At 64.0% G+C, this 52052-nt stretch carries 30 protein-coding genes and 1 tRNA gene (1 of these 31 only partly in view); 14 read left to right on the top strand and 17 right to left on the bottom strand.

Features of this window, described 5'->3' with window-relative positions; genetic code table 11:
• Both BBIA_RS08485 and BBIA_RS08490 read right to left on the bottom strand, forming a co-directional pair.
• On the bottom strand, positions 1-1540 hold the 5' portion of the coding sequence (locus tag BBIA_RS08485) for a DUF6049 family protein (RefSeq protein WP_033495001.1). 554 nt of this gene lie to the left of the window's left edge; only the first 1540 of its 2094 coding nucleotides appear in the window; it begins with the start codon at positions 1538-1540; its stop codon lies off the left edge, out of view.
• Position 1541: 1 nt separating this feature from the next.
• Positions 1542-2273, bottom strand: coding sequence for an NUDIX hydrolase (locus BBIA_RS08490; protein ID WP_033495003.1), 732 nt, complete (start codon positions 2271-2273; stop codon positions 1542-1544).
• 88 nt (positions 2274-2361) lie between these two features.
• Between BBIA_RS08490 and BBIA_RS08495 the strand changes: the two genes are divergently transcribed.
• A complete protein-coding gene (locus BBIA_RS08495) occupies positions 2362-3774 on the top strand; it encodes a CCA tRNA nucleotidyltransferase (RefSeq protein WP_033495005.1) in 1413 nt (470 codons plus the stop codon).
• 94 nt (positions 3775-3868) lie between these two features.
• Here the strand turns inward: BBIA_RS08495 and BBIA_RS08500 are convergent, their stop codons facing one another.
• The 8 genes from BBIA_RS08500 to BBIA_RS08535 form a co-directional block, all read right to left on the bottom strand.
• A complete protein-coding gene (locus BBIA_RS08500; protein ID WP_033495007.1) occupies positions 3869-4579 on the bottom strand; it encodes a LytR C-terminal domain-containing protein in 711 nt (236 codons plus the stop codon).
• Between the two features lie 57 nt (positions 4580-4636).
• The gene (locus tag BBIA_RS08505) at positions 4637-5629 is read right to left on the bottom strand and encodes a 4-(cytidine 5'-diphospho)-2-C-methyl-D-erythritol kinase (RefSeq protein ID WP_081892184.1); all 993 of its coding nucleotides are present in this window, start codon (positions 5627-5629) and stop codon (positions 4637-4639) included.
• Positions 5622-6584, bottom strand: a complete 963-nt coding sequence (gene rsmA / locus BBIA_RS08510; RefSeq protein WP_051923923.1) for a 16S rRNA (adenine(1518)-N(6)/adenine(1519)-N(6))-dimethyltransferase RsmA — start codon at positions 6582-6584, stop codon at positions 5622-5624. Before rsmA ends, BBIA_RS08505 begins: the two co-directional genes overlap by 8 nt.
• A 129-nt stretch (positions 6585-6713) precedes the next feature.
• A complete protein-coding gene (locus tag BBIA_RS08515; RefSeq protein WP_033495008.1) occupies positions 6714-8519 on the bottom strand; it encodes an aggregation-promoting factor C-terminal-like domain-containing protein in 1806 nt (601 codons plus the stop codon).
• A 289-nt stretch (positions 8520-8808) separates the two neighbouring features.
• Positions 8809-8882: transfer RNA gene (locus BBIA_RS08520), tRNA-Thr, on the bottom strand.
• Positions 8883-9049: 167 nt separating this feature from the next.
• Complete coding sequence (locus BBIA_RS08525; protein WP_033495010.1) at positions 9050-10036, bottom strand: DsbA family protein; 987 nt, start codon at positions 10034-10036, stop codon at positions 9050-9052.
• A gap of 204 nt (positions 10037-10240) precedes the next feature.
• On the bottom strand, positions 10241-12682 hold the full coding sequence (locus tag BBIA_RS13865) for a serine/threonine-protein kinase (RefSeq protein ID WP_152600605.1): 2442 nt from the start codon (positions 12680-12682) through the stop codon (positions 10241-10243).
• A 104-nt stretch (positions 12683-12786) separates the two neighbouring features.
• Positions 12787-14217, bottom strand: a complete 1431-nt coding sequence (locus BBIA_RS08535) for an ATP-binding protein (protein WP_238548476.1) — start codon at positions 14215-14217, stop codon at positions 12787-12789.
• A 757-nt stretch (positions 14218-14974) separates the two neighbouring features.
• Here BBIA_RS08535 and BBIA_RS08540 point away from each other — a divergent pair.
• The 6 genes from BBIA_RS08540 (at position 14975) to BBIA_RS13430 (ending at position 30957) form a co-directional block, all read left to right on the top strand.
• Positions 14975-16102 carry an ABC transporter ATP-binding protein gene (locus tag BBIA_RS08540; protein WP_033495042.1) on the top strand — a complete coding sequence of 376 codons (1128 nt, stop codon included), beginning with the start codon at positions 14975-14977 and terminating at the stop codon, positions 16100-16102.
• A gap of 226 nt (positions 16103-16328) precedes the next feature.
• Positions 16329-17759 (top strand): DUF4032 domain-containing protein, encoded by a 1431-nt coding sequence (locus BBIA_RS08545; RefSeq protein ID WP_033495044.1) that lies wholly within the window; start codon positions 16329-16331, stop codon positions 17757-17759.
• 432 nt (positions 17760-18191) lie between these two features.
• Positions 18192-18554, top strand: a complete 363-nt coding sequence (locus tag BBIA_RS08550; protein WP_033495046.1) for an endonuclease domain-containing protein — start codon at positions 18192-18194, stop codon at positions 18552-18554.
• 572 nt (positions 18555-19126) lie between these two features.
• A complete protein-coding gene (locus BBIA_RS08555) occupies positions 19127-19465 on the top strand; it encodes a hypothetical protein (protein WP_152600610.1) in 339 nt (112 codons plus the stop codon).
• 81 nt (positions 19466-19546) lie between these two features.
• Complete coding sequence (locus BBIA_RS08560; protein ID WP_033495050.1) at positions 19547-26344, top strand: Cna B-type domain-containing protein; 6798 nt, start codon at positions 19547-19549, stop codon at positions 26342-26344.
• Between the two features lie 188 nt (positions 26345-26532).
• The gene (locus tag BBIA_RS13430; protein WP_152600611.1) at positions 26533-30957 is read left to right on the top strand and encodes an InlB B-repeat-containing protein; all 4425 of its coding nucleotides are present in this window, start codon (positions 26533-26535) and stop codon (positions 30955-30957) included.
• 247 nt (positions 30958-31204) lie between these two features.
• Here the strand turns inward: BBIA_RS13430 and rlmB are convergent, their stop codons facing one another.
• The gene (gene rlmB, locus BBIA_RS08570; protein WP_033495052.1) at positions 31205-32200 is read right to left on the bottom strand and encodes a 23S rRNA (guanosine(2251)-2'-O)-methyltransferase RlmB; all 996 of its coding nucleotides are present in this window, start codon (positions 32198-32200) and stop codon (positions 31205-31207) included.
• A gap of 247 nt (positions 32201-32447) precedes the next feature.
• Here rlmB and BBIA_RS08575 point away from each other — a divergent pair, with 247 nt between their 5' ends.
• Positions 32448-33827, top strand: a complete 1380-nt coding sequence (locus BBIA_RS08575; protein WP_420796697.1) for an MFS transporter — start codon at positions 32448-32450, stop codon at positions 33825-33827.
• Between the two features lie 95 nt (positions 33828-33922).
• Here BBIA_RS08575 and BBIA_RS08580 read toward each other — a convergent pair whose 3' ends face one another.
• Positions 33923-34258, bottom strand: a complete 336-nt coding sequence (locus BBIA_RS08580) for a type II toxin-antitoxin system PemK/MazF family toxin (protein WP_033495056.1) — start codon at positions 34256-34258, stop codon at positions 33923-33925.
• The gene (locus tag BBIA_RS14450) at positions 34255-34524 is read right to left on the bottom strand and encodes an AbrB/MazE/SpoVT family DNA-binding domain-containing protein (protein ID WP_033495058.1); all 270 of its coding nucleotides are present in this window, start codon (positions 34522-34524) and stop codon (positions 34255-34257) included. The genes BBIA_RS08580 and BBIA_RS14450 overlap by 4 nt, the downstream gene beginning before the upstream one ends.
• A 556-nt stretch (positions 34525-35080) precedes the next feature.
• Between BBIA_RS14450 and BBIA_RS08590 the strand changes: the two genes are divergently transcribed.
• Positions 35081-38074: a cation-translocating P-type ATPase gene (locus BBIA_RS08590; protein ID WP_033495060.1), complete on the top strand. Its 2994-nt coding sequence runs from the start codon at positions 35081-35083 to the stop codon at positions 38072-38074.
• A gap of 122 nt (positions 38075-38196) precedes the next feature.
• On the opposite strand, the gene dcd is transcribed toward BBIA_RS08590, so the two are convergent.
• Entirely contained in the window at positions 38197-38778 is a 582-nt protein-coding gene (dcd, locus tag BBIA_RS08595) for a dCTP deaminase (RefSeq protein WP_033495062.1), read from the bottom strand.
• 368 nt (positions 38779-39146) lie between these two features.
• Here dcd and BBIA_RS08600 point away from each other — a divergent pair, with 368 nt between their 5' ends.
• Entirely contained in the window at positions 39147-39893 is a 747-nt protein-coding gene (locus BBIA_RS08600; protein WP_051923925.1) for an alpha/beta hydrolase, read from the top strand.
• A 22-nt stretch (positions 39894-39915) separates the two neighbouring features.
• On the opposite strand, the gene BBIA_RS08605 is transcribed toward BBIA_RS08600, so the two are convergent.
• Complete coding sequence (locus BBIA_RS08605; protein WP_033495064.1) at positions 39916-41991, bottom strand: cation:proton antiporter; 2076 nt, start codon at positions 41989-41991, stop codon at positions 39916-39918.
• Positions 41992-42285: 294 nt separating this feature from the next.
• Between BBIA_RS08605 and BBIA_RS08610 the strand changes: the two genes are divergently transcribed.
• Both BBIA_RS08610 and BBIA_RS08615 read left to right on the top strand, forming a co-directional pair.
• Positions 42286-42813 carry a nucleoside deaminase gene (locus BBIA_RS08610; RefSeq protein ID WP_033495066.1) on the top strand — a complete coding sequence of 176 codons (528 nt, stop codon included), beginning with the start codon at positions 42286-42288 and terminating at the stop codon, positions 42811-42813.
• A 279-nt stretch (positions 42814-43092) separates the two neighbouring features.
• Positions 43093-45480 carry an alpha-galactosidase gene (locus BBIA_RS08615; RefSeq protein ID WP_033495068.1) on the top strand — a complete coding sequence of 796 codons (2388 nt, stop codon included), beginning with the start codon at positions 43093-43095 and terminating at the stop codon, positions 45478-45480.
• Positions 45481-45636: 156 nt separating this feature from the next.
• Here the strand turns inward: BBIA_RS08615 and BBIA_RS08620 are convergent, their stop codons facing one another.
• On the bottom strand, positions 45637-46878 hold the full coding sequence (locus BBIA_RS08620) for an ROK family transcriptional regulator (RefSeq protein ID WP_051923926.1): 1242 nt from the start codon (positions 46876-46878) through the stop codon (positions 45637-45639).
• Between the two features lie 189 nt (positions 46879-47067).
• Between BBIA_RS08620 and BBIA_RS08625 the strand changes: the two genes are divergently transcribed.
• Together BBIA_RS08625 and ilvA are read left to right on the top strand one after the other, a co-directional pair.
• A complete protein-coding gene (locus BBIA_RS08625; protein WP_033495070.1) occupies positions 47068-48903 on the top strand; it encodes a glycoside hydrolase family 13 protein in 1836 nt (611 codons plus the stop codon).
• Positions 48904-48995: 92 nt separating this feature from the next.
• A complete protein-coding gene (gene ilvA, locus BBIA_RS08630; RefSeq protein ID WP_033495073.1) occupies positions 48996-50261 on the top strand; it encodes a threonine ammonia-lyase in 1266 nt (421 codons plus the stop codon).
• A gap of 251 nt (positions 50262-50512) precedes the next feature.
• Here ilvA and BBIA_RS08635 read toward each other — a convergent pair whose 3' ends face one another.
• Positions 50513-51268, bottom strand: a complete 756-nt coding sequence (locus BBIA_RS08635; protein ID WP_033495079.1) for an SIR2 family NAD-dependent protein deacylase — start codon at positions 51266-51268, stop codon at positions 50513-50515.
• Between the last annotated feature and the right edge of the window lie 784 nt (positions 51269-52052).

Genomic DNA, 52052 nt, shown 5'->3' on the forward strand with positions numbered 1-52052 from the left:
CGGACGAGACGAAGCGGCTGATCTGGTCGCGGTCGGACGCGAGCGTCGACAGTGTGCCGGTTAGCGCGCTCGACTGCGCGTCGGTCAGCGTCGCCGTATCGTCTACCATGCCGAGCGCGTCGTCGCCGGACGCGAACGCGTCGACCTTGCTCAGCGTCGACAGGTTGGTCAGTTTCAGCCACGACGCGCTTTCGGCCGCGCTCATCAGCGCGTCGACCATCGCGCCGCTCGCGTTCGCGTTCATGCACACCAGCAGGCTGCGCGTCGTGTACGGCTGCTCCATCTGGTAGAACGCGCTCTGCGCGACGAAACGTGCGATGCGGCCCGCCATGCTCTGCTCAGCATCGGCCGAATCGCTTGTCGCCTTGCCCTGCGCGAGCCGGCTGAGCACGCGCTGCTGCGTGAGCACGGTCACGTCGCCCGCGTCCGTGGGCACGACGATCTTGCCCGTGTGCACGGTCGAATCGTCGCTGTTGTCGAACTCGTGGTTCGCGATCACAATCGAATAGCCCTGCCGCTTCGCCTCCGTGAGCGACGCCAGCGACCAGTTCGCCTTGCCCTGCCACGCAACCACGCTGGTCGACGCCTGCTGGTCGCCCAGCGCCGAACGGTAATCGGCCAGCGCCGCGTCCGCGTTCCAGGCGGAACTTGTCACGCCGGCGGCCTCGTACGCGCCGGCGTTGTCCGAACCGTACGCGGACATGTCGAACCCGGACGGCTGCATCACGCCGCTCACCTGCGTGGGCAGGTCCATTGCGGCCAGCATCGTCGGATCGGCAATGATCTGCAGCGCCGGGTGCTTCGCCAGCAGCTGCTGGTACACGCGGTCCGCCTTTGCCTCCTCGCCCAGCGTGACGATGGTCGCGGCGCTCGTCGAGCTCGTCAGCGAACCGCTTGCCAGCGACTCGAACGCGGTGTCGCTGACCTGCCATGCGCTTGAACGCAGCGGCATGGCGATGGTCAGGTTGAGCGCGGGCGTGTTGATCGTGTTCAGGCCGTCCGACGATCGGGTGAGGAAGCTGTGCGTCTGCGCCCGCAGTTCGTCGCCGCTGACGTAGCTGACGCGGATCGGCTTGGGACCCCACGTCGCGATGCGCTCGAGCGATTCCTTGCTTGCGGAGACGGTCACGGCCGTGGACGCGCCCGGCGTGAGCGCGGGCACGGCGACGCTACCCAGATCGTCCATCATGGGGATGTTCGCGTCGCCCTGCGACCATTCCTGCATGTCGGTGCGCGAGTTGAAGATGTAGCCGAGATTCGCGGACAGGTCGAGCGTGCCTGCGGGCAGCGCGTCCTGGGAACCGTTGGAAACGGTGGCTTTGAGCTGGTAGCCGGATGTTGCGGTGACGACCGCGGTGACCGCGTCGATGGCGATCGTGATGCCAGTGCCGGCGTTTGCGTCGTCGCCCGTTTCGTCGGCGGACGCCTGCGCCGGCCATGCGACGACCGCCGCGCACATCGCCACGGCGAGCGCCAAGGCTAGCAGTGCGCGCAGTGTCTTGGTGATTCGCGCGGTTGCGCGCGCTGCGGTGGGGTTCACGTCAAGCCTGCCTGTTCAGTTTCTTGGCATACAGCCATGCGATCTTGCGTTCATTAGGATAGCTGAGCACGCCGTCCAAATCTTCGAAGTCCACCCAGATCGCGTCTTCGGCCTCATGGTCCGGGTCGCCGTCCACGCTCAGTTCGCCGCCCACCTGGCGCAGCGCGAAATGGTGCACGAGCTTGTGCACGCGCTGGCTTGTACCGGTGAACCAGTAGTCGATGGTCGCGATCGAATCGACCACTTCGCCCAGAATGCCGGTTTCCTCGTGGACTTCGCGCACGGCGGTCTGCTGCGGCGTCTCGCCTTTTTCGATGTGACCCTTCGGCAGACACCATTCGAGGTGTCCGCTGCGCGAATGGCGCGCGATGATCGCCACGCGGCCGTGTCGGTCGAACACGAGGCCGCCGGCGGAATACTCGCGCACGACGGGCAGTTCCTGCGCGTCGAGCGATGCGAACGTGGTTGGGCCGTCCAGCGCGCGGCGAGGCGGCATGTTCGCGGGTGAGGGGCGGCGGGGGTGTGACGGTTCCGCGATAGCCGGCCGCTGTTCCGCCGGCGTGATTGCGCGGATCGTGGTTGCGGTGAGCGTCGCGATGCCGTCGGATTCCTGTTCCGACAGCTGTGCCGAGGACTCCGACGTGTACATCAGTTCGTCCGGCGCCAGCGGATTTTGGGTACGACGACGCGACGCATGGTCGAGCATGCGTGCGAGGTCCGCTGGCGTAATCATGGTAACCACCTTACTCATACTTTGCGCTGGTGGGGTAACGCTATGCTGATAAGAGCAAAAGTTTCCTTGAGACCTGAAGAGGGTGAGCGTGAATTTCGAAGTCTGGCCGGAGGCCATTGAGCTGGGTCGTTTGTTCGCCGAACAGGGTTACGAGCTGGCGTTGGTGGGAGGTCCGGTGCGCGACCTGCTGCTGCACCGCAAGTCGCATGACCTTGATTTCTGTTCGTCGGCGCGGCCCGAGCAGTTCGAGCCGATCCTGCGCAGGTGGGGTCGCGACGGCTTCTGGGACATGGGACGCAAGTTCGGCACGCTCGGCGCGATGCGCCGGCGCGAGGACGGCACCGAAGTCAAGGTCGAGATCACCACATACCGGTCGGACGTCTACGATCCGGACTCGCGCAAGCCGGAAGTCAGCTACGGCGACACGTTGGAGGGCGATCTGTCCCGCCGCGACTTCACCGTCAACGCGATGGCGCTGCGCGTCCCGCAGCTCGAATTCGTCGACCCGTTCGGCGGCGCGAACGATCTCGCCAAGGGAGTCCTGCGCACGCCGGTCGACCCGCGTCAGTCGTTCGATGACGACCCGCTGCGCATGATGCGCGCCGTGCGGTTCGTCGCGCAGCTCGGCTTCTCGATCGAACCGGAAACGGCCGAGGCGATCACCGACATGGTCGACCGCATCGAGATCGTCTCCGCCGAACGCGTGCGCGACGAACTCGTCAAAATGCTGCTGTCCGACCGTCCGCGCGCCGGCATCGAAGCGCTCGTCGACTCCGGCCTCGCGGACATCGTGTTCCCGGAAATCCCCGCGCTGCAGCTGGAAATCGACGAACACCACCGTCACAAGGACGTCTTCGAGCACACGATGATCGTGCTCGACCGCGCGGTCGCGCTCGAAACCGACGACGACGGCCCTGTGCCGCGGCCGGACCTGACGCTGCGTCTCGCCGCGCTCATGCACGACATCGGCAAGCCGAAAACACGCAAGTTCGAGCCGGGCGGCAAGGTCAGCTTCCACCACCACGACGCGGTCGGCGCGAAGATGACGCGCAAGCGGCTCAAGGCACTGCACTTCGACCACCACGTCATCGAGGACGTGAGCGAGCTCGTGAACCTGCACCTGCGCTTCCACGGCTACGTGGACGAGCCGTGGACCGACTCCGCGGTGCGCCGCTATGTCAAGGACGCCGGTCCGCTGTACGAGCGGCTCAACCGCCTGACGCGCGCCGACGCGACCACGCAGAACAAGCGCAAGGCGATGGTGTTCTCGTCCGCGATGGACGAGATGGAGGAGCGCGTGCGCGAGCTCAAGAAGAAGGAGGACTTCGACGCGATCCGCCCGGACGTGGACGGCAACGAGATCATGTCGCTGCTCGGCCTTGAACCCGGCCCGATGGTCGGTCGCGCGTACAAGCACATGCTCGAATACCGCCTCGATAACGGTCCCGTCGACCACGACGTTGCCGTCGCCGAGCTCAAGCGCTGGTACGCCGAACTGTAGCCTGCGGAATTTCGCGGCGCGAACGAACGATGCCCGCTCCCTGTTCGGGGGAGCGGGCATCGTTCGTTGTTGCTGTTCCTGCCGGTAGCGCAGCCTACTGCTGGGTCGTCGTGGCGGAGGTTTGGGCCGGTTCCACGGCGGTGTGGATAAGCGCCTTGGGCAGGTTGGTCATCTTGTCGGCGGCGACGCAGCCGGAGATGCTCTCGATCGTGTCGCCGGTGGCTGGCAGCGCATCCTTGGCGGTCAGGTCGTTGAACGTGGCTCCGAGCACGACCGTGACGAGCATGTCGCTGCGGTCGTCCATGATCATCACCGCGTCGGTGAAGTTCGCGTTCACCGTGTACGCCTGCGCGATCGCGTTCTTGCCGAAGTAGATCACGGTGCGCTGGATGCTGCTGTCGACGATCGTGTCGCCGTTCTTGTCGAGGACTTCCTTGCCGTCCTTCTGCTTGGTGAGCGTGCCCGCGTCCTGCATGACGAACCCGCGGTTCGACAGCGCGTCGGTGACCGCGCCGGCAAAGCCCAGATGGTCGGTGCCGTTCTCCACCTGCACGGTGATGGTGTTGTAGGCCGGATACTTCGCCGGCTTGCCGTCGGATCCGTTCGGCACGCACGGCGCGGTCACGCCGTAATTGGGCTGCACGGCCGCCGTCTCGGGAATGCCGAGCCCGAACAGGTGGAAGTAGAACAGCAGCGACACCACCAGCGCCGCGGCCAGCAGCACGAAGGTGACGGAAAACACCTTGACCTGACGCCGGCGCATGTAGGCCTTGCGGGCCTGCCGCTCGTCGTATAGCTCACTCATGACCCGCTCCTCCGGTGTTTGATTGGTTCAGGCGTTTCGATTGTTTCAACCTTAGCTTCATCGCCTGACTCGCGGTACGGCGGGAGCCTGGGCCATGATAATGCGGTCCACGGCCCGCGACGCCGTCCACGCGCGGCGCACGTCCGCGGCCGCACGCTCGTCGGCGACGAACGCGACAACCGACGGTCCCGAACCGGACACGAACGCCTGACGCGCGCCCGCCGCGACGGCCTCGCGAATCGCGTCGCCGCTGCGCGGATGCAGCGCGATCGCCGCATGTTGCAGATGATTGTCGTCGCCGTCGCCGGCTCCCAGCCGGTCGAACGCGGCGTACACGGCCGGCGTGCTCAGCGCGTCCGCATACGCGCCGATCATCGCAAGCCCGGCGAAACCGCGTTCGCGCAACTGACGTGCGGCGGGGGAGTCGGAAGGAATATCGTCGATTCGTTCGCCGAATCCGGTGCCGCGCGCATATCCGCCGGTCAGGCAGAACGGCATGTCCGCGCCGAGCGTGGCTGCGATCTCGCGCAGCCGGCCGATTGGCCAGTGCAATGACCACAGTTCGTTCAGCGCGAGCAGTGCGCCCGCCGCGTCGGCCGAACCGCCGCCCAGTCCGGCGGCCACGGGAATGCGCTTCTCGATGCCCAGCGACACGTCCGGCTCGCGGCCGCACGCCTCGGCGAGCGAGAACAGGGCCAATACGGCATGGTTGCGGCGCATGTCGCTGCCGGTGCTCGCCAGGTCGCCCAGATGCTCGCCGGTAAGGTCGAGCGAAAAGCCGCTGCCCGGCTCCTTGCGCGTGACGGTGACCGTGTCGTAGACGCCCATGCCGCAGTAGATCGTGTCGAGCTCGTGGCGGCCGCCCCATTCGGCGCGCGGCGCGCCCACGTGCAGGGTCAGGTTGGTTTTGGCTGGCACGTCGACGCTTACGGTAAGCGGCGGGACGCCAGACGGAACGTCTGTCGGGACGTTCGACGGAACGTGCGATGCTGCGGCGGACGTGCGGTGGCGGTCGGCGCGCGGGCGGACCGGGGTGAGCGTGTCAGTCATGGTCGGCTCCGCTGGTCGCCGGTTCGGCCGTCGGTTCGGCCACGGACCCGGCCGTGCATGCCGCCGCCAGCCGCGCGAAATCGGCGATCGTCAGCGTCTCACCGCGACGGGTCGGATCGATGCCAGCGCGCCCGAACGCCTCCGCCGGCACGGTTTTCTTCAACGCGGCGTGCAGCGTCTTGCGCCGCTGGCCGAACGCCTCGTCGATCAGGCGGAACGTGGCCTCGCGGTCGGCACCGCCGGCCAGCTCGGCCTGCTCGTCCGGTGTGTGACGGTCGAAGCGCACGAGCGCGGAATCGACATTCGGGGCGGGCCAGAACACGTTGCGGCCGATGTTGCCCACGCGGCGGGCCTTGCCGTACCAGGCGAGCTTCACGCTCGGCGTGCCGTAGATCTTGTTGCCGGGTTCGGCCGCGAGCCGGTCGGCGACCTCCTTCTGCACCATCACGAGGAACGAATCGAGGTTCGCAAAGCGTTCCAGCAGCGTCAGGATGATCGGCGTGGCCACGTTGTACGGCAGGTTGGCGACCAGCGTGAACGCGGCGTCATCGTTGAAGTCGGGCACGTTGTTGGGCGTGACGGTGAGTGCATCGCGGTTGACGACGCGGAACCGGTCGACCGCGTCCGGCATGAATTCGGCGATCGTGCGCGGCAGGCGTTCGGCGACCGGCGGGTCGATCTCGATCGCGGTCATCGCCGCGCCCGTTTCGAGAATCGCCAGCGTGAGCGAGCCGAGGCCGGGACCGACCTCCATGACGTGCGTGTCGGCCGTCACGTCGGCCTCGCGCACGATGCGGCGCACCGTGCCCGGGTCGATCACGAAATTCTGTCCGAATTTCTTGGTCGGGCTGATGCCCGCGTCGGCCGCGATCCGGCGGATGTCCGCCGCGCCCAGCAGACGGCCTTGCCGGTCCTGCTGGTCCTGCGTCGCCGTCGGCTCCTGTTCTTCGCTCATGTTCACCTCTCGTTGCTGCGGTTGCCCGGTTGCCCCGGATGCTCCGGTTTCGTGGCCGGTTCGGGGATGACGGGTTCGTGCCGTCGTGTCCTGCCTGCCATTGTCCCTCATGCGAGGGGCGCGACGCGATCAGTACCAGCCTTCCTTTTCCGAATGCTCCCAAGCCTTAGACGGCGAGCCGTAGCGCTGCGCGATGTACGCCAGTCCCCAGTCGATCTGGACGGCCGCGTCGTTCTTCCAGTCGGCGCCGAAGTCCGCCATCTTGCTGCCGGGCAGCGCCTGCGGGATGCCGTAGGCGCCCGACGACTTGTTCTCCGCCGACCAGGACCAGCCGGATTCGCGGTTCCACAGCTTGACCAGCGCGGTCCAGTCGTCGCCGGTCCAGCCGCGTTGGGCCGCGGCGCCGGATGCGTACGCCTGCGCCTGCGCGGCAGTGGGGCGCCACAGGCGCGCGTTGGAGGCGTCGCTGCTGCTGTTGCCGGTGTTGCCGTTGCCGTTGGACGAGGATCCGCTGTTGGAATTGTTGCTGTTGTTGCCGGCATTGCCGCTGGAGTTGGTGTTGGAGTTCGAGTTGTTGGAGCTGCCGGAATTGCTGCTGTTGCCGTTATTGCCGGCGTTGCCCGAGCCGTTCGCGTTGCTGTCCCCGGAGTTGCTGGAGTTGCCGTTGCTGCCGGTGTTGCCCGAGTTGCCGGATGAGCCGCTGCCGGACGACGATCCGCCGTTCGTACCGCCGGAGTTGTTCGGCTTGCCGTTGCCCGACGTGCCGCCGTTCGGCTTGCTGTTGCCGGCGTTGCCCGACGTGCCGTTGGATGACGACGATCCGTTGCTGGAAGCGTTCCCGTTGTTCTTGTCCGTGGAACCGTTCGTCGTCGTGCCGTTGCCGGATGCGCCGTTCGAGCCGTTCGCGGACGATCCGCCATTGGCTGAGTCGTTCTTGCCGCCGGCGTTGCCGTTCGTATCGGCGTTGGTATCGGCGTTCGCATCATCGGACGACTGGCTGCCGGACGTACCGGACGACTGGCCGTTCGTCTTGCCGGACGACGCGCTGCTATCCGCATCGTCGCTCTTGCTGGTTTCCGGCTGTTTCGTGCCGACCGCGATAATCGTGTCGATCGCGATCTTCGTCGTCGTTTCCGACTTGAGCTTCTCCGACTCCTTCTTGCCGTCCACGTACGTGACGCTGTACGTCTGCTGCTTCTCGCCGTCCTCGCCCTGCTGGCGCACCACGGTCGTGCCGGCCGCGAGCGACGGGTCCTCGATCGTCTGCGTGCCGTGCGGGACCGCGACGGTGCGCGTCTCCTCGCCGTGCGTGACGCGCTGCACGCGCAGGATCGTCTTGCCGCCGTCCTTTTCGACGCTCACGCGATCCTCCTTGCCGAGCGTGATGCCCTTCGAGTCGAGGATCGACGCGGCCGGCAGCTTGCCGTTCGGTGCGACGGAGCTCTTGCCGTCGGCGATGACGGTAACCGGACCGTCCGCGTTGATGACGAGACCGCCGGTCAGCTTGCTGTAGATGTTGTCGATGTTGACGGTGACCTTGGCGGCGGCGTGCTCGTTCGCCTCGAAGAAGCCGAGCAGCTGGGCCGCGCTGGTGGCCGTAGTCCAGAAGGGGACCTCCTGGCCGTCGATGCTGATGGTGGTCTGGTAGGCGCTCTGCACGGTCACCACCGAGTGATTCGTGAGTTTTTCGCCGCCCGCGCTCGATTCGACGATGTCGTGCGTCTTCACGTCGATGCCCTGCGATTCGAGCAGTCGGGACGCGCTCATTGCATACGTGGTCACCGTCGTGGTTTCGCCGTTGACCGTAATCGCCACGGTTTTGCGTGCGGTGAACATGAACATGCCCAGCGATACTGCCAGAACGACGATCGCACTGGCCGCGACGCGCAGTCGACGCAACTTTACAAATCGTTGCGGGGTCCATCGTCTTGCCATCGTTACCATCTTTCCGTATGCGGGCACTACGTCACGCATTGTAACCGTTCGGTCTGAAAGCGTTGGAATCGCGCTGCGCGCGATGTCGATGAACAAAGAAAAAAGGGGGCGGGAGAGAAGGGGAAATTCCCGCCCCCTTGATAGGGGCAGAGCTGGTTGGGGGAATGCCCTGCCCTCGTCTCCAGAAGCCACAAGTTGGGGGAAGACTTCTGGGACTCGCTTACTCGGGTTAAGTTTTCCAACGCAACATTGCGTACGTATCTACTATACGACGTTTTGCCGCGCGACGAGCCTCTTGTCGGGATCGAACCGACGACCTGCCGCTTACAAGGCGGCCGCTCTGGCCATCTGAGCTAAAGAGGCGCTCCCGTTGCCTTACGGCAACTTCGGACGAATGACTAGCATACCAGCAAGTCCCGAATGTTCAATTCGGCTGGTGTCATATGTCGGCGTATGCGTGGGGCCCGCCGTCCCAAGCGGAACGGCGGGCCCCACGATTCACGTCAAACGATCGATGATTCAGCCGAACGTCACTCGCCGGTCGTCAGCGAAATCGGCTGCTTGTCCGAGCCGATCGACGGCAGCGTGTTCGCGTCGCCGACCTTGCTCGAATCCAGGCCGATCGACTGCAGGAATCCGTCCGTCACGGACAGACCGGCCGTCGACACGTCGGACAGGTTCCAGCGCGTGCCGTTAATCATCACCGTCGGCGTCGTGAACGAGCCGGCGTACGAACCCGTCGTGTTCAGCAGCTCCTTGCGCTTCGGCGTGTACGTGTTCATCGCGTCCAGCCAATCCTGATAGTCGCGGCCGTACGCCTTGTCGGCCACAGCCTGCGAGACGCCGGCGGCCACGGCCTGCTCCTTGAGCTTGTCGTCGCTCACCGACTTGTACGAGCTGCCCTCCTCCGGCTGGAAGCCGTCGGCGTACACGTTCTTGACGTATTCGAGCAGGTGGTTCGGATCATCGTCATGGTCGGCGATGTACAGCGCGGAGTTCGCCACACGGCTCGAATAATCGTCGGTCGAATAGCTGTCCATGAACGAGAGGAAATGCAGGTCGAGGTTGAGCTGGCCGGCGTCCATAAGCTTGATGAGCGTCGGGTCGAGCTGGCGGTTGAGCGAACCGCAGCCCGGGCAGATGAAGTCCATGTACACCTGCACGGTCGGCACGCCTTCCACCGACTTGCCGTAGCCGTCCTTGGAAATGAGAATGCCGCCCTTCTTGTCGGCGCGCTCCGGCTTGACGGACACCGCCTGCACTGCGTTGTACGCCTCCGTGACCGACATGTTGGCCTTGGCCTGCTCCTCGGCGGACTTGCGCGTCGAATTGAACACGGCGATGCCCGCGACGATAACCAGCACGGCCACGATCGCCACGGCGATCACGCCGATGATGGTCTGCTGCTTGCGTTCCTTGGCCGCCTTCTCTTCGGCCGCGCGCGCGAGCGCCTCCTCGGCGGCGCGACGGTCGGCCCGCGATTTGCGCCTGACAGTCTTCTTCGGATCCTGAGCCATGATAAAAGTCCTTTCAACCCAACAATCTCGCTCATAATAACCGATTGCCGTGCGGCTCCGCCGAGAGCGTTCATGTCCTTACCATGTCCGGACGGCAAGTTCGCCCAGCGTTCACCAGATACCGTATGCCGTATTCAAGTTCCCTTGTCAGGGAGCTGGCAGACGAAGGCTGACTGAGGGGTAGTCATACCCGTTGCGTCACAATCACCAGATGCCGCTGATGAGTGGCCACCAGTTGATGATCGGGTTCACGCCGAGCTCGATCGCGGCCACTGCCGTCATCGCCGCCCAAAGCGCAAACAGCACGCGGGAACGCGTGACGCGGCGGTCGCGATCATCCCCATCGCCGTACGGCTCCTCCGGCTTCAGCCCGCGCAACGTGCCCGCGCCGAGCCGCACCGTCGCCGCGTTCGCGGAAAACACGGACAGCATCCAGCCGATCGCCGCTCCCGCCGCCAACGTCATGCCGCTGGCCGACAACGGCGACGCGTCCAGAATCGGCACGGTCAACCAGTCCACGCCGAACAGGTCCATCGACGTCTTCGGCAAGCCCAGCGACCACGTCGCCAGCAGCGTCATCACGGTCATCGGCGCGGCGAACAGCAGCGTGCGCAACGCGGCGAACGGCAGCGCCTTCACCAAATGCCACGGCAGGCTCGCCGCGCGCCTCCACGCGTCGCTCGGCCGGCGCTCGCCGCCGCGGCGAGACTCGCGCAACAGCTGCGCCTCGGTCGAAAATCCGGCCGCGATCATCAGCCAGAGCAGCACGGCCGCAAGCATCGCCGCGACGAGCGGCAGGGATGCAGCCAGCACGGCGACCGGAATCGTGAGCGTCCACAGCGGCATCAGGCCGCGCGACCGGTACATGCCGCGGCGGATCGCCACCTGTTCGGGGGAGGGGGCGGCGAACGTCGGTTGCTGCCATTGCTGCTGTTCGTCCTGCGGCGGCAGGGACGGCGGTTGCGTCTGGCCGATCGGCTGCGGTTCGGCGGTGTCGGTGATGTCGTCCGTGCTGTCGGATGTGCGACCGGCCGGTTCGGCAGTCGGCATCGGCCGCATGACCTGCGTGACCTCCGGTTCGCGCTCCGTGCGCGTCGTGCGCGCGTCGGCGTCGGGATTCGCGACGGGCGACGAGATGACCTGCGTGGCGTCGGTCGCAAGCGTTTCGGTCGGCAGATCGCCGATGGTCTGCGTGCGCGCGGGATCGTCGCCGGCAGCGTTCGTTCGCTGCGGCAGACCGTCCGGCATGACCGTGGTGCGCGGCACGGATGGCGCGGGACGGTTCGGAATGACGATCGTCGCCACGTTCGGGATGGCCGACGATGACGGCGGGCGCGACGGTTCGGCGACTGCGCTCGGGTTCGCTGGCGTTTCGGCAGTGCCAGCGAGCCTGCGCAGGGCCGGTCGGCCGCCCGCTGCGTCCGGCTGGAACCGGTCGACGGGATGCTCCGACGTTGCGCGCTCGCCGTCGGATCGTTGCGGCGGCTGCGGGGGCTGTGAGGGTTGCGCCGATTGCAGCGGCACGGTCGCCGACGGTTCGATCGGCGGCAGGATCGCCGTGCTTTCGTTGCTCGCCGCGGCCAGTCCGGTGCCGGGGGCGTTCGGCTGCGGCTGCATGACGATCGGCGCGTTCGGTTGCGTGGCCGCACGGTTGCGTTCGGCCGCGATGATCGTCGGCTCGTCGCGCCACAACAGGCGCGGATTGCCCGCGCCCGTCGCGTCAAAAGGGCGCACCACCTCCGTCTCACCGCTTTCCAGCGCCGCCTCCTGCCAGACGGTCGGATTCAACGTATCGACTGCAATCGCATGCAGCAGCTCGTCCGGTGTACAACGTTTGCTGCGATCGGGGTTCAATGCCGAACGGAACGCGGCCATCGTGCCGGCGGGCAGGCCCGTCAGATTCGCGTTGCCGCGGGCCGCGCGCTCCAGCACCGCCATCATCGGCTTCGTGCCGAACACGGGCGAGCCGGTCGCGGCGAACGCGAGCACGGAGGCGACCGACCACCAGTCCGTCTCGTCGTCCGACTCCTCGCCGTCGATGATCTCCGGCGCAATGAAACCGGGCGTGCCCATCACCAGGCCGGTGCGCGTCACATGGCTCTCGCCGCCCGTCATCGCAATGCCGAAATCCACCAACACCGGGCCGGACGCCGACACCATCACGTTCGTCGGCTTGATGTCGCGGTGCACGATCCCGGCCGCATGCACGGCCTTCACCGCATCGATCAGCTTGCGCGCCAGTCGTTCCAGATCGTCGCCGATATAACGGCCGTTCGCCTTCACATCGTCGCGCAGATTGCGGCCCTCGATCAATTCGGTCACGATGAATGCGAGCGAATCGTCCAACTCCATGTCGACGATCCCGCACACGCCCGGATGATCGACCTTTTTCAATGCCATCGCCTCGCGGCGCAACCGTTCGCGGGCAGTCACGCGCTCGCGAACGTCGTCATCGTTCATGTCGGCGTTCTCGTCGTCCGCCAGCGAATCGCGCAGAATTTTCATCGCGTACTCCTGGCCGCCGTCGTCGCGGGCGCGCCAGACGGAGCCCATTGCCCCCGCCCCCAGACGGGACACCAGCGTATAGCCGCCGACGATGTCGCCCGTCTGCAAATTCAACGCGTTCAAGTCACTCATGGCTCCCATCCTAGCCAAACATCCGTTCGACTGGCAGGGTGTGCCGCGGTGTCGGCAAAGGAATCGCGGCACGCGATGTCGCCTTGCCGCGCCCGGTGGCTGCGTACGGAAATCTATTGGCGCAGCGCCCACTTCCATGCCGGAATGACGTTGATCGTCCCCGCGTCGACGCCGACCGTTTCCTCGTCGCGCAAGGTCAGGATCGTGCCGGAATCAAGCCCGGTACGACGCATGACCGCAGTCAGCGAGCCGATTTCGCGAGCGCGGGTTTTCTCCGTCGTCATGTAGGCAGCCACTTGGAACAGTTCGTACGGTTCGGCCGCCAGTGCGTCGCCGACAAGAAAGTCGACCTTTTCCTGCCGCTCGTCGGGCATGGTGTACGACGTCACAGCTTCGGTTCTCCGTCCGACGGTCCGTCGTCGTAGCTCGCAGAACACGGCCGTTTCCAGCCGCTTGCCGAGATCCTGCTGGTTGGCCCGCGACACGGCGTACGCCATGCCCTGATCAACCGCGTAGATTTTGGGCACGCTCGTGCTGTTCGGCTTGAACGACGTGCGGTATTCGGGCAGCTCGTGGATCAGATACGCCTGCTTGAACAGGTCCAGCAGCGTATTGACCTTGTCCCAATACACTTTCCATCCGTTGGATTTGAGCGCTGCGACCAGCGAGTTGACCGACAGCTCGCACGCCGTGTTGCGCAGCAGATACAGCGCGGTCTGCGTCGCCATCGCGATGTTCTCGCGGCCGAACCGTTCGGCGACGTCCCGAGCGACCACGTCGCGCATGTAACCCTGCAGCATTTCGGTTCGATCCGGGGCGTCAAGACGCTGCACTCCGGGGAACCCTCCGGTGATCAGGTACTGTTCATATGCGCTTTCGAAGTCGGTGATCTCCTGCGGGGAGAACGCGTCGGCGGTTGCGTCGCCGCGTTTCGGCACCGTGATGCCGTGGAACAGGCAGTATTCGCGGAACGACAGTGGCGCCATCTCATGCGGATGCGAACGGCCGCGGAAGTTCGTCGCGATCTCGTCGCTGGACAGCTTCGACGACGATCCCGTGATGACCAGCGTCACTTTCTCGTGTTCCGCAATCCGCTGGCAGAACCCCTGCCAGTTCGCGCATTCCTGCACTTCGTCGAGAAACAGGTATGCTCCGTCACGCCGGGCGTCGGGAACCTGTCGCCAGTATTCGTTGACGATGTCGTCCAGCACGGTGTCCGGCATCGGCAGCAGCCGATCGTCGGCGAAGTTGAAATACAGAATATGGTCGCGCGGAACGCCGGAATCCAGCAGATCGCGGATTTTCTGGAACAGGTAGAACGTTTTGCCGCAGCGGCGGATGCCGGTGATGATGTGCACGATGTTGAACGCGGCCGGCTCGTCGAGCTTGCGGATGATCTCGTCGCGGCGGAATGGGGTGGGGAAGTCGAATCGCATCGATTCTCGCACGAGCATGGCGTACGATTCGCGCGGATTGTCGGGGACCATGGCCCATGCCTCCTTTCGGCGTGCTTTGGCGTAGCGGTTGCCTCTTTGCCATTCCATGCTACAACTTCTCAAAAATTTTGAGAAGTTTGGAGGAAAACTTCTCAAAAATTTTGAGAAGTGTTGAGTGAGGGGCCTGTATGACCAATCTCCCTGCCGTGCTTCCCGATCCCATAGTCGATGGCAATCGCGGCCGGGGCTGTCACTGCGGTGACAATAAATAATATGGCTGTCAGCACAAGTGCCGCCAGTGTACCGTGTATGCCCACAATGAGACCTTCGAGCACGGAGAAGCTTGGGGTGGAATGTCGGTTGTGGGCATAGGCAGGACAATGCGGGCAGTTCGAACCGGTCCTGCCGACAGGCGGATCTTGGTCGTGGGCATAGACCGTCCATTACCACTTGCCGATCGTGGGCATAGGCCGTTCATTTGCAAGGTTGTGGGCATAACTGGTACATGAACGGGCCTGTTTTCGTCCGTTCATGTACCGTGTATGCCCACGAATCTTGGGCGGGCGGTTGAGGTGCGGGGGGGGGGGGGGCATTTTGCGTTGTTTGTGTGATCGCAAACAATCGTATCGATATGATTTGCAAATCGGCGGCAAAAGCGTCGAAACACGCCGTTGACGCGGGCGCGGCGGCGTGTATAGTGGAACGTGGCTCAGCGAAGAGATCTTCAACGAACCGAAGATAACTGAACGCCGAGGTTTGGGACTTAGCCAATGTGGGAAGTCATGGACTGAAGCACAGCAACAACCAAAAATCCCTTTACAACGGATCGTGAGACACGTACCTGTCTCTGAAAGGATGAAACATTATGGCAGAAGTCGTTTTTGACCATGTCACTCGTATCTACCCGGGCAACGACAAGCCGTCGGTGGATGATCTGAATCTGGATATCAAGGACGGCGAGTTCCTGGTGCTGGTTGGCCCGTCTGGCTGCGGTAAGTCGACGACCCTGCGCATGCTCGCTGGTCTGGAAGAGGTCAACAAGGGCCGCATCCTCATCGGTGGCAAGGATGTCACCACGATGCAGCCGAAGGACCGCGACATCGCCATGGTGTTCCAGAACTACGCTCTGTACCCGCACATGACCGTCGCCGACAACATGGGCTTCGCCCTGAAGATCGCCGGCACCCCGAAGGACGAGATCCGCAAGCGCGTCGAGAAGGCCGCCGAGATCCTCGACCTGACCGAGTACCTCGACCGCAAGCCGAAGGCTCTGTCCGGTGGTCAGCGTCAGCGTGTCGCCATGGGCCGTGCAATCGTCCGTGAGCCGAAGGTCTTCCTCATGGATGAGCCGCTGTCCAACCTCGACGCCAAGCTCCGTGTCCAGACCCGTACCCAGATCGCCGCTCTGCAGCGCCAGCTGGGTGTCACCACCCTGTACGTGACCCACGATCAGACCGAGGCTCTGACGATGGGCGATCGCATCGCCGTCATCAAGCTCGGCATCCTGCAGCAGGTCGGTGCCCCGACCGAGCTGTACGATCGTCCGGCCAACGTCTTCGTCGCCGGCTTCATCGGCTCCCCGTCGATGAACCTGAACACCCACCCGGTGGTCAACGGCAAGGCGAAGATCGGTGAGGACACCGTCGATCTGCCGAAGGAAGCGGTCGCCAAGCTGACCGCCGAGGACGGCAACAAGATCGTCGTCGGCTTCCGTCCGGAGGACGCCTCCCTGGCCACCCCGGATGACCCGAACGCGTTCTCGCTGAAGGTCGTCAACGTCGAGGATCTGGGTTCCGACGGCTACATCTACGGCAACATCATCACCGATGGCTCCGCCGCCGAGGCCTCCCAGGTCATGTCCGACCAGAACAAGCTCACCACGATTCGTGTGAACCCGCGTGCGCTTCCGAAGGTCGGCGACACCGTCAAGATCAAGATCGATCCGTCCAAGATGCACCTGTTCGCTCCGTCGACCGAGCTGCGTCTGAACTAGTCGATCGGCCTCTTGGCCCGATAGATACTTGGCATGGGAGAAAACCATGTCAACCATTAAACGAGGCACTTCTCTTCCTCTCTTAGGCCTCGTTGGAAAGGCCCCGCGTGGTAGCGGGGCCTTTCTTTTTGCCCGGCGACGCGCGGTTGGTTTTCGGTCGGCTTTCGTCCGGCTTTCGCCACTCGCGCCGTTTCCCGTTCCATGTTCCCAAGTACGATAGAAGGCTATGGAAGTTAACGATTTGACCCAACTGGATCCTCGTGCGCTCAAGGCCACGTCCGTCAAAGCCGAGGACGTGTCCGCCGAAACCCCCGAGCCGCAGGCCCTGAAGATCACCGCCGCCAGCTCGAACCCGAAGATGTTCACCCTCCCGTGGGAGAAACCGCTCGCCACCTGGCCGCAGGAACTCCTCGCCAACCTGCCGCGAGGCATCTCCCGCCACGTCGTGCGCTTCGTGCACGTGGGCGACGAGGTCTACGCGATGAAGGAGATCACCCGTCAGGTCGCTGAACGCGAGTACGAGCTGCTGCGCCGACTGCAGAAGCTCGACCTGCCGACCGTCCAGCCGATCGCCGTGGTGACCGGCCGTCACAATCGCGAAGGCGAGCCGCTCGAGGCGATCCTCGTCACCAAGCATCTCAAGTTCTCCCTGCCGTATCGTGCGCTGTTCGCGCGCAACCTGCGCCCGGACACGGCTGAGCGTCTCATCGACGCGCTTGCCGTGCTCATGGTCCGCCTGCATCTAGCCGGCTTCTACTGGGGCGACGTCTCGCTGTCGAACGTTCTGTTCCTGCGCGACGCCGACGCGTTCTCTGCGTTCCTGGTCGACGCCGAAACCGGTGATCTGCACGTCAACCTGACCGAAGGCCAGCGCGAGTACGACATCGATCTTGCCCGCACGAACATCATCGGCGAACTCATGGATCTCGCGTCGGGCCGCCTGCTGCCGAGCGACGTCGACGAGATCGAGGTCGGCAACCGTCTCGCCGACCGCTACCATTCGCTGTGGAGCGCGCTGACGGACACGGACAAGTTCGGCCCGGACGAGATGTGGAAGATCGAGAAGCGCGTGAACAAGCTCAATGAGCTTGGTTTCGACGTGGACGAGCTGGAGATGAAGACGGCGGACGACGGCAAGCGCGTGCTCGTGCGTCCGCGCGTGGTCGACGCGGGCTACGCGTCGCGCAAGCTGCTGCGTCTGACCGGCCTCGACGTGCAGGAGAATCAGGCGCGCCGACTGCTCAACGATTTGGACGCGTACCGTGCGTCGACGTGGCGCGAAGGTGAGGAGCTGGAGATCGTCGCGACGGACTGGATGCGCGAAGTGTACGAGCCGACCGTGCGCATGATCCCGCGCGAGTACCGCTCGCAGATCGAGCCGGCGCAGTTCTTCCACGAGGTGCTCGACCACCGCTGGTTCCTGGCGGAGAAGGCCGGCCACGACGTGCCGATGGCCGAGGCCGTGAAGAGCTACATTGAGAACGTGCTGCCGCAGTACAAGCTCGACAAGAAGGATCTCGACGCGCTCAACGCGGAGGCCGATTCCGGCGTGGTCGACGACGAGTACACGTACAACGAGAACTCCGCGTCCCACTACGACGACGATGACGACTACAACCCGGACGACGACCCGGATGCGGCGGTGTGGAGCCACTAAACGCGAAGTCCGGTGGTATCGGAATCGCGCTGTCGCGCGATGCCGTGTTGCCGTGAGATTGCGCGGTGGCGCAATCTCGGCATCGCGCTGCCGCGCGCTGGAAACGGTATTGCGCTCGCGTGCAATGCTGTTTCCAGCGGCGGCCCAGCCGCTGCGTTTGGTTCTTTTCAACGCATCACAATGCTGGCGGTAGCCTCGGCCCCCTCGGCTAGGCCGAGCCGTTAAGAAAACAGTCCAGTGGACTGTTTTTAGGCGAGGAGCAAGCGATAGCGAGCCAGTAAACAGCCAGCCGTAAGGCTGTCCGTAATTGCAGGTCGCTGTCGCGCGCAGCGTGACTGGGGGAGCGTCGCGGCGCTCTGCGCCGCCAACAAGCACAGCATCGCGCGATAGCGCGATTCCGATACCACACGCGCAACCCGCTACACTCAACCCATGAGGGAATACGACAAAGCAAACACGCCTATAGCCAGGCGACTGCGCAGGAACATGACCCCGTGGGAGCGCAAACTCTGGTACCGGTTCCTGAGCACTCACACCCTGCGCTGGCAGCGGCAGACCCCAATCGGCCGGTATATCGTCGACTTCTATTGTGCGAAGGCCAAGCTCGTGGTCGAGCTCGACGGTGGCGGGCACTACACACCGGAACAGCAAGCGAAGGACGCTGCGCGTACTCGGGATTTGGAGGCTGCAAGCCTGTTGGTGGTGAGGTTTGCGAACAATCAGGTGGATCGCATGTTCCATGAGGTGTGCATGGAGATTGACCGGGTGGTGGCAGCAAGGATTGCCATGCGATAAGAGGGTGTTGCGGCTCTGGTATTGGTATCGCGCTGTCGCGCGATGCTGTGTTTGTTGGCGGCACTAACGTGCCGCGACGCTCCCCCAGTCGACCTTCGGTCGACAGCGTCCTGCAATTATGGACTCGCTTCGCGAGCAGTATTGCTGGCTCGCTATCGCTCGCTCCTCGCCTAAAAACAGTCCACTGGACTGTTTTCTTCACGGCTCGGCCTAGCCGAGGGAGCCGCGGCTACCGCCAGCGTCACAAGCGTTGAACACTTGCCTTGGCGGCAGCTACCGCTGCCGCTGACAGCACAGCATCGCGCGATAGCGCGATTCCGATACCTCGAACCGCCCCCGGATTACAGAACTCATACACGCCAAAATGCGAAGAGCCGGAATACTGGTATCGATACCATAATGCGAGATGATGTAATGAACAATACAATGAGGTATTGACTACGTTTTCATTCCGAAAGAATTAGATTCTTATTCACTGGCTCCCCGAGTAAGGGGGTGTATTCGAAACGGTGCACGATTTGGTGTTTTGCTCAAAAGTGTTTTATTCTAGCCGTGGACGAGGGAAGTCCTTGATGTTCGACGAAGAGATGCGTGGCGGAAGGAAGACGATGGGTCGACAAGAGCTTCGGGGTTGTGTTTGCAAGTTGATGCAAACGTTATCAGCCATAATTGCGGTGCTTGCAATGCTGCTTGCCGGAATGCTGGTCGCCGTGCCGACCGCACGGGCAGCCGACACCTATGATCTGAGCGGCGCACAAAAAGGCTGGGTCGACAAAGACGCAACCTCCCTCATGATCGGCGGCAAGCCCTACACCTCCGGCATGAATGTCAACTACGGCGACACCGTTAAATTCGAACTGCACTGGAGCGTGCCGAACAACTCCGAAGGCGTGAGCGGCGGCATCAAGTAGGGCGACACGTTCACCTACGACCTGCCCAAGGGCATCACCTTCAAAAGCGGCGAAACCTACCCGATCTACGACGAAAGCGGCGTGCAAAAGGGCACGTTCACCATCAACGGCAGCAAGATTGTCGCCACCTACACCAGCGGCGACAGCACCACCGGCAACGTCAAAGCCTACGTCACCGCAGAAGGCACCATCCGCCAGTCGACTGACACCGACACCGAAGGCGGCAAAACCTCATTCGAATTCCCCGGCTTCGGCACGGTCGACGTCGACGTCAAACCGGTCCACTCGGTCCAAGCCATCAAGAACGGCGCCGTCTCGACCGACGACCCGACCGTCTTCTACTACGTGGTCGACGTGACCTCCACCGGCACCAACACCAACGTCAACCTCAAAGACACGATGGGCAACCTGCTCACCCTGCTCAACGACGCCGACCACCCGATCGAGATCTACAAGAACGCCCAGCTCACCGAGAAATACGACGGCGGCTGGAGCAAATCCAACGTCGGCGACCACGGCTTCACCGTGAACATCGACCAGATGGCCGACGGCGAGACGGTACGGCTCAAGTACTACGTGAAGATCGACCGCAAGTCCGTAATCGATGCGACCAAGAACGGCAACGTCGACCTCATCAACAACAAGGTCGTCTACCACAGCGACGAGGACCTGAACAACAAGGAAACCAACAAGAAGCTCGAGATCAGCACCAACTGGTACGTGAACAAGGGCGGCACCACAAAAGTGGATCCGATCACCGGCAAGTCCGTGATCGAATGGAAGGTCATCATCGGCGGCGGCGGGGACACCGCCGGCAAAGTGACGGTCAAGGACATTCTCGGCGACGGACTCAAGAAGCCGGACCCGAACAGCACCGTCACGATCCAAGGCATTGAAAACGACTGGAACAATCCGGCGACCACCAAGACCGTGACGTGGCAAGAGCTCGAAAATGGCACCGCCGTGCTGCCGACGTATCCCGGCGGCAAGGCGTATCCGTTCTACCAGATCGTCTACCAGACCGAACTGGCGACCGAGCCCGGCATCGGCAATTCGAAACAGTACAGCAACAGTTTCGAAGTGACGCCTGAGGAAGGCAAACCGAGCGCCGGCGGCGGCACCGTCACTGTGACCCGCAACAGCGTCGATCTGGCGAAGCAGTACGTCTCCACCGCAGAAGACGGCAAGACCATGAGCTGGCTGACCACGTTCACCGCGCTCGAAAAGCTGCCGGCCGACCAGGTGCTCACCGACACCCTCGACAAGCAGCAGGACGGCACGATCGCCGGCGACTTCCAGAAGATCAAGCCCGGCTCGATCAAGCTGTACACCGACGCGGACCAGAAGCAGCCGTACGCGTCCGCGAACTACAAGATCGCCCTCGCCAAGGACCGCAAGTCGTTCACGATCACGTTCAAAAACGAGCTGGCCAAGGGCACGAAGATCTACATCGCGTACCAGTCCGTGATGAACAACGGCGTCAGCGCCAGCGAAACGTTCTACAACACCGCCAACTTCGCAGGCAAGGACGTGACCGCCAGCCACACCAACAAGGTCGACAACCTCACCAAAAGCAACACGTACCAGTATTACGACCCGACCGCCGGCACCGACAACCAGCCCGGCGGCAACAGCGGCAGGTTCCGCTGGCTGCTCACCGTGCACGACATCGCGTCCGGCACGAAGTCCGTGAGCATCACCGATACGCTGCCCACGAACAACAAGAAGACCGTCAAGCACATCTACATCTCCGGTTCGGCGCGCGCGGTCGACCCGTCGGGCGTCCAGGTCGACGGCATGACGGCGACCGACAACGGCGACGGCACGGTCACGTTCACGATCACGCCGGGCACGCCCGCGTTCAAGGCCGCGCAGACCAGCACCGGACTGCGCATCATCTACGACACGACGTTCGACGGCCTGATCGGCGTGCCGTCGTGGGACCAGTACACCAACAGCGCGAAGATCACCGTCGACGGCAAGGAACAGCTGCCGGACACCGCGACCGAAGGCGGCAATCCGCCGTCGATTCTGGTCAAGAAGGGCACGTATTCGGCCGCGACCGCGCCGTACATCAACTATTCGATCAGCGTGAACTCGACCGCGGCCCAGCTGAACAAGGGCGAGACGCTCACGTTGACCGATACGATGGGCGAGGCGCTCGCGTTGCGTATGGACAGCGTGCGCATCGTCGACACGAAGACCAAGGCCGATGTGGCCGGCGCGTCGTACGCGTACGATCCGACGACTCGCACGACGACGTTCAAGATACCGGACGGCCGCGCGATCACGATCGAATACAAGGCGTCCGTGCTGCTCAAGCCGGGGGAGTCGTTCACCGGCAGCCTCGGCGCCAACAAGGTGGTGCTCAAGGGCAGCGGCGTGGGCGAGACGACGTCCACGCAAACGCAGACCGGCGTGGTGCAGAAGGCGCTCGGTGGCATCTCGTCCGAGAACAACGCGCTGCAGATCTACAAGTACGCGGACGGCGACACCGGCAAGCCGCTGAACGGCGCGGTGTTCAAGGTGGAACAGCTGTCGATCGACGCCGATTCGCAGGCGAACAAAGGTAAGCAGTGGACGTACGACGCGACCAAGTCCACGACGGTCACCTCGAACCTGACCTCCGCCGCGAACGGCTATACCCCGACGGTGGCGCTCAACCCGGACATCGTGTACAAGGTCACCGAAACGAGAGAGCCGGAAGGCGGCTACCAGCTTGGTGCGGATACCGTGTGGTACGTCGTGTTCCCCGGCAACGATCACGTCAAGAACGATACGTACGACGGGTTCTACGATGGCGTGACGATCGACGGCCACTCGCTGATCAAGTCGATGACGACGGTCGAATCGACCGACAAGAACGGTACCGTCACGAGCAAGCCGATCGTGCTGCAGACGTACATGCTGCCGGTCAGCAACCAGGGTCGGGTCAAGAAGAGCTTCACGCTGTTCAAGACCGACGAGGGCGGCACGCCGCTCGCCGGTGCGAAGTTCGAACTGACGAAGGACGGCGACGCAAGCTTTGCGACGCAGACGTGGGACGCCGACGGCAAGACGTCGCATACGTTCACGGACCTCACGCCCGGCACGTACACGCTCACCGAAACGAAGGCCCCGGACGGCTACGAGACGGCCAAGCCGGTCACGATCGTCGTGACCGATGCCGGCAAGGTGATCGTCGACGGCAAGGACGCGGCGACCGGCGATGCCGGCACGAACGGCGACAAGCAGAACGTCGTGACCGTGGCCGATTCCAGCGAGACCACGAAGATCCGTGCCACGAAGATCTGGGATGACGGCGACGGCCGTGACGGCGGCCGCGGCACCGTCACGTTCCAGCTGTGGAAGAAGGTCGGCGACGGCGAGGCGACGCACATGGCCGCGCAGGACAAGGTGATCCGCCCGAGCGCGATCGGCGACGACCTGACCGTGGAATGGGGCAACCTGCCCGTGATGGAACAGGGCAAGTCCGTGACCTACGAGGTGCGCGAACAGTACCAGAAGGCCGAAGGCGGCGACAAGGCCGACTACACGCAAGGCCCGGTAACCGATTGCACCGCAAGCGACGCGGACCAAGTCACGCACTACTGCGTCACCAACACGCATACGCCAGCCGTCACGCAGATCGCGGTCCGCAAAGTCTGGGACGATGCCGACAATGCCGACAAGCTCCGCCCGAACGATGTGACCGTGCGTCTGTACGCCAACGGCAAGGCCACCGACAAGACTGTCGCGCTCAACGAGAAGAACGGCTGGAAGGCTACGTTCGACAACCTGCCCAAGTACGAGAACGGCAATCCGATCTCATACACGGTGAAAGAAGACGACGTGCCGGCCAAATACACCGTCGCCGTCACCGGCAGCGCAAGCGCGGGCTTCGTCGTGACCAACACGCATCATCCCGAATCTGAGGAAATCTACATTTCCAAGCGCGATCTCGGCGGCACCGAAATCGCCGGTGTCGGCATGAAGCTCTCCGGCACGCTTGCCGACGGCAGTACGTTCAAGACGATCACCTGGACCAGCAAGGCCGGCGCATCGCACGCGGAAAAACTCAAGCCCGGTACCTACCGGCTTGAGGAGACCAAGGCCCCGACCGGTTATCGCACCGCCGATCCGATCGACTTCACCGTCGAGCAGGATGAGAAGACCGGCAAGCTCACCATCAAGGTCGACGGCAAACCGCTCGACGGCAACACGATCGTCATGACCGACGAATACCAGACCCGCCGCGTCACCGTCTCCAAGAAGAGCCTGACCGACGGCGTCGGCGAAATCAAGGGCGCCAAGCTCGAGATCACCGGCACCACGCTCGCCGGCGAGGACTATTCCTTCCCGTGGACGACCGACGGCACGAACAAGCTCATCACGCTCAACCCCGGCACGTACACGCTGCACGAAAGCGAAGCGCCGGCCGGCTATCGCCCCGCATCCGACATCGTGTTCAACGTCAACCTCGACGGCACGGTCACGATCAACGGCAAGGAGCAAGACAACAACAAAATTGTCATGATCGACGAGCCGGACGAGACGAACGTGACCGTCTCCAAGGTCGCCGTCTCGGGCACCGCCGAACTGCCGGGCGCCGAATTCAAGCTCACCGGCACCACGTTCGAGAACGACAGCGTACGCGAAACGTGGACGTCGAGCGCGGACGGACCGAAGTCGTTCCAGCTGCCGAACGGCACGTACAAGCTGGAGGAAACCAAGGCCCCGACCGGCTACGACCTGATCGCCGAGCCGATCGAGTTCACCGTGCACAACGGCAAGGTGATCATCGACGGCGTGGCCCAGTCCGGCAACGTGATCCGCGTCGAGGATGCGGCCAAGCAGTACGTGAGCATGTCCGTGCGCAAGCGCTGGGAAGACCAGCAGAACAGGGATGGCGTACGTACCGGCGTAACCGTATACGCGCAGCTGTACGCGAATGGCAAGCCGATGAAAGGTGACCAGTACCGCGTCAAACTGTATGAATGCCCGCTTAAGACCACGGATCAAACCAAGACGCAGAATGATACTCAGTGTCCCAACACGGCGGCCGCGCACGACTGGACCGATCTGCCGGCGAAGGACGCTCAGGGCAACCGTATCGTCTACACCGTGGACGAGGAACTTTGGGCTGCCGAAGGATATCAGGGCAATCTTAATGACGAGTACCACAACTCGATCAGCAAGAAGCCCGGCTTGAACGGGTACGAGTTCACGATGACCAACATCCACCAGCCCGACTCGACCAGCATCGAGATCGTCAAGCACTGGGACGACGGCGACGATCAGGACGGTCTGCGGCCGGACGGCATCGGCATCATCGTGTACGGCGACGCGACCTGCAAGGTGCCGGGGCCGAACAACACCACGGTGGAACAGACCTGTTCCGACCAGCTCATCACCACCACGCTCGAGCCGAACGGCAACGGCGAATGGAAGTGGACGCTCGAGAACCTGCCGAAGAACAACGCGGACGGCAACCCGTACACGTTCCGCGTGGTCGAGGACCCGATCGACGGGTACAACGGCTATGACGAGAACGGCCAGTGCACTGCGGCCAATACCGATGGCACGGTTGATGACTCGGCCGAGGGTTCGGCCGACGGCAAGAAGACGTGCGCTCCCGTGATCACGGTCATCGAGCCGGGGAAGACGGGCAACGAGCACGGCAAGTTCGAGCTGTTCACGATCACCAACAAGCACACGCCGGCCACCGTGGCCGTCACGGTGAACAAGATCTGGGAAGACCAGCAGAACTTCAACGAACAGCGGCCGGGTTCGGTGACGCTGTGGTTGCTGTCGAGCGTCTGGACCGGTTCCAACGGCTGGCCCGTGCCGCAGTACAATGCGAGCGAGAATGACAAGTGCGCGTCGGACAACACGGATATTTGGGGACGCAGCTGCATCGTGCTGACCAAGGCCAACGCGAAGAAGATCGCGGCATCCGACGGTTCGGTTGGTACCGCCGCGGATTCCGACACGGCGGATGGTTCCGACTCGTCGGGAGATGCCACTGGGACGACCACCGACCCGGACGTGTGGACGTACACGTTCGAGAACCTGCCGAAGTACTACAAAGGCAAGCTGATCCGCTACAGCGTGACCGAACAGCGCGTGCCCAACTACCAGGCCACAATCACCGACACCACCGGCAAGGCGTTGTCGGAACAGACCGATCAGACCGTGATCGATACTGCAACATCGTCCGATGAATCGACCGGTGACGGTACTACTGCCGACGAACACGCGGCCCCGACCGTCAACGCGTACGATCTGTCGGTCACGAACACGAACCAACCGGATACGGCCAGTCTTACCGTATATAAGGCGTGGAACGACTACGACAACGCGGAAAGCAAACGACCGGTCGATAGTGCCGGTCAGCCGGTTATCTACGTGCAGCTGTACCAATGCCTGTTTAGCGGCACGACCGAAACGATCAACGGCGTCGAGACGACTGCGTGCGCGGCCAATACGAACGGCGCATCAGCTCTGCAGAATGTCGACAGCACTATGATCGCGCTCGGCGCTCCGGTGAAACTGATCGGCACCGGAGACAATCCGTGGTCGCATACGTTTAACTACTACACGGATGCGCAAGGCGTGGCGCACAAGTTGAGCGCGCACAAGACCTACGTCGTGCGCGAGGTCGATAAGGACGGCAATATCATTACGCTGCCCGGCTACGAGTCGCCGATCATCACCGGCGACCAGGACACCGGCTACACGATCACCAACACCATCGCCCCAGTCCTGCCGGACACCGGCGGCAACGGCATCGTCCGCACCATGCTGATCGGCTTCGCGATGATCGTCCTCAGCGGCGTGTTCTTTGCCCGCCAATACGTCAGCGGCACCAAGCACTCCAAGAAGGGAGGCTCCCGATGATTCGGAACGCCAAAAAGGCATTTGCCGATGTCATTTCGAGCGAAGGCCGTAGGTCGGAGTCGAGAAATCTTGCCGGGGTCATCGCCTCTGAAAAGATTTCTCCGCTCGCTTCGCTCGGTCGAAATGACAGTGACGCAGTGGCTCTCCCGGCAAGGGGAGCCAAGATATGGCGAAAGGCATTCGCCCTGTTGCTAGGCACGGCAATGGCGCTCGGCGCCACCGTCGCCACATCCGCCACTGCGCTCGCGGATGAGACGGACACGACGCAGTCGACGACCACCCAAACCACCACCAAGGACCCAACCAAGGCGCAGTCCGACGTCACCGTCATTGCATTCCAGCAGTCGTGGAACACGATCGCCAAGGAATGCAAGGCCACTTATGGCCCCGAAGGCGTCGGCTACATCCAGATCTCCCCGCCGGAGGAATCCGTGCAGGGCACCCAGTGGTGGACCGTCTACCAGCCGATCAGCTACTCGCTCAACTCGCGCTTCGGCACCGAGGATGAGCTGAAAAGCATGATCCAAACCTGCAACGCGCAAGGCGTGCAGATCATCGCCGACGTCGTCCTCAACCACACGTCCGGACACGACGTGGCATGGGTCGACGACCAGTACGGCGTGGCCGGCAGCGCATACAACGGCACGTACGGTCGCTATCCGAACATCGGCGACGGCATCTACCAGTACGAGGAAAGCGGCAACAACCACCAGTACGGCCTCGCGTCCGGTGATTTCCATTCGTGCCGCACCAACATCGCCGACTACACGAACGTGACCGAAGTGCAGGAATGCCGCCTGTCGACCATGTGGGACCTCAACACTGGTTCCATCCACGTGCAGAACGTGCAGTCCGACTATCTCGCCAAACTGTGGAACCTCGGCGTGCGCGGCTTCCGCATCGACTCCGCGAAGCACATGAACGTCAACGATCTCAAGGCGCTCAAAGCCCGTCTCGCGGCGAAAATCAACGTCAAGGCAGCCGACATCCCGTTCCAGCAGGAGGTCATCTACCACGACGGCGAAGCCAAGGAACTCGCGCCGAGCAACTACACGGTCAACGGTGACGTGACTGAGTTCTCGTACGCGTACCAGCTGCGGCAGGACTTCAACGGCGACTTGACCAAGCTGCAGTACATCAGCAACGGTCTGCTGCCGAGCGACAAGGCCACCGTGTTCGTGGCGAACTGGGACAGCGCCCGCGGCTCGGAAACGCTGAACTACGCGTCCGGTTCCAAGTACGAGCTGGCAAACGCGTTCATGCTTGCATACGATTACGGCAAGCCGAAGATCCTGTCGGACTACTACTTCACGTCCGACAACTCCGATGCGGGCCCGAACGGTACGACCGACACGCGCGTGCCTGACGTCGACTTCGACACGGCGTGCACGGCGGCCGGCAACGGCACGAACGATGATGCGTCCGGTGCGGCGACCGTGGCCGCGTCATCCCTGACCGGGCGCAAGCAAGGCGACTGGCTGTGCCAGCAGCGTTGGACGTCGATCCGCGGCATGATCAGCTTCCACAACGCGGTCACCGGCACATCCGTCGCGAACTGGCAGAACCCCGGCACGAACAACATCGGCTTCTCGCGGCGCGACACGAAGACAGGCAAGGACAAGGGCTTCCTCGCGATCAACAACACGCTGCAGGAGCATAAGGAAACGTACCGGACAAGCCTGCCCGACAACGTGTACTGCAATGTGTACACGTCGAACGCGAAGTGCGACGAAGTCGAAGTCAAGAACGGTCAGTTCACCACGACGATCGCCAAGCGATCGGCCGTGGCGATTCACGAAGGCGCGACCAAGGACACGTGGGTCGGCTACGACGGCGTCAACTCCGGCTACGACGACGAACCCGACACCGATCGCATCGGCGACAAGTCGCTGACCATCTACTACAAGCCGAGCGCCGACTGGGGCGACGACGTGTACATCCAGTACGCGGCCGGCAGCGCGCTGCTCAACAAAGACCCGGTCAAGATGACCAGGTCGACTGACGCGCTCACCGCGGCGGACGGCACGTGCGCAGGCGCGGATGGCTGGTACCAGATCACCATCCCCGACATCAACACGCAGCGCGTGCGCTACCGGTTCACCAACAGCGCGACCGGTGCCAACGACGTGCAGTGGGACTATCAGGACGGCATCAGCAAGCTGTACGAAACGGCCGTGGGAACCGCGATCATCGCGGTAAACAACCACGACGCGATCATCGGCGTGCCGTTCGCATGCGTGGCATCCGCCAAGACCACGTTCACCGTGCACTTCACCGCGTCCGGCGCGGCGCAGGGACGCGCGGCCGGCGTGGTCGTGTGGGGCAAGGACGTATCCGGCAACGAACTTGCCGAAAAGTTCTATCCGTTCGGCGCAACCGATGACGACGACGGCAAGCGCATGGAAGTCACGCTCAACGGCGACTACACGACGCTGAACTACCGCATCGTCGCATCCGCGACCGATCTCGGAACGCCGGTCACCGGCACGAACGACTCGTACGAGGCAAGCGTGCTCGACAAGATCGACGGCAACGTGATCTACAAGGTGCGTGGCTCGATCGAAACATGGGTGGACGGCAAGGACGGCAAGTCGTACGATTCGTCGATCGAATCGCGCGACCCTGCCGAAATTCCCACGCCGAACGACGTGAAGAACCCGAAGCGGCTCGCCATCACCGTGCATTACATGCGTGCGGACGGCAACTACCAGGAGTTCGACCTCGACTCGGACTCGTGGAAGGGCTGGGACATGTGGACATGGTCGAAGGAGTCGAGCTCCGGCAAGGCGGTGGCGTTCACCGGACACGACGACTACGGCGTGACCGCGCAATACTCGCTCGACAACCCCTCGACAGGCAACCGTCTGCCGAAGTTCATCCTGCGACAGGGCGGCGACTCGTGGACCAACAAGGACCCGGGCTTCGGTGATCCCGAACAGTACCAGAACAAGGATCGACTCATCCCCGAATCGGCCATCTGCGTCGCGGCCGGTGACGACGAAAACGGCACCGCGGAAATCTGGCTCGTCAGCGGCGACCCGACCGTGTACACGCAGCGACCGAACGTGGTCGGCGTGACGTTCGAGACGCGCACCAACTGGTACGTCAGCGCGCAGGCCGTAAAGGTCGGCGGCAAGGTGTCGCCGATCGCCGACAACCAGATCCCGAAGCGCGACGGCTACTTCTTCCGCGGCTGGACCACGGACGAAGCTGGACAACACGACTTCTCGTTCGACACTCCGGTGACCGCCCGACTCAAGTTGTGGGCCAAGTACGAGAAGGGCAACCTGGTCACGTTCGACACGGGCATCAACTGGAACGTGTCGTCGCAGACCGTGGAGAACGGCGGAACCGTGTCGCCGATCGCGGACAATCAGGTGCCGAAGCGGGACGGGTATCGTCTGGTCGGCTGGAGCACCAGGTCCGGTAGCAAGGTCGCGGACTTTGCGATCGGCGAGAACGGCACTCCGGTGAACAGTGACATCACGCTGTACGCGGTGTGGGAGAAGCTCACGTACACCGTGACGTTCGACACGGGCAACGATGGGCCTGCGGTGGACTCTCAGTCCGTTGCGTACGGCGACAAGGTTGCCGCGCCCGATCCTGCTCCGACGATGGCCGGCAAGCAGTTCCTCGGCTGGACGACGAGCGCGGACGGCAGCACGCCGTACAACTTCGACGCTCCGGTGACGGGCGATCTGACCCTGTATGCGAAGTGGGGCGAGGCCGGTGTGACGTATCATCTGGTCACATTCCGCATGAACGCGGGCGATGATGCGGCATCGGTCAAGTCGGACATCCTGCAGTGGGTTGCGGACGGCGAGGCTATTCTTGCGCCCGATCCGGCGCCGACGCGCGAAGGATACCGTCTTGACGGTTGGACGAAGGATGCCGCCGGTTGGCAGTCGTTCGACTTTACGGATGCGGTGATGGGTAAGGACGACCTTACGCTGTACGCCAAGTGGGTGCAGGTGTGGACGGTGTCGTTCAACCTTGCCTATGAGTGCACGGCTGACGGGTCCTCTGATGGGGCCGGCTCCTCTGGTTCCACCTCTGGCTGCGAGGCTCCGGCTTCGCTGACCGTGGATAACGGATCTACGGTGGCGAAGTCGTCCAAGCCGGCCGATCCGGTTCGTGACGGCTACACCTTCGAGGGCTGGTACACCGACGCCGACCTGACCACGCCGTTCGTGTTCGAGGGCGAGTCTAGTGATGGGTCCGGGGCCAAGCCGACGGTGGTGGAGGGTGACCTCACTCTCTACGCCAAGTGGGAGAAGGCCGGCAAGGTGTGGACGATCAAGTTCAACCTGAACGACGGCAAGGCTCCTACGGTGGGCGACGGCGTGACGGCCGAGGACATCGCCACGCTGAACCCGCAGAAGGTGTACGACGGCGAGAAGCTCATCAAGCCGGTCAACCCGGTGCGTGAGGGCTACACCTTCCAAGGCTGGACCACCGTGCGTGACGACGCCCTCGCCACAGACAAGGACGGCTCCTTCACCGGCGGCAGCGCCTTTGGATTCCAGTGGAACGAGGAAGCCAAGCGGTTCGAGAGCATTATTCCGATCGACCGCAATGGCACCCTCTATGCCCTGTGGGAGGTGAAGAACTAGGAATGCTGGTTCCCGGGATTTCTGCCCGAAAATCCCGGGAACTGGGCGTGTGAGGTTTGCGCGGTGAGAACCGCGTCGTTCCGCCAAACCCCGATGTTCATTTGTTCATAAATGTGCATTTTCCGGTTCCCGGGATTTTCCCGCCCAATCCCGGGAACCAGGCCCGCGCAAAAAGGCAGTGCCCGGGTCTCATATGAAGGTCATATGGGAACCCGGGCACTGCCTTTTTAATATGCCCAGTCAGGAATCACGCCTGCGCTGCGGCGGCCTCGCGGCGCGCACGCGCGACCGCGTACAGGCTGATGCCCGCCGCCACCGACGCGTTCAGCGACTCGACCATGTTCGAGATCGGAATGCCGGCGATCGAATCGCACGCCTCACGCACGAGACGGCTCAGGCCGCTGCCTTCCGAACCGAGCACCACCACGAGCGGGTCGGTTTCAAAACCGGTTTCGCCCACCAGCGCGTCGCCGCCGCCGTCAAGGCCGACCACGTAGTAGCCGCGCTCCTTGAGGCCGTCGATCGCCTTGTTCAGGTTCACCACGCGCGCCACCGGCATGTGCGCGGCCGCGCCGGCTGACACCTTCCACGCGGCGGCCGTCACCGAAGCGGACCGGCGCTCCGGCAGGATTACGCCGTTCGCGCCGAACGCGGCGGCCGAACGGATCACCGCGCCCAGGTTCTGCGGGTCGGTCACGCCGTCCAGCGCGATGAACAGCGGACGCGCGTTGATGCGCGCCGCGGCCGAATTCGCGGCCTCCATCGCGCGCGCCTTCTTCTCCGCGCGATCGGCCAGTTCGGCCAGCGACGAATACTCGAACGGCTGCACCTTGAGCACCACGCCCTGATGGTTCGACGAATGCGCGATGCGGTCCATTTCCAGACGATCCGCCTCCATCAGGCTCAGGCCATTCGCGCTGGCGAGCTTCACGATCTCGCGCGTGCGATCGTCGTGCTCGATGCGCGCGGCGATGTACAGCTGCGAGCTCGGCACGCCCACGCGCAGCGCTTCGAGCACTGCGTTGCGGCCGATAACCAGATCGTCGGAATCCGACGTGAACTTGGCCGCGCGGCGACGGGCCGCAAGACGCGGATCCGCCATTTTGCGCCGGTCGGCGATCTTCTTTGCTCGGTATGCCTTGTGATAGACGCGGTCTTCGGCCTTGGGAGTCGCTCCCCGGCCGCGAAGCGCGTTGCGATGCTTTCCACCCGACCCCTTGGTCGGTCCTTTCTTAATAGCCATAGGGGCCATTCTCCCAGCACCCCGCGCCAAACCGGCTTTGCGCGTGCGCGGTTGCGTGGTCGCGTTGCGGGGTCGGCCGGAGTATCGGGCGGGTGCTGCCGTGCCGTGTCCTTGTCGTGCTGTTGCCGTGCTGGCTGGGTGCGGCCGGCACGCGAGTAAGGTATGTGGGGTGAAGAAGCAAGCGAGAGAGATTTTCGGGCTGCCCCTGCTGTTTTGGGGATTGTGGCTGGCCCTGCTGATCCTGTGGATGGGTCGTTTCGTCATTTCGTTTATGTCGATGTATCTGGTCAAGGACCTGCACGTCGATGCGGGCGTGGCCGGCACGATCGTGTCGATGTACGGTTTCGGCGGCATTGTCGGATGCCTGTTCGGCGGCTCGCTGTCCGACCGGTTCGGCCGCCAGTCGATGATCATCGGCGGCGAGATAGGCTCGGCCATTATGCTGATCGTGCTGTCGTTCATCGGCGATCCGTTCGTCATGGGCGCGATGCTGCTTGTCTACGGCGCGATCTCGTCGATCCCGACGCCGGCCGTCGCCGCGTACATCGCCGACGTTGTGCCGGTCCGTGCGCAGAAACGCGCGTACACGCTGCAGACGTGGGCCGTGAACTTCGGCTTTGCGATCGGCCCGATCATCGCCAATCAGCTCGTCAAGATCTCGTACACGCTCATGTTCTACGCGGAGGCCATCATCCTCGTCGTCGCGACGGTCATGCTCGGCACGTTCTTCCACGAGGCGCGCAAGCTCGCCGAGCACGACGTTGCCTCCCCGTCTCTTGTTATTTCGAGTGACGCGTCTTCTCTTTCTTCTGTCATTTCGAGCGAAGGCGAAGCCGGAGTCGAGAAATCTTCCCTTGGCCCGACGGTATCGGCTTCGGAAGATCTCTCCGCTTCGCTGTGCTCCGGTCGAGATGACGTGAGCGATCCGCGCTCCGGTCGGGAAGATCGTGATGCATCGCGTTCGACTCGAGACGGTGATGCAGCTGCGGTCGCGCCCGAACAGCCGGTGTCGATGATCGCGAACTATCGTCGCGCGCTCGCCGATTGGCCGTTCATGTCGATGGTCGTGCTCATGTTCGCGTACACGATCGCCTACTTCCAGCTCACCAGCGGCCTGCCGATCGCGCTCACGCAGCTCGGCATGGGCACGGACCAGTATTCCGTGCTGCTGACGATCAACGGCGGCATCCTGTGCCTGCTGCAGATCCCGGCGTTGGCTGTGTTCAACCGCATGAGCAACACGCGCGTGCTCGTGCTCGGCATGCTGATGACGGCCGTCGGCTACGCGTTCCAGATCGGCGCGACCTCGTGGCACGGCTTCGCGATTGCGGCCGTGCTGTGGACGCTCGGCGAGCTCGGCACGTTCCCGATCGCTGCGACCACGGTCGCCAGTTTGGCGCCGGCCGACGCGCGCGGCACGTATCAGGGCCTGTACAACCTCGTCTGGTCGCTGTCGAACGGCGCCGCGCCGCTGGTCGGCGGCTGGATCATCGGCGGGTTCGGCAGCCGCACGCTGTGGATCTGCTGCACGATCATGTTCCTGCTCGTCGCCGCCGGTCTCGCTGCCACCAAGGGCGCCCGCGAACGCGCCGTCGCCCGCAACCTGCGCGAGTCCCTCGCCGGCTGAGCCGTGTCCCGCCGTCTGTCGGTCAATGACGATCGGCGGATTGGCGGGTCGAACGCGTGGGGGCCGATCGGTTGACAGCGATCGTCGATTGGCGGTCAGATCAGGCAGGCCATGGCCAGCTCCACCACGGCATCGGTTTCGTCTTGTGGTAGATAGCCCACGAGTTCGGCATTGCGGGCGGTCAGGTCGAGCGATTTCAGCTGCTCGACCTCGGCGAATCCCTCAATGTCGAACGTGGATACGGGGTGTACCGCGACGTGCAGCGGATAGCGGTTGTCCGTTGACGTGATCGGGCACACCCATGTCAGATTGCACAGTCGGTTGAAATTCTCGTTGCTGATCACCAGCAAATAACGTCGCTTGCGTTGCTCGTGGCCCGCGGACGGATCGAGATCCGCGGCGATCACGTCCCCACGCCGATATCCGTTCACAGGGCCTCCTCTCCGGCCGGTGCTGCGAAACCGTCCTCGCCGGGTGCGTAATCGCCGTCGTATTCGGCGAACAGATGCCGCAGATCCGGTACGCGATAGCGGCCGATGCTGGTGACGTGCTGTCGCTCGGGCGTGATGACGATGCGATCGTCGTCGACGTCTATGTCGACTTGGCTGCCATCATGCAGTCCCATTCGTTCGCGTATGTCCTTGGGGATCCGCACGCCGAGCGCATTGCCCCACTTGTTCACCGTCGCCTTGACCATAGCGCCTCCCTGATTAGATATACAAAGTATATCCTCTTGGATCGGTGGAGGTGGTGCCGTCGCCGTGCCGTCCATGGCGTTCCTTTCTTGGAGCTGGTTGTCGATCTGACCATCATCGGCAACGTGCGCATTACCTGCAAGCCAAACCGGGGTATGTGGTCGAAAGGTCCGGGAAACTTGGTGTGAAACGTGGGACGATGCCGTTGGATCGCGTGACAAGCGGCTCGAATCGTGTGATTCGAGCCATTCGGTGCTTGAGTTATCCGCATTCGGCGTGTCTATCCACAACCGAGCCCGACCACCGGGGCGGCGAGCGGACGACGGGCCGCAACGTAGGCAAAGTCTCTGACACACCGGCGAAAACGTTGGGAATTGGGCACTGCGGCGGGTTTTGTTACGCGCACGGTTGAGCGGTGTATGGAATAATGGCATCCGTACGCATCGGCCGCATACGCGCCGGTGCCCATAACCGCGCAGTCTTGCCGCGGCAGCCGGGGGAGAAAACCTGGCGTCTGCGAGGACTGACTACTCCGCGGCTATACCAAGGAGAATCACCATGGTTGATCGCCAGAAAGATCAATCCAAGGCGTCCGCGCTGACTGAGGACGCCGTCCAGTCAGAGGAAGTGCGCGCCCAGCAGGCGCTGCTCAACGACACCGACCCGTCGCTGACCGATGCGAGCGAGGTCGCCAAGGCGCTGAACGTCGACATCGCAACCGGCCTGAGCTCGGCCGAAGCCAAGCGCCGCCTCGAGAAGTTCGGCCCGAACCAGCTGGCCAGCGCGCCGCCGGTGCCGAAGTGGAAGAAGTTCCTCGCGCAGTTCGAGGATCCGCTGGTCTACCTGCTGCTCGTCGCCACCGCGATTTCGGTGGTCGCATGGTTCATCGAACGTGCCAACACGCCGGGAGGCGGCGAACCGGTGCCGTTTGACGCGCTCGTCATCGTGCTCATCCTGATCGTCAACGCCGTCCTCGGCTACATTCAGGAAGCTCGCGCCGAGCAGGCCGTCGCCGCGCTCGCGCAGATGACCGCGCCGCAGACAGCCGTCCTGCGCGACGGCAAGGTCGTGCACATCAACACCACCGACGTCGTTCCCGGCGACATTGTCGTGCTCGGCGAAGGCGACACCGTCTCCGCCGACGGCCGACTGTTCGCCGCCGCGTCCCTGCGCATCGCCGAGGCGTCGCTGACCGGCGAATCCGTCCCGGTCGGCAAGAAGCCGGAAACGCTCGCCGAAGCCAAGGCGCTCGGCGACCGCTCGAACATGATCTTCAACGGTACGTCCGTCACGCAGGGCACCGGCCGCGCGATTGTCACCGGCACCGGCATGAACACGCAGGTCGGCAAGATCGCCGACATGCTCGCCGCTACCGACGACGAAGCCACCCCGCTGCAGAAGGAGATGGCGCACGTTTCCAAGATCCTTGGCCTCGCGGTGTGCATCATCGCCGTGGTCGTGCTCGCCGCGCTCGCGCTCACGCAGGGCTTCCACTCGGTGCACGACATCATTGACTCGCTGCTGCTGGCCGTCTCGCTGGCCGTCGCCGCCGTGCCGGAAGGTCTGGCCGCGATTCTGACCGTTGTGCTCGCGCTCGGCGTGCAGCGCATGGCCAAGCACAACGCGATCGTCAAGAAGCTGTCTTCCGTGGAAACGCTCGGTTCCGCGTCCGTGATCTGCTCCGACAAGACCGGTACGCTCACCCGCAACGAAATGACCGTCGAGCGTGTGGTCACGCCGAGCGGCGAAGTGCAGATCACCGGCACCGGCTACGCGCCGGAAGGCCGCATGGTGATGGTCGGCGGCGGCGATCTGGCCGTTCCATCGGCCGTCGAAGCCGAAGTCATGGCGACGCTCGGCGCGGGCACACTCGCGAACGACGGCGACCTGCGCGAAAGCGACTCCAAGCCCGGTACGTGGGAGGCGATCGGCGATCCGACCGAAGTCTCGCTCATCGTCGCCGCACGCAAGGTGCACGCCGACCGCAAGTACGCGAGCTTCGAGCGCGTGGCCGAAGTGCCGTTCACATCCGAACGCAAGCGCATGGCGATCGTCGCCAAGGACAACGCCAACGCCGGCAACCTGACCGTGTTCGCGAAGGGCGCACCGGACGTGCTGCTCGCGTACTGCACGCGCATCGCCGTGGGCGGCGCGGTCCGTCCGCTCACCGAAGGCGACCGCCAGACGATCCTCGCGACCGTCGAGAAGCTGTCCGGCGAGGCGTACCGCACGCTGGGCGAGGCATACCGTCCGCTCGGCGTCTCCTCGCTGACCGACGTCCCCGGCATCGTGACGAACTCGGCCGGTCAGATCACCGACATCTCCGAACAGTCCGACGTGATCGAATCCGATCTGATCTGGGCCGGCATGGTCGGCATCATCGACCCGCCGCGCACCGAGGTTCGCGATTCCGTGGCCGAAGCGCACCGCGCCGGCATCCGCACTGTCATGATCACCGGCGACCACCCGCTGACTGCAGCGCGCATCGCCTCCGATCTGGGCATCATCGAGAAGGGCGGCAAGGCGCTCACCGGCGACCAGCTCGACGCGATGGACGAGAAGGCGCTCGACAAGGCGACATCCGAAGTCTCCGTGTACGCGCGCGTTGCGCCCGAGCACAAGCTCAAGATCGTCGAATCGCTGCAGCGCCAGGGCAACATCGCCGCCATGACCGGCGACGGCGTGAACGACGCGCCGGCCGTCAAGTCCGCCGACATCGGCGTGGCCATGGGCATCACCGGCACCGAAGTCACCAAGGAATCCGCGAAGATGATCCTCGCGGACGACAACTTCTCCACCATCGTCGCCGCCGTGCGCGAAGGCCGCGTGATCTTCGACAACATCCGCAAGTTCCTGCGCTACCTGCTCAGCTCCAACGTGGGCGAGGTGTTCACCGTGTTCGGCGGCGTCATGCTCGCCGGCGTGCTCGGCATCACCCAGCCCGGCAGCGAGGGCGTGACCGTGCCGCTGCTCGCCACGCAGCTGCTGTGGATCAACCTGCTCACCGACGCGGCGCCGGCGCTCGCAATGGGCGTCGACCCGCAGACCGACGACGTGATGGCCCGCAAGCCGCGCAAGCTCACCGATCGCGTGATCGACAAGGACATGTGGATCGACATCGCGTTCATCGGCATCATCATGGCCGCGGTGACGCTGATCGGCATGGACATGCACCTCGCGGGCGGCCTGTTCACTGACCGCTCGGTGGACGCGCTCGGCCACGACGCGCAGATGACCGAGGCCCGCACGATGGGCTTCACGATCCTCGTGTTCGCGCAGCTGTTCAACGCGCTCGCCTCGCGTTCCGCACGCCAGTCCGCGTTCGTGGGCCTGTTCAGCAACAAGTGGCTGTGGGGTGCGATCGGCATCTCGATCCTGCTGCAGGTTGTGGTGATCTACGTGCCGTTCCTCAACGACGCGTTCGGTACCACGCCGCTCGGCTTCACCGCGTGGATCGAGTGCATCGGTCTCGCCGCGATCGTGCTCGTGGCCTCCGAAATCTACAAGGCCATCATGCGCGCCATCGACAAGCGCCGCGGCGTGACCGTGTGATTGACGGCGACGGCTCATAACCGCCCATAATCCACAAAGAGGCTCCCTCGGGGAGCCTCTTCTCGTATATGCATGTTTCTTGGATCGGATCAGAATGGCCTCATCCGGAGGCGGAGACCTCGTCAGTCGCTCACGTCGGCCTTGTAGAAGTTGACGTAGGAGCGGCTCGGGGTCGGGCCGCGCTGGCCCTGATAGTGCGAGCCGGTGCCCTTGGAGCCGTACGGATGCTCGGCCGGCGAGCTGAGCTGGAAGAAGCACATCTGACCGATCTTCATGCCCGGCCACAGCTTGACCGGCAGCGTCGACACATTGCTCAGTTCCAGCGTGATATGCCCCTCAAAACCCGGGTCAATGAAACCGGCGGTCGAATGCGTGAGAATGCCGAGACGGCCGAGCGAGCTCTTGCCCTCGAGTCGCGCGGCGATCGTCGCGTCGAGCTTGACGTACTCCCACGTCGAGCCGAGCGCGAACTCGCCCGGGTGCAGGATCCACGGTTCGTCCGGCGCGACCTCGAACTGCTCGGTCAGCGCGCCCTGATTCTCGGCCGGATCGACGTACGTGTACGCATGATTGTTGAACAGGCGGAAGTAACGGTCGAGACGCACGTCGATCGACGCGGGCTGCACCATCTCGGGAGTCCACGGATCAAGCGAGATGTGACCGTCTTCCTTGGCGGCGAGAATATCGCGATCGGACAGCAGCATGGCAACTCCTTGGCTCGGCGTTCGGAAACGCGTTCACGGAACAAATAACTGCACCCCAGTCTAGCGGCGGGCCTCTCGCGGCGCGACCCGCGGCCGACCCGCGCGACACGGGCGATATATTCAACCCACACAATTCCGCGCCAAAACTTTCAGCTTGTTCTCAGACAACCACATCATTGTGCCCAGCAATCGGTGGTTCCATAATAACTGTCAGCAAGAGCTGAACAGGAACGGCAGCAGTTCCCGACAATTGAACCCCTTTCTTCTTCTCTCTCCTTTCTCTCCCCGGCGGACACCCCGCCGGGGTTTCTTTTTGCCCGTTGAACCATGTACCCCACAAACCCCGCCCGTCGCGTATATTGGGGCGCATGAGCGAAGACGCAACATACGGCGAACACGGCGCGCCCGCCAACCCCGAGCCGCCGGCCATCACGCACGTGCAATACTCGCGCGGCGGGGGAGAGGCCGCGCCCACCCGGCCCATGTTCCTGTGCCTGCACGGCTGGGGCTCCAACGAGGAGGACCTTGCCGACATCATGCGCTACATCGCGCCGTACAACGACTACGCGTCCCTGCGCGCGCCGATCGTATTGCAGGAGCGACGCGAACGCGGCGACGGCCTGCCCGCCATCGCCGGCGCATACTCGTGGTTCACCGGCAAGACCCTGTCCGGCGACGATCTCGACCGCGAAGCGTACGCGGCCGCCCGCGCGATCGACCGCTGGGTCGACGACAACATCCCACTCGAACGCGACGTCGTGCCGATCGGCTTCTCACAGGGCGGCCTGCTGGCCGTGCACCTGCTGCGCATCCATCCCGAGCGCTACCGTGCGGCGATCAGCCTGTCCGGCACGCTCGCGCCCGGCAACGTGCCCGGCACCGCCCCGGCCGACGATCGTCTCGCCGACTACGAGACGCCCGTGTTCTACGTGTATGGCAAGAACGATCAGGTCGTGCCCAAGTATGAGCTGTTCGCCGCCGCCGCGTGGCTGGAGGAGCACACGTGGCTGACGACGAAAAGCTACCACGGTCTCGGCCACGAGGTGAGCATGGACGAATTCGCCGACCTGCGCCAGTGGCTGCTGCTGCACGACCTGTCGTCCGGCGTGCTGTAAATACGCACGCCAGTGAGACGGGCTACAGGCTCGAATCCGCGTCCACGCTCATCACGTACACGTTGCGGCGCAGCGTCTTCGCCTGCGCGCGCGTGATCTCGCCCGCCTCGACCATGTCCTGGATCACGCCGAGCTCGATGCCGTAGCTTTCGCGCTTCACGTCCTCCGCCATGCCGATCGTCTTCGCACTGCCGGTCATGTTCGGCCGCGCGCGCAGCGCCGACTCAGCGCGACGATAGTCGAGCAGCAGCGCCGAGCAATGCTCCGTGTTGTACGTGTCGCGCGTCATCTCCTCGTACAGCCGGTCGATCACGTGCTCGAACGCGGCCAGCTGCACCATGCGGGTGTGCGCGAAGATCTCGTCGTCGCTGATCAGCGGCGTGGTGCGGCGGATGCGGCTCGACGTGCGCCGGATCAGCGTGAGCGTGCGGCGCTGCAGCGCGCGCATGCGGCCGCGGATCTGCCACATGGCCCGGCCCGAGTTGCGGTCGGTGGAAATGTGGCGCAGCGAGTTCATGATCTGGTCGAGCAGGCGCTCGCACGCTTCGATTTCCAGATCGCGGTTCGCCTGTGTGCCTTCCTTGCTGCGCTTCGTGTCGATCAGACGTTGCTTGACGTAGTCCTTCTCCCAGTTGAGCGCGTCGATCTGCAGCTGCGCGTAGCCCTGCGGGTCGAGCTCGCCGGTGCGCTGCTTGAGTCGCGTGATGCGCTTCGTGTACGAGTCGATCACCATGAGCACGGCGCGGCGGTTCTCGTTCGTCACACGGCCGGTGAGTTCCTCGACGGTGCGGCGCAGCACTTCGATCGTGACTTCGGTCATTTCCAGCGACGCGTCGCCGCCGCGGTTCGGCGCGATCGCGGGCAGCAGGAAGTTCGCGAGCAGCAGCGTCACGATGATCACGCCGGATGCGATGAAGATCAGCTCGTCGCGCATCGGGAACCAGCGTCCGCCGGAGATCGCGTACGGGATCGTGAACATCAGCGACAGCGTGATCGTGCCCTTCGCGCCGCCGAACGTCATGACCGCGGCCGAACGCCAACGTTCCGGCGTCATGTGGCGGCGGTGGCCGGTGGTCGTGTCGCGCGCGAGGCGCAGCATGGCCGACACCCAGATGAACCGCATGACGATCACGACGAGCGACACGAGCAGGATCACCATGATGAGCAGCATGTTGCTCACGCCCGGATCCTCCCAGCTGTTGCCCATCGCGCCGGGCAGCAGCATGCCGAGCAGTATGAACACGGCGCCGTTGAGCGTGAACGAGAGCACGCCCCACACGCTGTTCGACACGATGTTCGTGCGCGCCACGTTCGGGCCGACGCCCGTACGGTCGAAGCGGATGAACAGGCCGGACGCGACGACCGACAGAATGCCGGACACGTGCGCGATGTCCTCGGCGGCCAAGTACAGCAGGAACGGCAGGAACAGTTCCATGAGGATGCGCGTGGTGGTGGTCTCCCAGCCGAGCGAGCGGATCGTTTCGAACAGCCAGTTGGCGATCAGGCCGATCGCAAGGCCGAACAGCGCGCCGCCGATGAACGAGACGACGAATTCGCCGGCCGCCTCGCCGACCTCGAACTGTCCGGTGACGGCCGCGGCGATGGCGAACTGGAAGCCGACGATGCCGGACGCGTCGTTGAACAATGATTCGCCTTTGAGCACGCCCATCTGGCGTTGCGTCAGCGCTGCCTCTTTGCCGAGCGACGATACGGCGACCGCGTCGGTCGGGCCGAGCGCCGCGCCGAGTGCGAGACCTGCGGCCAATGGGATGGCCGGCCAGATCGCGTGCAAGATCACGCCGACGGCGATCATGGTCGCGATCGCAAGCCCGATGGCCAGCGACAGCGACAGTTTGAGCGTTTTCAGCAGACTCGATTTGTCGATTTCGTGCGCTTCGAGGTACAGCAGCGGCGCGATGAACAGGACCATGAACAGTTCAGGGTCGAGCTCGACGTTGGGGAAAAACGGCAGTTGCGAGGCGATGGCGCCGAGCGCGATCTGCACGAGCGGCGTGGACACTTTCGGAATGAATCGGCTGATGAACGAGGACAGCACCACCGCCGCAATGATGCATAGGATGAGCTGAAATACCGCCACAGTGTGTCCTCCCTCTCCGCGGCCTCCGTTGCCGCCATTAGCCTATCAGTCAAACCTTCTACGCGCGTTACGTTTCTCGGCAAGCGGTTGCCGGCGTGTTTGCGTTATCGCCGGGTACTGCCGGGCGCCTGCGCATACGTCTGCGCGGCCAAGCAGCGTGGTCTCATGCCGCCAATAGGAAGGAACTCACAGTATTGCCCGATTTGCCATGAGGCTGGGATGAGAATGGAGGACTGAATGCGCGGTGCTCTCGACGATGCGGGTTTTCGCTTGGCCGCGTCTAGACTGACAGCCATGACGAATGACGAGGCGATGATGCGCGCGCTGGCGTTGGCGGCGGACGCGGCGGCCGACAGGGAAGTGCCGGTCGGTGCGCTGGTATTGGACGCGGACGGTCGCGTGATCGGCGAGGGACGCAACGCGCGCGGCGGCATGACTGGGGGAACGCCGTCCGCCGATCGCCCACGTACGCGTCGGACGGCAGACGGCGATGATGATGCACGACCGGCCCTGCCCGATCCGCTCGCGCACGCCGAAGTGCTCGCGATGCGCGAGGCCGCCGCCCGGCTCGGCACATGGAATCTCGCCGACTGCACGCTCGTGGTCACGCTCGAACCGTGCCCGATGTGCGCTGGCGCATGTATTCAAACGCACGTCGGCCGCATCGTGTTCGGCGCGTGGGATGCCAAGCTCGGCGCGTGCGGCTCGATCTGGGACATTCCGCGCGACCCGCACGTCGGCCACGCGCCGGAAGTGCACGGTGGCGTGCGCGAAGCCGAATGCGCGCGCATGCTCGCCGACTTCTTCGCCGCGCGGCGCTGATAGGGGTCGTCATCTCGAGCGGAGGCGAAGCCGTAGTCGAGAGATCTTGCAGAGCCGTATGTGCCTAGCGTAAGATCTCTCGACTCCGCTGCGCTTTGCTTGAGATGACGGGTGAGGTGTTGGACTTTGTAATTTCTTTCCAGCGGCGGCGAACACTCCGCATCCTGACAAGGAAAACGCGCTCGCGTACCATCGATACCGGTACGCCAACCAACATATTCCGTCCGTCGCAAGCCAAGCCGCACGCAGGCCAACGCCAGCCATACGCAAGGAGTAGCAATGTCGCTGATCGAACAATTCCAAGGCACCGCCGCAGCCGACGGCACCGACCTGACCGCCGTCTACGCCGAACAGTCCGACGCGAACGTCGCGTTCGCGCTGGTCTTCCCCGGCGACGACCTGCCGCGATTCGTGCACTGGGGACGCCCGCTCGCCGACCCGGCCACCGTCATCAACCTGTACGATGCGCTGCGCCCGCAGCGCGTCTCCGGCGGTCTCGACGACACGTCATGGCCGTCCGTCCTGCCCACACAGGCCGAATCGTGGCTCGGCGCGCCCCGCTTCGAAGTCCGCCGCGACGGCGTCGAACTGCACTGCCGGTTCGCGGTCGAAGCCGTGACGGCCGGTACGGCCGACAATGCCGCCGACGTCGCATCCGGCGACGCATCCGTGCGGCCGTCGTCCGCCGCTCCCGTGCCGTCCGCCGTACCCGCGGCCGACGCGACCGCGCACGTCACCGTCGACGACCAGCTCGCCGCCGAACGCGGCGATGACCAGTCCACCCCGACCGTCATCGTCGAGGCGGCCGACCGCGAACAGGGCATCGGCATCGTCTGGACATGCCAGCTCGACGAATCCGGCCTCATCCGCCAAAAGCTCGAAGTCGCGAACCTCGGTAGCGGCAACCTCGAAATCGGTCGCATCGAACTCGGCTTCCCCGTGCCGGCCAACGCCGTCGAAATCCTCACCACCACCGGCCACCACCTGCGCGAACGCCATCCGCAGCGCCAGCCGCTCACCATCGGACGCTTCGAAAAACTCTCCATGACCGGCCGACCCGACTTCGACGCCAGCCTGCTGCTGTCCGCCGGCGAACCCGGCTTCGGCTTCGAACACGGCGACGTGTACTCCGTGCACGTCGGCTGGAGCGGCAACAGCGTCCTGTCCGCAGAACGCACGCCGTACACGCAAGGTCTGATCGGCGGCGGCGAAATCCTGCTTGGCGGCGAAGTCACGCTGCCCGGCGCCGATGTTGACGGCGACGCCGCCACGTACGCAACCCCGTGGGTCTACGGATCGTACGGCAACGGTCTCAACGAAGTAGCCGCGCGATTCCACGCCTACCTGCGCAACGTGCACCGTGCGTCCCGCCGCGCGCTCGGCATCGCCGACAAGCCGCGGCCGGTCATCCTCAACACGTGGGAGGCCGTGTACTTCGGCCAGAATTACGACACGCTCACCGCGCTCGCCGACAAGGCCGCCGCGGCCGGCGTCGAACGGTTCGTCGTCGACGACGGCTGGTTCGGCTCCCGCCGCGACGACACGAGCGGGCTCGGCGACTGGCAGATCGCGCAGGACGTGTGGCCGGACGGCGACAAGAGCCTGCGCGCGCTGGCCGACTACGTGCACGGCAAGGGCATGGAATTCGGCCTGTGGTTTGAGCCGGAAATGGTCAACCCCGATTCCGACCTGTACCGCGCGCACCCCGACTGGGTGCTGCGGCCGACGCCGGGCCGCCTGCCGATGCAGGGCCGCACGCAGCAGGTCGTCGACCTGACCAACCCGGACGCGTACGCATACGTGTACGGCTGCATGGATCAGCTGGTCGGCGAGCTGGGCATCGACTACATCAAATGGGACCACAACAAGCTCGTCACCGAAGCGGTCTCGCCGCGCACCGGCCGCCCGGCTGTGCACGCGCAAACGCTCGCCGTCTACCGCATCTTCCGCGATCTCAAGGCCGCGCATCCGGGGCTCGAAATCGAAAGCTGCTCGTCCGGCGGCGGCCGCGTCGACCTTGGCATCCTCGAACTCGCCGACCGCATCTGGGTGTCCGACTGCGTCGACCCGCTCGAACGCGTCGAAATCCAGCGCTACACGTCGCTGCTCGTGCCGCCGTTCATGATGGGCGAGCACGTCGGCGCCAGCCCCGCGCACTCCACGCAGCGCGCCACCAGCCAGGAGCTGCGCATGGCCATGGCGTTCTTCGGGCACATGGGCGTCGAATGGAACCTGCTCAAGGAGTCCGACGCGGACGTGGCCAAGCTCGGCGAATGGATCGCCGAATTCAAGAAGCACCGCGAATGGTTCGCGGTCGACACGTGCGTGCACGCTGACTGCGCCGACCCGGCCGTGCGCGTGGACGGCATGGTCAAGCCCGACCGTTCCGCCGCGTTCTACCGCTTCACGCAGGTCACCACATCCGCCACGTATCCGGCCGCGCCGATCCGCCTGCCCGGCCTCGACCCGGACGCCACGTACCGCATCCAGCCGCTGTGGCTCGATCTCGATCTGTCTGCGCTCGGCATCGCCAACGGCCAGTCGCCGCTCGGCTGGTGGACGTCCGACGGTGTGCTGCTCACCGGCCGCGCGCTCGCCACCTACGGCCTGCGCCCGCCGAGCCTGCATCCTGCGCAGTCGGTGTTGTTCACTGCCGTGCGGCAGTAATCAACACCGCCCCGCGCAGGATGCCTTCGCGGGCGCAGATAGCGCGCCCGCTCACTTCGCCTACGGAATGCCCACTGGGCATCCCGCTTAACGGCTCAGCCTGCACAGTCGGTGTTGTTCACTGCCGTGCGGCAGTAAGCCGATGCGTGGCGGCCGCTATCCGATGTAGCGGGAGATGGCGCGGGAGGCAGCGGCCTTGGCCCACAGCTGCCAGTCGTGGTCGACGACCGTGAACCGCACCGGCGCTGCCTGGCTGTGCCGGTAGCGGTTGATGCCGTCGCGCACCGCGTCGATGCTCATCTTCGCAAGAAACGCCGATTCTCCGGCCACCATCACGCGCGACGGCATCGCGATGTTCGCGACCATCGAAATCAGTGACCCCAGCCTGAAGCACGTCCGATCGACCAGCTGTTCCGCCTGCGGCCGTCCTGCCCGCGCGTCCGCCACGAACTCGTCGAATGTGCACGCGCGGCCGATCATCTGCGAATACTGGTTCGCCAGCGACGCGTCCGTCAGACACTGCGCGCAGCCAACGTGCCCGGACGCGCAGCGCGGGCCGTCCGGGTCGACGAGCACGTGGCCGAGCAGCCCGTAGCTCTTGTCCGGATAATCGACCGGCTCGCCGTGCACGGCCAGCGAATAGCCGATGCCCACGCCGATCGTCACCACGGCGAACGCTTCCAATCCGACGCCTGGACCGAACCAGCTCGCGTCCAGCAGCAGCGAATCGACGTCGTTGTAGACCGTGCACGGCAGTCCGGCCGCGTGCGCGACCATCGCCGCCAGCGGTACGTCCTGATCCCAGCGCAGGAACGGTGCGAACGTTACGGTCGCATCATCATGCACATGCCCGCCGATCGCCACGCCGATCGCCGTCGGCTCAGGCAGTGCGCGCGCGGCGACGTCCGTACGACAGTCGCCGACCAGGCTTGCGATGACGTCGGTCACGTGCTGCGGCGAACGATCGGCGAACGCGAGCTCGTGACGGTCGGACACGACTTCGCCGTGCGCGTTGACTGCGGCCGCGATCGCCGACGTGCCGTGCACCTTGACGCCGACGAACGTGCGGGCGTTCGCGCACAACGCGAGCGCGGTCTGCGGTCGGCCGCGACGCTCGCCGCTGTCCTTCGGTGTGAACCCTTGCGGCAGCGGGCCGCGCGTCACCGCATCTCCCGGCAGTTCCTCGATCACGCCCGCGTAGATCAGATCGCTGGTGATGCGCGACAATGCTCCCTGCGATAGGCCGAGCAGCTGGGCGAGCGTGGTACGCGCGATCGGACCGTACTGCGCGATCGCGCGCGCGACCCGGTGCATGTAGTCGGAGCCTGCGAACCATTGCGGGAACGCGGGTGCCGGGAGATTCGTCGCATTCGTTGCGTCCGGTGCGATCGTCGTCATCTGCGCTCCTTGCCGTGATCGGTCCGTGCGTGGTCGCTTCGCGCGGCCATTATTTTCATTCCTACGGCATAAAAATACTCTTTTCTTTCCGCCTCGCCCGGAGAACCGGCAAATGGGAATGAAAACCGCGCAATCGTATGCTGTGAGGTACACGAACCGCAATCGTCGATCAGCAAAGGAGCCGAACTCATGACCTCGTTCAACCGCACCACCCTGCCGGACAACGTCCGCACCAACGGCGCCACCCCGAACCCGTGGTGGGCCAACGCCGTCGTCTACCAGATCTACCCGCGCTCGTTCCAGGACACCAACGGTGACGGCTTCGGCGACCTCAAGGGCATCACGAGCCGCCTCGACTACCTCGCCGACCTCGGCGTCGACGTGCTGTGGCTGTCCCCGGTGTACAAGAGTCCGCAGGACGACAACGGCTACGACATCTCCGACTACCAGGACATCGACCCGCTGTTCGGCACGCTCGACGACATGGACGAGCTGCTCGCCGAAGCGCACCAGCGCGGTATCAAGATCGTGATGGACCTCGTCGTCAACCACACGTCCGACGAGCACGCGTGGTTCGAGGCGTCGAAGGATAAGAACGACCCGCACGCCGACTGGTACTGGTGGCGTCCGGCGCGCCCCGGCTTCGAACCCGGCACGCCCGGCGCTGAACCGAACCAGTGGGGCTCCTACTTCGGCGGCTCCGCATGGGAATACGACCCGAAGCGCGGCGAATACTACTTCCACCAGTTCTCCAAGAAGCAGCCCGACCTCAACTGGGAGAATCCGGCCGTGCGCCGCGCAGTGTACGACATGATGAACTGGTGGCTCGACCGCGGCGTCGACGGATTCCGCATGGATGTGATCACGCTCATTTCCAAGCAGGTCGACTCCGCCGGCCGCCTGCCCGGCGAGCCCGGCAGCGAGATCGCTGACGGCCCGGTCGGCGAGGAAGGCTACTCCAACCCGAGCCCGTTCTGCGCCGACGGCCCGCGTCAGGACGAATTCCTCGCCGAAATGCGCCGCGAAGTCTTCGCCGGCCGCGACGGCTTCCTCACCGTCGGCGAAGCGCCCGGCATCAACGCGCAGCGCAACGAGCACATCACCGACCCCGCCAACGGCGAACTCGACATGCTGTTCCTGTTCGAACACGTCGACTGCGACTGCGAAGGCATCAAGTGGAAGCCGCTGCCGCTGCACCTGCCCACGCTCAAGCGCATCATGGCCGGCTACCAGGCCGCCGTCGCCAAAGCCGGCTGGGCCAGCCTGTTCGACGGCAACCATGACCAGCCGCGTGTCGTCTCTCGCTGGGGCGACGACTCCACCGAGGAGAACCGTGTGCGCTCCGCCAAGGCGCTCGCGCTCATGCTGCACATGCACCGTGGCACCCCGTACGTGTATCAGGGCGAAGAACTCGGCATGACCGACGCGCACTTCACCCGCCTCGACCAGTATCGCGACCTCGAATCGCTCAACGCGTTCCGCCAGCGCGTTGAAGAGGCGAAGGTGCAGGACGCGGATTCGATGATGGCCGGCCTCGCCGCGCGCAGCCGCGACAACGCCCGCACGCCGATGCAGTGGGACGCGTCCAAGTACGCCGGATTCACCGCGCCTGACGCTGCGACTGAACCGTGGATCTCCGTCAACGAAAACTGTGCGGCGATCAACGCGGCTGCCGAATTCGACGATCCGGAATCCGTGTACGCGTTCTACAAGCAGCTCATCGCGCTGCGTCACGAGAATCCGGTTGTCTCCGCCGGCGACTGGCGGCTGATCGATGCGGACGACGAGCACGTGTACGCGTTCGTGCGCACGCTCGGCGACGAGCGCCTGCTGACGGTCGTGAACCTGTCCGGTCGCACGGTCGACCTGCCGGCTGAATCCGCGGCGTTGCTGGAGTCTGCTGTCGGCGGTGCAATCGTGACCGCGGACGCGATCGTGATCGCCACCGATGATGCTGATCACGCTGCCGCGTCGCTCGCCAAGCGCGAGCTCGCCGCGTGGGAGGGCGCGGTCGTCCGCCTGTAATCGCGGATCGTAACGCAAGCCAGATGATGCAGGTCGGGCGGGGATGGACACACAGCCGTCTCTGCCCGGCCTGCCGCCTACAATTGGCCCTCATGGAACAAAAAGACGTCCTCAAAGCACTGCAGCGTGATCATGCGGCCGAACTCAAGCTCGCCGCCGAACGGTTGAAGGGGACCGCTCGTCACACCGAAATCATCCCCTCCCCGGTCCTGTCCGACATGACCGGCCACAAGATTCTCCTCAAGCCCGAGAATCTGCAGGTCACCGGTTCGTTCAAGATCCGCGGCGCCTACAACAAGATCGCCTCCCTCAGCGACGAGGAGCTTGCCCGCGGCATCGTCACCGCATCCGCCGGCAACCATGCGCAGGGCGTCGCTTACGCGGCCCGCGAACGCGGTGCGAAGGCCACGATCTGCATGCCGACCATCACCCCGCCGCTCAAGGTCGACGCCACCAAGGCGTACGGCGCCGACGTGGTGCTCTACGGCGACGTGTTCGACGAGTCCGCCGCCCATGCGGCCGAACTCGCCGAAACCCAGGGCATGATCTATGTGCCGCCGTTCGACGACTACGAGGTCATCTGCGGCCAGGGCACGATCGGCTTGGAAATTCTCGAAGACGTGCCGGACGTGACCGACGTGGTCGTGCCGCTCGGCGGCGGCGGTCTGGGCGCGGGCGTCGCGCTTGCGATCAAGACGTTCAAGCCGGAAGTGCGCGTGATCGGCGCGATTCCGGAAGGTTCCCCCGCTTGGAAGGATTCGTTCGCTGCGGGCCGCGTCTCGCCGGCCGATCAGGTGGTCACCTCTGCTGAGGGTGTGGCTGTCAAGCACCCGGGCGACCTGCCGTTCGCGCTGCTCAATGAGTTCCTTGACGATCTGGTGACTGTGACCGAGCGCGACATCAACGAGATGATTCTGCTCATGCTTGAGAAGCACAAGCTGGTCGTCGAGGCTGCCGGTGCGGTGTCTCTGGCCGCGCTCGAGCATCTGAACCTGCGTTCGCGCAAGTTCGCGTCCGCTCCCGGCCCGCACGTGGTGGTGCCGATCATGTCTGGCGGCAACATCGATACGGTCACGATGGGCGCGGTGATTCAGAAGGGCATGATCGCGCGCGGCCGCATCATGAACTTCGAGGTCGAGCTGCCGGATACCCCGGGCCAGCTCGTCAAGGTCGCCACGCTGCTCGCCAAGGAGCGCGCGAACGTGATCCAGCTTGACCACGATCAGTTCAAGGCGTCCGGCCATTACACGAACGCCGTGTCGCTCGGCGTCACGGTCGAGACGAACGGCCCGGATCACATCGACCGCATCCTTGCGGCCCTGCGCGAGGCCGGTTTCCAGCCGAAGCGCATTTACTGATCCGTGCTGATGCGCTGATGCGCGCCGATGTGATTGGCGAATCGTTGCGATAGTGCAACGACCGCGGGGGCTTCGGCATTGCATTCCCGACACACTCAAGGCCGTTCGGCCAAGCCTACGGTCGGAAACGCAATGCCGAAGCCTCCGCTCTGTTTGCGATATGTGCAGCGTCGTGATGCGGCGCTGTGTCGTCTGGTCAGTTGGGCCGGCGACATTTGCAGTACTTGCGCAGTGCGTACAGCGCTTACTGCTTATTGTGCGGCCGCGATCGTTTCGTCGACGAGCTGGGGGAGCGCGACGGCGATGTCCTCGCGGATGAGCCGCGTGGCGAGACGGTCGTATTGCGTGCGGCCCATGTTCATAATGGTGATCGGCACGCCGGCCTGTGCGGCGACCGGCACGAGCGACGCGGCCGGGAACACTTCGAGCGTGGAGCCGATCACCCAGAATTCGTCGGCTTCGGTGACTCGCTTCATGGATTTTTCCATCGCTCCGTCGGGCAGCTGCTCGCCGAAGTACACCACGTCGGTTTTGATGAGTCCATTGCAGGGCATGTTGCCGTTGTACGGCAGCTTGCGATGGCAGTGCGGATCCGGTTCCTCGTCCAGTTTGGCCATGATGTCGGCCGTGTCGTATTTCGCGTGGCATTTCATGCAGTGCGATGTGCCGATGGTGCCGTGCAGGTTGACGATCACGTCCGGCGAGTTGCCGGCTTTCTCGTGCAGTGCGTCGAAGTTCTGCGTGGCCAGCAGCGTGAGCAGGCCGGCCTGTTCCAGCTTGACGAGCGCCTTGTGCGCGGTGCCGGGCTGCGCGTTCCATACGGGGGATTCTTTTTGCCAGCGCCACGAATACTCGCGTTCTTCCTTGCTGGTGAGAAACGCGTCGATGTCGTAGACGCTCATTTGTTCGGGATGCTTGGTCCAGACGCCGTCCGGACTGCGGAAGTCGGGGATGCCTGCGGACGTGGAGATGCCCGCGCCGGTCAGTACTGCGATTTTTTTCGTCATATACATAGGTATACGCCGGTTGCGTCGGTTGTGGTGCGCGTTATTCCGACTGGGGTTCGACTTGGGCTCGTGCGTGCAACCGGGTTCCGTGGTTGCGCACAGTATGTTCCGTCTGTTCCGGGTGTCGTTTCGGCCTATGGTGGCCGGGCTGTGCCTCTTGTTGCGTCATGTCGTCCGACGTCGCAGGTCGGGGCGAGGCAATGGTGCTTGTTCTGTCGGCTGCTGGTTGTGTTTGCGTGGTGCGGTGATGCGTGTGCGTATATGCGGATCGATAATGAACGGTGGCCGACTGATGATTGACTGACAGCTGACCGGCGGTTGAAATGTTGTGACACGCCGTCCGAGAGCTGGATTGGGACATCGAAATGGTGGTTTTGGGGTTTAGGATGGTTGTAGACGTGGTTGGGTGCGTTTGCGACACGCCGAGGGAGTCGTGTGTTTTCAGTGGTTTTGGGGTGTTGTTGTGTTTGTTGGTTTGCGTGGTTGTGGGTTGTCGTGTATGTTTATCTCTTGCTGCCGGTCAGCGAGTGGTTCTCTTCTTTGGGGTTGCGGACTGATCGTGTGGTGGTGGTTTGAGAACTCAAGAGCGTGTTTGTACTACTTTTTAGAGTCAATGTTTTGATTGCCAGTTTGTTGTCCGCCTGCTGCTGTTTGTGGTGGTGGGTCTGTGTGAGCAGGTAATGGATGGCAAGGTTTTGTGTGAATGTCCTTCCTTATAGGATGTTCCGTCAATATGTATGAGAGTCATTGTTGGTTCTCTTTGCAAGTTTTTTTGTGGAGGGTC

The sequence above is a fragment of the Bifidobacterium biavatii DSM 23969 genome, from assembly GCF_000741165.1.
Classification (GTDB): Bacteria; Actinomycetota; Actinomycetes; order Actinomycetales; family Bifidobacteriaceae; genus Bifidobacterium; species Bifidobacterium biavatii.

Bases quoted from the DNA above. Each gene is read 5' to 3' on its own strand.
- BBIA_RS08635 (WP_033495079.1), bottom strand. From the start codon at position 51,268: ATGACGAAAAAAATCGCAGTACTGACCGGCGCGGGCATCTCCACGTCC.
- BBIA_RS08505 (WP_081892184.1), bottom strand. From the start codon at position 5,629: ATGACTGACACGCTCACCCCGGTCCGCCCGCGCGCCGACCGCCACCGC.
- BBIA_RS08620 (WP_051923926.1), bottom strand. From the start codon at position 46,878: ATGACGACGATCGCACCGGACGCAACGAATGCGACGAATCTCCCGGCA.
- BBIA_RS08555 (WP_152600610.1), top strand. From the start codon at position 19,127: ATGTTCGACGAAGAGATGCGTGGCGGAAGGAAGACGATGGGTCGACAA.
- BBIA_RS08535 (WP_238548476.1), bottom strand. From the start codon at position 14,217: ATGGAATGGCAAAGAGGCAACCGCTACGCCAAAGCACGCCGAAAGGAG.
- rsmA (WP_051923923.1), bottom strand. From the start codon at position 6,584: ATGAGCGAAGAACAGGAGCCGACGGCGACGCAGGACCAGCAGGACCGG.
- BBIA_RS08525 (WP_033495010.1), bottom strand. From the start codon at position 10,036: ATGGCTCAGGATCCGAAGAAGACTGTCAGGCGCAAATCGCGGGCCGAC.
- BBIA_RS14450 (WP_033495058.1), bottom strand. From the start codon at position 34,524: ATGGTCAAGGCGACGGTGAACAAGTGGGGCAATGCGCTCGGCGTGCGG.
- BBIA_RS08500 (WP_033495007.1), bottom strand. From the start codon at position 4,579: ATGAGTGAGCTATACGACGAGCGGCAGGCCCGCAAGGCCTACATGCGC.
- BBIA_RS08615 (WP_033495068.1), top strand. From the start codon at position 43,093: ATGTCGCTGATCGAACAATTCCAAGGCACCGCCGCAGCCGACGGCACC.
- ilvA (WP_033495073.1), top strand. From the start codon at position 48,996: ATGGAACAAAAAGACGTCCTCAAAGCACTGCAGCGTGATCATGCGGCC.
- BBIA_RS13865 (WP_152600605.1), bottom strand. From the start codon at position 12,682: ATGGGAGCCATGAGTGACTTGAACGCGTTGAATTTGCAGACGGGCGAC.
- BBIA_RS08575 (WP_420796697.1), top strand. From the start codon at position 32,448: ATGGGTCGTTTCGTCATTTCGTTTATGTCGATGTATCTGGTCAAGGAC.
- BBIA_RS08610 (WP_033495066.1), top strand. From the start codon at position 42,286: ATGACGAATGACGAGGCGATGATGCGCGCGCTGGCGTTGGCGGCGGAC.
- BBIA_RS08490 (WP_033495003.1), bottom strand. From the start codon at position 2,273: ATGATTACGCCAGCGGACCTCGCACGCATGCTCGACCATGCGTCGCGT.
- BBIA_RS08515 (WP_033495008.1), bottom strand. From the start codon at position 8,519: ATGGCAAGACGATGGACCCCGCAACGATTTGTAAAGTTGCGTCGACTG.
- BBIA_RS08545 (WP_033495044.1), top strand. From the start codon at position 16,329: ATGGAAGTTAACGATTTGACCCAACTGGATCCTCGTGCGCTCAAGGCC.
- BBIA_RS08590 (WP_033495060.1), top strand. From the start codon at position 35,081: ATGGTTGATCGCCAGAAAGATCAATCCAAGGCGTCCGCGCTGACTGAG.
- BBIA_RS08540 (WP_033495042.1), top strand. From the start codon at position 14,975: ATGGCAGAAGTCGTTTTTGACCATGTCACTCGTATCTACCCGGGCAAC.
- dcd (WP_033495062.1), bottom strand. From the start codon at position 38,778: ATGCTGCTGTCCGATCGCGATATTCTCGCCGCCAAGGAAGACGGTCAC.
- BBIA_RS08600 (WP_051923925.1), top strand. From the start codon at position 39,147: ATGAGCGAAGACGCAACATACGGCGAACACGGCGCGCCCGCCAACCCC.
- rlmB (WP_033495052.1), bottom strand. From the start codon at position 32,200: ATGGCTATTAAGAAAGGACCGACCAAGGGGTCGGGTGGAAAGCATCGC.
- BBIA_RS08625 (WP_033495070.1), top strand. From the start codon at position 47,068: ATGACCTCGTTCAACCGCACCACCCTGCCGGACAACGTCCGCACCAAC.
- BBIA_RS08550 (WP_033495046.1), top strand. From the start codon at position 18,192: ATGAGGGAATACGACAAAGCAAACACGCCTATAGCCAGGCGACTGCGC.